The 57,671-nt window shown below is 56.7% G+C and carries 44 protein-coding genes and 1 tRNA gene (1 of these 45 only partly in view); 29 read left to right on the top strand and 16 right to left on the bottom strand.

The window, feature by feature from the left end; genetic code table 11:
* The 6 genes from ACR0MV_RS06975 to ACR0MV_RS07000 form a co-directional block, all read left to right on the top strand.
* Positions 1-1,183, top strand: the 3' portion of a protein-coding gene (locus ACR0MV_RS06975) for a type I restriction-modification system subunit M (protein ID WP_480701548.1). Its footprint begins 389 nt before the window's first position; the window shows 1,183 of its 1,572 coding nt (coding positions 390-1,572); its start codon lies off the left edge, out of view; its stop codon occupies positions 1,181-1,183.
* Positions 1,176-2,420, top strand: a complete 1,245-nt coding sequence (locus ACR0MV_RS06980) for a restriction endonuclease subunit S (protein ID WP_480701549.1) — start codon at positions 1,176-1,178, stop codon at positions 2,418-2,420. Before ACR0MV_RS06975 ends, ACR0MV_RS06980 begins: the two co-directional genes overlap by 8 nt.
* 83 nt (positions 2,421-2,503) lie before the next feature.
* Positions 2,504-3,250, top strand: coding sequence for a hypothetical protein (locus ACR0MV_RS06985; protein ID WP_480701550.1), 747 nt, complete (start codon positions 2,504-2,506; stop codon positions 3,248-3,250).
* Entirely contained in the window at positions 3,247-3,996 is a 750-nt protein-coding gene (locus ACR0MV_RS06990; protein WP_170559940.1) for an abortive infection family protein, read from the top strand. The genes ACR0MV_RS06985 and ACR0MV_RS06990 overlap by 4 nt, the downstream gene beginning before the upstream one ends.
* Positions 3,993-7,133, top strand: coding sequence for a type I restriction endonuclease subunit R (locus tag ACR0MV_RS06995; protein WP_480701551.1), 3,141 nt, complete (start codon positions 3,993-3,995; stop codon positions 7,131-7,133). The genes ACR0MV_RS06990 and ACR0MV_RS06995 overlap by 4 nt, the downstream gene beginning before the upstream one ends.
* A 35-nt stretch (positions 7,134-7,168) precedes the next feature.
* Entirely contained in the window at positions 7,169-9,421 is a 2,253-nt protein-coding gene (locus ACR0MV_RS07000; protein ID WP_480701552.1) for a GmrSD restriction endonuclease domain-containing protein, read from the top strand.
* A gap of 235 nt (positions 9,422-9,656) precedes the next feature.
* Here ACR0MV_RS07000 and ACR0MV_RS07005 read toward each other — a convergent pair whose 3' ends face one another.
* The 6 genes from ACR0MV_RS07005 to ACR0MV_RS07030 form a co-directional block, all read right to left on the bottom strand.
* The gene (locus tag ACR0MV_RS07005; RefSeq protein WP_480701553.1) at positions 9,657-10,325 is read right to left on the bottom strand and encodes a recombinase family protein; all 669 of its coding nucleotides are present in this window, start codon (positions 10,323-10,325) and stop codon (positions 9,657-9,659) included.
* A gap of 672 nt (positions 10,326-10,997) precedes the next feature.
* Entirely contained in the window at positions 10,998-14,081 is a 3,084-nt protein-coding gene (locus ACR0MV_RS07010) for a DUF5906 domain-containing protein (protein WP_480701554.1), read from the bottom strand.
* A gap of 104 nt (positions 14,082-14,185) precedes the next feature.
* Positions 14,186-14,341: a hypothetical protein gene (locus ACR0MV_RS07015; protein ID WP_480701555.1), complete on the bottom strand. Its 156-nt coding sequence runs from the start codon at positions 14,339-14,341 to the stop codon at positions 14,186-14,188.
* Positions 14,342-14,541: 200 nt separating this feature from the next.
* Positions 14,542-14,919: a hypothetical protein gene (locus ACR0MV_RS07020; RefSeq protein WP_480701556.1), complete on the bottom strand. Its 378-nt coding sequence runs from the start codon at positions 14,917-14,919 to the stop codon at positions 14,542-14,544.
* Positions 14,920-15,192: 273 nt separating this feature from the next.
* Positions 15,193-15,666 (bottom strand): hypothetical protein, encoded by a 474-nt coding sequence (locus ACR0MV_RS07025; RefSeq protein WP_480701557.1) that lies wholly within the window; start codon positions 15,664-15,666, stop codon positions 15,193-15,195.
* Positions 15,667-16,276: 610 nt separating this feature from the next.
* A tRNA-Leu gene (locus ACR0MV_RS07030) sits at positions 16,277-16,361 on the bottom strand.
* A 787-nt stretch (positions 16,362-17,148) separates the two neighbouring features.
* Here ACR0MV_RS07030 and ACR0MV_RS07035 point away from each other — a divergent pair.
* The 13 genes from ACR0MV_RS07035 to ACR0MV_RS07095 all read left to right on the top strand — a co-directional run bounded on the left by ACR0MV_RS07035 (position 17,149) and on the right by ACR0MV_RS07095 (position 34,027).
* Positions 17,149-17,544 (top strand): hypothetical protein, encoded by a 396-nt coding sequence (locus ACR0MV_RS07035; protein ID WP_480701869.1) that lies wholly within the window; start codon positions 17,149-17,151, stop codon positions 17,542-17,544.
* 2 nt (positions 17,545-17,546) lie between these two features.
* Positions 17,547-19,559, top strand: coding sequence for a dynamin family protein (locus tag ACR0MV_RS07040; RefSeq protein WP_480701558.1), 2,013 nt, complete (start codon positions 17,547-17,549; stop codon positions 19,557-19,559).
* Positions 19,560-19,567: 8 nt separating this feature from the next.
* Positions 19,568-21,292 carry a dynamin family protein gene (locus tag ACR0MV_RS07045; RefSeq protein WP_480701559.1) on the top strand — a complete coding sequence of 575 codons (1,725 nt, stop codon included), beginning with the start codon at positions 19,568-19,570 and terminating at the stop codon, positions 21,290-21,292.
* Positions 21,293-21,322: 30 nt separating this feature from the next.
* Positions 21,323-21,724 carry a hypothetical protein gene (locus tag ACR0MV_RS07050; RefSeq protein ID WP_480701560.1) on the top strand — a complete coding sequence of 134 codons (402 nt, stop codon included), beginning with the start codon at positions 21,323-21,325 and terminating at the stop codon, positions 21,722-21,724.
* A 23-nt stretch (positions 21,725-21,747) separates the two neighbouring features.
* Entirely contained in the window at positions 21,748-22,599 is an 852-nt protein-coding gene (locus ACR0MV_RS07055; RefSeq protein WP_480701561.1) for a hypothetical protein, read from the top strand.
* A gap of 66 nt (positions 22,600-22,665) precedes the next feature.
* Positions 22,666-24,708 carry a dynamin family protein gene (locus tag ACR0MV_RS07060; protein WP_480701562.1) on the top strand — a complete coding sequence of 681 codons (2,043 nt, stop codon included), beginning with the start codon at positions 22,666-22,668 and terminating at the stop codon, positions 24,706-24,708.
* Positions 24,705-25,991 carry a dynamin family protein gene (locus ACR0MV_RS07065; RefSeq protein WP_480701563.1) on the top strand — a complete coding sequence of 429 codons (1,287 nt, stop codon included), beginning with the start codon at positions 24,705-24,707 and terminating at the stop codon, positions 25,989-25,991. The genes ACR0MV_RS07060 and ACR0MV_RS07065 overlap by 4 nt, the downstream gene beginning before the upstream one ends.
* Positions 25,992-26,329: 338 nt before the next feature.
* Positions 26,330-28,474 (top strand): serine/threonine protein kinase, encoded by a 2,145-nt coding sequence (locus ACR0MV_RS07070; protein ID WP_480701564.1) that lies wholly within the window; start codon positions 26,330-26,332, stop codon positions 28,472-28,474.
* Positions 28,475-28,675: 201 nt separating this feature from the next.
* Positions 28,676-29,650 carry an FHA domain-containing protein gene (locus ACR0MV_RS07075; protein ID WP_480701565.1) on the top strand — a complete coding sequence of 325 codons (975 nt, stop codon included), beginning with the start codon at positions 28,676-28,678 and terminating at the stop codon, positions 29,648-29,650.
* A gap of 3 nt (positions 29,651-29,653) precedes the next feature.
* On the top strand, positions 29,654-30,439 hold the full coding sequence (locus ACR0MV_RS07080; protein WP_170464779.1) for a PP2C family protein-serine/threonine phosphatase: 786 nt from the start codon (positions 29,654-29,656) through the stop codon (positions 30,437-30,439).
* Between the two features lie 22 nt (positions 30,440-30,461).
* Positions 30,462-31,724, top strand: a complete 1,263-nt coding sequence (locus ACR0MV_RS07085; RefSeq protein WP_480701566.1) for a type 2 periplasmic-binding domain-containing protein — start codon at positions 30,462-30,464, stop codon at positions 31,722-31,724.
* 46 nt (positions 31,725-31,770) lie between these two features.
* Positions 31,771-32,880: a peptidoglycan-binding protein LysM gene (locus ACR0MV_RS07090; protein ID WP_480701567.1), complete on the top strand. Its 1,110-nt coding sequence runs from the start codon at positions 31,771-31,773 to the stop codon at positions 32,878-32,880.
* A 40-nt stretch (positions 32,881-32,920) separates the two neighbouring features.
* A complete protein-coding gene (locus ACR0MV_RS07095) occupies positions 32,921-34,027 on the top strand; it encodes a LysM peptidoglycan-binding domain-containing protein (protein WP_170464782.1) in 1,107 nt (368 codons plus the stop codon).
* Positions 34,028-34,274: 247 nt separating this feature from the next.
* On the opposite strand, the gene ACR0MV_RS07100 is transcribed toward ACR0MV_RS07095, so the two are convergent.
* From ACR0MV_RS07100 to ACR0MV_RS07130, 7 genes are all read right to left on the bottom strand, one after another.
* On the bottom strand, positions 34,275-36,488 hold the full coding sequence (locus ACR0MV_RS07100) for an NADP-dependent isocitrate dehydrogenase (protein ID WP_480701568.1): 2,214 nt from the start codon (positions 36,486-36,488) through the stop codon (positions 34,275-34,277).
* A 219-nt stretch (positions 36,489-36,707) separates the two neighbouring features.
* Positions 36,708-37,733, bottom strand: a complete 1,026-nt coding sequence (locus tag ACR0MV_RS07105) for a trans-3-hydroxy-L-proline dehydratase (protein WP_480701569.1) — start codon at positions 37,731-37,733, stop codon at positions 36,708-36,710.
* Between the two features lie 9 nt (positions 37,734-37,742).
* The gene (locus ACR0MV_RS07110; protein ID WP_480701570.1) at positions 37,743-38,981 is read right to left on the bottom strand and encodes an NAD(P)/FAD-dependent oxidoreductase; all 1,239 of its coding nucleotides are present in this window, start codon (positions 38,979-38,981) and stop codon (positions 37,743-37,745) included.
* A complete protein-coding gene (locus tag ACR0MV_RS07115; protein WP_480701571.1) occupies positions 38,978-39,910 on the bottom strand; it encodes a 4-hydroxyproline epimerase in 933 nt (310 codons plus the stop codon). Before ACR0MV_RS07115 ends, ACR0MV_RS07110 begins: the two co-directional genes overlap by 4 nt.
* A complete protein-coding gene (locus ACR0MV_RS07120; protein WP_480701572.1) occupies positions 39,901-40,860 on the bottom strand; it encodes a dihydrodipicolinate synthase family protein in 960 nt (319 codons plus the stop codon). The genes ACR0MV_RS07115 and ACR0MV_RS07120 overlap by 10 nt, the downstream gene beginning before the upstream one ends.
* Before the next feature lie 138 nt (positions 40,861-40,998).
* Positions 40,999-42,057: an ABC transporter ATP-binding protein gene (locus tag ACR0MV_RS07125; RefSeq protein ID WP_480701573.1), complete on the bottom strand. Its 1,059-nt coding sequence runs from the start codon at positions 42,055-42,057 to the stop codon at positions 40,999-41,001.
* Complete coding sequence (locus tag ACR0MV_RS07130) at positions 42,054-42,860, bottom strand: IclR family transcriptional regulator (protein ID WP_480701574.1); 807 nt, start codon at positions 42,858-42,860, stop codon at positions 42,054-42,056. Before ACR0MV_RS07130 ends, ACR0MV_RS07125 begins: the two co-directional genes overlap by 4 nt.
* A 140-nt stretch (positions 42,861-43,000) precedes the next feature.
* On the opposite strand from ACR0MV_RS07130, the gene ACR0MV_RS07135 reads away from it, so the two are divergent.
* The 10 genes from ACR0MV_RS07135 (at position 43,001) to ACR0MV_RS07180 (ending at position 54,265) form a co-directional block, all read left to right on the top strand.
* On the top strand, positions 43,001-44,260 hold the full coding sequence (locus ACR0MV_RS07135; protein WP_170423574.1) for an ABC transporter substrate-binding protein: 1,260 nt from the start codon (positions 43,001-43,003) through the stop codon (positions 44,258-44,260).
* A gap of 96 nt (positions 44,261-44,356) precedes the next feature.
* Positions 44,357-45,280 (top strand): carbohydrate ABC transporter permease, encoded by a 924-nt coding sequence (locus tag ACR0MV_RS07140; RefSeq protein WP_170423575.1) that lies wholly within the window; start codon positions 44,357-44,359, stop codon positions 45,278-45,280.
* Position 45,281: 1 nt separating this feature from the next.
* The gene (locus tag ACR0MV_RS07145; RefSeq protein WP_480701575.1) at positions 45,282-46,130 is read left to right on the top strand and encodes a carbohydrate ABC transporter permease; all 849 of its coding nucleotides are present in this window, start codon (positions 45,282-45,284) and stop codon (positions 46,128-46,130) included.
* A 22-nt stretch (positions 46,131-46,152) separates the two neighbouring features.
* Positions 46,153-47,493: an alpha-glucosidase/alpha-galactosidase gene (gene melA / locus ACR0MV_RS07150; protein WP_170423579.1), complete on the top strand. Its 1,341-nt coding sequence runs from the start codon at positions 46,153-46,155 to the stop codon at positions 47,491-47,493.
* Between the two features lie 25 nt (positions 47,494-47,518).
* Entirely contained in the window at positions 47,519-49,228 is a 1,710-nt protein-coding gene (locus tag ACR0MV_RS07155; protein WP_480701576.1) for an IlvD/Edd family dehydratase, read from the top strand.
* Positions 49,228-49,995: an SDR family NAD(P)-dependent oxidoreductase gene (locus ACR0MV_RS07160; protein ID WP_170423582.1), complete on the top strand. Its 768-nt coding sequence runs from the start codon at positions 49,228-49,230 to the stop codon at positions 49,993-49,995. Before ACR0MV_RS07155 ends, ACR0MV_RS07160 begins: the two co-directional genes overlap by 1 nt.
* Positions 49,996-49,999: 4 nt before the next feature.
* A complete protein-coding gene (locus ACR0MV_RS07165) occupies positions 50,000-50,893 on the top strand; it encodes a 2-dehydro-3-deoxygalactonokinase (protein ID WP_170423584.1) in 894 nt (297 codons plus the stop codon).
* Positions 50,890-51,495: a 2-dehydro-3-deoxy-6-phosphogalactonate aldolase gene (locus tag ACR0MV_RS07170; RefSeq protein ID WP_170423586.1), complete on the top strand. Its 606-nt coding sequence runs from the start codon at positions 50,890-50,892 to the stop codon at positions 51,493-51,495. Before ACR0MV_RS07165 ends, ACR0MV_RS07170 begins: the two co-directional genes overlap by 4 nt.
* A complete protein-coding gene (locus tag ACR0MV_RS07175; protein WP_480701577.1) occupies positions 51,492-52,352 on the top strand; it encodes an SMP-30/gluconolactonase/LRE family protein in 861 nt (286 codons plus the stop codon). The genes ACR0MV_RS07170 and ACR0MV_RS07175 overlap by 4 nt, the downstream gene beginning before the upstream one ends.
* Entirely contained in the window at positions 52,349-54,265 is a 1,917-nt protein-coding gene (locus tag ACR0MV_RS07180) for a beta-galactosidase (RefSeq protein WP_480701578.1), read from the top strand. Before ACR0MV_RS07175 ends, ACR0MV_RS07180 begins: the two co-directional genes overlap by 4 nt.
* Positions 54,266-54,301: 36 nt before the next feature.
* On the opposite strand, the gene ACR0MV_RS07185 is transcribed toward ACR0MV_RS07180, so the two are convergent.
* The 3 genes from ACR0MV_RS07185 to ACR0MV_RS07195 are packed head-to-tail and all read right to left on the bottom strand — an operon-like array spanning position 54,302 to position 57,610.
* Positions 54,302-55,567 (bottom strand): ABC transporter permease, encoded by a 1,266-nt coding sequence (locus ACR0MV_RS07185; RefSeq protein ID WP_480701579.1) that lies wholly within the window; start codon positions 55,565-55,567, stop codon positions 54,302-54,304.
* Complete coding sequence (locus ACR0MV_RS07190) at positions 55,564-56,484, bottom strand: ABC transporter permease (protein ID WP_170423594.1); 921 nt, start codon at positions 56,482-56,484, stop codon at positions 55,564-55,566. Before ACR0MV_RS07190 ends, ACR0MV_RS07185 begins: the two co-directional genes overlap by 4 nt.
* A 13-nt stretch (positions 56,485-56,497) precedes the next feature.
* The gene (locus tag ACR0MV_RS07195) at positions 56,498-57,610 is read right to left on the bottom strand and encodes an ABC transporter ATP-binding protein (RefSeq protein ID WP_170423596.1); all 1,113 of its coding nucleotides are present in this window, start codon (positions 57,608-57,610) and stop codon (positions 56,498-56,500) included.
* Between the last annotated feature and the right edge of the window lie 61 nt (positions 57,611-57,671).

The raw sequence follows: 57,671 nt of genomic DNA on the forward strand, positions 1-57,671 counted from the left end.
TCTTCCGAAGAACTACGGTCGCCCGACTCTGAATAAGATCATGCTGGGCGAGCTGATTGACCTCTTTTCCAACATCCCCATGCACGATGGCGGCGCGAAGGACTTGTTGGGGCGTGTCTACGAATACTTCCTGTCTGGTTTTGCTTCGACTGAAGGCAAGCGCGGTGGAGAATTCTTCACGCCGCGCTCTGTAGTCCGCACGTTGGTCGACATGCTCGAACCCTACGAGGGCCGCGTTTATGACCCTTGCTGCGGCTCTGGCGGGATGTTCGTGCAGTCTGAGAAGTTCATCGAAGACCACGGCGGGCGGCGGGATGCAATCTCCGTCTATGGGCAGGAAATCAACCACACGACGTGGCGTTTGGCTAAGATGAATCTCGCCGTTCAGGGGATCGATGCGGACATCCGCTGGAACAACGAGGGCAGTTTTCACCGAGACGAACTGCCTGATCTGCGCGCCGACTTCATCCTCGCCAACCCGCCGTTCAACATATCCGACTGGGGCGGTGAGCGGCTGCGCGACGATGGGCGCTGGAAGTTCGGCGTGCCGCCGGTGGGCAACGCAAACTTCGCGTGGTTGCAGCACATCTACCATCACCTTGCCCCGCGCGGCACGGCGGGTGTGGTGCTCGCCAACGGCTCTATGTCGTCGCAGCAATCGGGCGAAGGCGACATCCGTACAGCGATGATCAAAGCCGACGCCATCGATGCTATGGTCGCCTTGCCGGGGCAGTTGTTCTACTCGACGCAAATCCCGGCCTGCCTGTGGATTCTGGCCAAGGACAAGAGCGCCAACGGACACCGCGACCGACGCGGCGAAATCCTGTTCATCGATGCGCGCGACCTTGGCTACATGGTCGACCGCGTCCGGCGCGAGTTCCGGGAAGAGGACATCGCGAAGATTGCCGGAGCCTACCATCGCTGGCGCAACAAGGACCACGAAGAGGCGTACGAGGACATCCCCGGCTTCTGCAAATCCGTGCCCATCGAAGAGGTTAGCGAAGGCGGCAATGTACTGACACCCGGTCGATATGTTGGTTCTGCCTCTGTCAGAGACGACGACGCAGTCTTTGAGGAACGCTTCGCAGCGCTCAGACAATCACTCTCCGAACAGTTCGCAGCCAGCCACGAGTTGGAGGACCTGATCAACCGCGCGATTTCATCGGTGGAAACCGATGGCTGAGTGGAACGATACAACACTCGGCGAGTTCATCAGCCTTCAACGTGGTCATGACCTGCCTACGACGACCCGTGAGAAAGGTGACATACCGGTAATGGGCTCGTTTGGCGTCACTGGCAGCCACTCCGTAGCCCGTGCAAAAGGACCAGGTGTCACGGTTGGCCGAAGCGGAGCTTCCATCGGCGTTGTCAGCTATGTTGATGTGGACTACTGGCCATTGAATACCTGCCTTTTTGCGACTGATTTCCACGGCAACAACCCCCGCTTTGCCTACTACTTCTTGCAGACGCTCGACCTTGCCTCCCACAATTCAGGTAGCGCCCAGCCATCGCTGAACCGCAACTACATCGCACCCATTCGCATCTCCGTCCCTGACCGCGACACTCAGGATGACATCGCTGGTTTCCTTGGGTGCGTCGACGACAAGATCGAACTGAACCGGCGGATGAACGAGACGTTGGAGTCGATGGCGCAGGCGATCTTCCGGGATTGGTTCGTCGATTTCGGCCCCACCCGGCGTAAGATGGAAGGCGCAACCGACCCCGTCGTCATCCTCGGCGGCCTGATCCCCATCCCCGAAAAAGCCGCCCCCCTCGCCACCCTTTTCTCCGCCACGCTCGGGGACGACGGTTTGCCGGAGGGGTGGTCGCAGAAGTCGCTGGATGAAATAGCGGAACAAGAAAAGGCGTCCGTCAAACCGCAAGACGCACCCGACGAACTGTTCGAGCATTTCAGCATCCCAGCTTTCGATTCCGGCAAATCGCCAGCGATGGACCTTGGGGAGACGATCAGGAGCAACAAGACGTTGATTCCTGAAGGCGCGGTTCTACTGTCGAAGCTCAACCCTGAAATCCAACGGGTATGGCTCCCACGCAAGAAGGATGAGCACCGCCAGATTTGCTCGACCGAATTTCTCGTCTACACGCCGCGAGAACCATTTGGGCCAGCGTACCTGTATTCGCAGTTCTCCGAGAGAGGCTTTCGCAATCTGCTCGCGGGAATGGTGACCGGCACGTCGAAGAGCCACCAACGGGTAGCACCAAAGGCGCTCGCCACTCGACTTGTTGTGGCACCAGACAAAGGCCCCGTTCGCGCATTCGAGGAAATCGCAGCATCGCTGCTTGATCGGGCGCTTCACAATCAAGCAGAGAACAACACCCTCGCCGCGACCCGTGACCTTCTCATGCCAAAGTTGATGTCCGGCGAAGTCCGCCTTCGTGAGGCGGAGGCCATTGCCTGATGTTCTGCCCGTCCGGTCACTGCCTCTGCCGTACGTTGCAGAACCAGTCCACGCAGGTCTGGAACGACCTTCAGGACGCAGAAATGCTTGGTTCGCCCTATCACGAAGACACGGTCACGCAGTCGCTCGCACTGCACCTGAATCGTCATCATCCGGCGGAAAACCGGGTGCATGTCTTCACCGGGCCAAGGAAAGAGAGCCGTAACGGCTCGGATTTCATATGGCTTCTCTTCGACGCTAGCCTGAGCCGTTATGTTCCGGTCGCTGTTCAAGCCAAGCGGCTATACCCCAGTGGGCGCTATGACGCCTTCAAGGCTCATCAGGTCGGCAAGATTACAACCTACGCCAAGGTAATCGGCGGGTTTCCGATCTACCTTTTGTACAACTACCCGCCCATGGTTTCTGGGCTGTGGAAGATTTGGTCCAGCCGACGCAGTGATTGGCCCGTAACCGCTTTGGATTACCCGCGCGACCTCGGTTTGACCTATGTCCACGCCCAATTTGTCTCTGGCATTGGTGACGGGAAACTTCAGCCATCAGATATCGCTGCCACCTGCTTTCCCATGTGGACGCCGTTTTGCCAGTGCCAAGTGGCCAGCTCCAGTGATCCCTTAGAGAACATCTGGGAAGCCTTCACGTTGTGGTCAAAGCTCATTGAAACCATGCCGGATGGACCGCAGGAGACGCCTCAACTCCTGATGCAATGGAAACAAGGCGGTGAAGTCAGCGAAGACGGTTTGCGGGACGTAATGAGACTGCCTCCAAGTGAAGACGACGAAGGATTCGCTCCGTCTTTCATGCTTGGTACCACTTTGGGTGGCCCGCGATGAAGCAAGATTGGTACCCCGGCATCAAAGCCTTTTGTGACCATTGGAGCCACGCTCCGATGCTCAAGCAAACGCTTGAGTCGCTGGAACTGCAATTCGATGAAGAGAACGATGGCTGCATCGATGCTGCCAAGGCAATTGTTGAATGCGCTTGTCAGGTCCTGATTGCTGAGTTGGATGATCCAACGAATCCGATCAAGGAATGGAAAGACAGTCCAATCAAAGCGGACCAACCCGGATTCAAGGATTGGATCAGCGCCGCCTTTCGCCTGATGCGCCTTGTCGAAGGCAAAGGTGACCCATTCAGTAAGGTCATTTCTCAGCACTATAAGATGACTGATGCTCTGGGTGAGTTTCGCAATACAGCCGGTCCACTCAGCCATGGCAAGAATGGGTTTGCCCAACGGCTGAGCGCGCATCATCGCCGCTCGGCTCTTCTTGCGGCAGATGCCTTGGTTACCTTTCTGCACGCTTCATATCTCGAACGAACCCCTGACCCAGTCCGAACGCTTGAGCCCTACGAACGCTTCGGCGAGGCGAACGAGAAGATCGACTACGCGTCAGCGTTCCGCGTCGTCTCCGCCGAAAACGGATCGCTTGACCTCGAAATACTCGTCGGAGACGACGAGCGAATTCCGATTTCAGTCACCCCGTCATTATTGCTTTTTGGCGTTGATCGTGAGGCTTACAAACTGGCGCAGAACGCGACCGCCTCGGTCGAGATATTACCCGAGGAGGTTGAAGAATGACGATAAACGAGGACATGGTCGAACAAGTTGTCCTATCGACCTTGGAGGGGCTTGGATACACGCGGCTTGGCGCTGACGAGGCTTCGCCTGATGGAAGCGCTCCTGAGCGTGACACCTACCATGAGGTTGTGCTTGAAGACCGCTTGCTTGCCGCCGCACAGCGCCTGAACCCTACCATCCCACAAGACGCAATTGATGATGCGCTAAGAACTCTTCAACGCCGAGAGACACCCAGTCTCGTGGAAGAGAACCGACGGGTTCACCAAATGCTTGTATACGGGATCGATGTCGAGTTCCCAACGGAAGACGGTACCATCCGTGGCGACAAAGTCTGGCTGATCGATTTCACCGAACCCGTGAAAAATGACTGGGTCGTGACGAACCAGTTCACCGTGGTGGAAGGCAAGTGTAACCGACGCCCTGATGTGGTGGTCTTCGTGAACGGCCTGCCCATCGCGGTTGTCGAATTGAAAAACGCGGCAGGTGAGAATGCGACCGTCGAAGCCGCGTTCGACCAACTACAAACTTACAAGGCTCAGATTCCTTCGCTCTTCCGCACCAACGGTGTATTGGTTGTCTCAGACGGTCTCACAGCAAGAGTGGGCTCGCTCACTGCAGATCAGGAACGCTTCATGCCGTGGCGGTCGGTTACGGGCGAACATGGCGATTATACACCCAGCGGACCGCATGAACTCGACACGCTCTTGCGCGGTGTATTCGACCAGAAGCATCTCTTGTCGCTCATACGAGACTTCACCGTGTTTGCGGACAAGGGCGATGGGCCCTTCAAGATCGTTGGCGGGTATCACCAGTTCTTCGGCGCGACGAAGGCTTTGACGAGCGCGATTGAGGCCTCTTCGCCCAATGGTGACCGGCGCATTGGCGTAATCTGGCACACTCAAGGATCGGGCAAGAGCCTCTTGATGGCTTTCCTTGGCGGGCTCCTCGTGCGTTCAAAGGAATTGGAAAACCCGACGCTATTGGTTCTGACCGACCGGAACGATCTTGATGACCAGCTTTTCGGTACCTTCGGGATGTGCAAGGATTTGATCCGCCAGACCCCAGAGCAAGCCGACAGCCGAGACGAACTGCGACGGCTTCTCCAACGTTCGAGCGGCGGCGTGATCTTCACGACTACGCAGAAATTCGCGCCCGAGCGAGGCGAAGAACGGTTCCCGGAACTTACCGACCGGAACAATGTGATTGTCATCGCTGACGAGGCCCACCGGAGCCAATATGGCTTCGATGCAAAACTCGACGAGAAGACGGGGGTTAGGCGCTACGGGCATGCACATTATGTCCGACAAGCCCTGCCAAATGCATCGTTCATCGGCTTTACCGGCACCCCAATTGAGGGAGCCGACAAGAGTACCCGCGCGGTCTTCGGCGAGGACATCGATGTCTACGATATCACCCGTGCGGTCGAAGACGGTGCGACTGTTCCAATCTACTACGAAAGTCGGCTGGCTCGCATCGAACTTGATGCCGACCAGAAACCGCTCATCGACTCAGAGATTGAACAGATCCTCGAAGACAGCAGCCTGAGCGAACAGGAAAAGGCAAAGGCTAAATGGGCGAGCGTTGAAGCACTAGTCGGCGCTGACAAGCGAATGCGTCAGGTAGCGTCCGACTTGGTCGAACACCTAGAAGCCCGTCTTGAGGGGATGAGTGGGAAAGCAATGGCGGTTTGCATGAGCCGCCGAATTTGCGTGTCTCTCTATAAGCACATCATCGAACTCAGGCCAGATTGGCATTCGGAAGACGACACCAAGGGGGCAATTAAGATCGTGATGACCGGTTCGGCGTCCGATCCGCTAGACTGGCAACCTCATATCCGCAACAAAAAGGGGCGCGACGATCTTGCGAAACGCGCTCGCGACCCCGACGACCCGCTGAAGCTTGTGATCGTACGTGACATGTGGCTGACCGGTTTCGACGCACCATGCATGCACACCATGTATGTCGACAAACCGATGCGAGGGCACAACCTCATGCAGGCCATCGCGCGCGTAAACAGGGTGTTCCGCGATAAGCCGGGTGGTTTGATCGTCGACTACATCGGCATTTTCCAGAACCTGAAGAATGCGCTTGCCGAGTATTCAGAGTCCGACCAAGACCGGACCGGCATTGATGAGGAACAAGCGATTGCCGTTCTGGCAGAGAAGTTGGATGTCGTTAGAGGCATGTTCCATGGGCTTGACTACTCGTTAGGTATAGTGGGGGAACCCGCAGAACGGCTTGTAGCTCTTGCTGATGCTGCAGACTGGGTGCTCAAGAAACAGAATGAAGCTGCCGCGCGCGCCGAAGGTGAAGATGCGAAGAGCAAGGAACGCCAGCGTTTTCAGTTGACGGTGGTTGAACTTGGCAAAGCCTTCGCCTTGGCATCGGCGAGCGACTTCGCTCGAGATGTGAAGGAAGTGGTCGGGTTCTTCCAAGCAGTTCGTTCTGCAATCGTGAAGTCTTCACCCAGCGCGAAGTTGAACTCGAGGTCAAAGCAATTTGCAATAGAGCAGCTTATCGACGCTTCGGTCTCGAATGCCGAAATCGTCGACATACTGTCTGCAGCCGGTCTTCAATCCCCGGACCTATCCATCCTGTCTGACGAGTTCCTCATGGAAATGCAGAACATGGACCGGAAGAACCTTGCTCTTGATGCTCTTCAAAAGCTGCTGAACGGCGAGATCAAAAGCCGGGCAAAGCGGAATGTCGTCCAATCAAAGGCATTTTCGGAAAGACTAGAAGAGGCAGTCGCTCGATATCACTCGAACGCGATTTCCACAGTCGAGATGATCCAAGAACTGATCAATTTGGCAAAGGAAATCAAATCGGCGTCGGACCGAGGTGCGGAAGAAGGCCTGTCGGATGACGAACTAGCTTTTTATGATGCTCTCGCGCAGAACCAAAGCGCTGTAGAGGTGATGGGGAACGAACAGCTCCGCATCATCGCCCACGAACTGCTAGAAAACATGAAGTCAAACGCGACTGTCGACTGGCACAAGAAAGAAAGCGCCAGAGCCAAGATGCGTATTCTTGTCAGACGCATCTTGAAAAAGTTCGGCTACCCTCCCGATTTGGCGAAAGCGGCAGTAAGGACTGTTATCGCGCAAGCAGAAGCGGTTCTTTCAGATACTGCCTAGTTCTCCCTAAGACATATTTCCGAAAGGCAACTGACGTGAACAAAACAGTTTACAAGAAAATCGATTACGACCTGTCTGGTCTGATCTCCGATATCAAGATCGGGGATATTGCACTGCCGGAGCTCCAGCGTCCGTTTGTCTGGAAGAACTCGAAGGTACGAAACCTTTTCGACTCGATGTATCGGGGCTTTCCTGTCGGATTTTTCCTTTTTTGGGAGCCTTCGGTAGTTGAGGGGGCACGAGCGATTGGTACGGACGGCAAGCAGAAAACGCCTCGTCTGTTGGTGGTGGACGGCCAGCAAAGGCTAACGTCCCTCTACGCAGTAATGACTGGCACGCCTGTAATTCGTGAAGGTTATGATGCTGAGAAGATCGAAATTGGCTTCAATCCTTTGCAAGAAAAGTTCGAAGTAGCTGATGCAACGACGCGGAACAATCGACAATTCCTTCCCAATATCTCCGTAATCTGGGACCCAGATGCAGACTTCGATGACTTAAAAGACGAGTACTTTTCACGACTGACCGAAGTTCAGGAGCTTTCCGACGAAGACCGAAAACGCGCGCGTGCCGCTCTGAACCGACTGGAAAAACTTAGTTCCTACCCATTCACCGCGTTGGAATTGACGGCGAACGTGGATGAAGAGCAGGTCTCGGAGGTCTTCGTTCGGATCAACTCCGAGGGCAAGAAGCTCAATCAAGCCGACTTTATTCTGACACTGATGTCGGTGTTCTGGGACGACGGGCGCGCGGAGCTTGAGAAATTTTGCCGAGATGCGCGGGTTCCAGCAACGTCTAAGGCATCGCCATTCAACTATTTGATGCAACCTGATCCGGATCAGCTATTGCGGGTTTCTGTCGGCGTCGCATTTCGGCGCGCTCGCTTGCAATATGTCTATTCGATCCTGCGTGGCAAAGACTTGGAGACAGAAGAATTTAGCGACGAACGGCGCGAAGAGCAATTTGAGAAACTCAAGGATGCACAAGCGCGGGTCCTGAACCTGCAATATTGGCACGATTTCCTCAAGGCGATTAGGTTTGCTGGGTACAAGAGTCACAAGATGATCAGTTCGCAAAACGCCGTGCTGTTCGCCTACATCCTCTACCTACTCGGTCGAACAGAGTTGAAATTCGATGAGCCAGAGCTTCGACGTCTAATCGCCAAGTGGTTCTTTGTAACAGCACTAACCGGTCGATTTACAAGCTCCCCGGAGTCCAAGATGGAAGCGGACTTGGCAAAGTTGCGCGCAGTCGAAACTAAAGAACAGTTCAAGACCGTCTTGGACCAGATTTGTGGTGCTATCACCACAAACGATTACTGGAAGATTACGCTTCCTACAGAACTAGCTACATCTTCGGCGCGCAGCCCTTCAATGTTCGCCTACTTCGCGTCACTTACGATCTTGGACGCGAACGTTCTATTCTCTGAACAGAAGGTTTCGGAACTATTGGACACGTCCACCAAAGAACCGCGCTCGCCGATTGAGCGTCACCACCTCTTCCCGCGCGCGTATCTGGATTCAATAGGACGCACCACAACACCCCAAAAGAACCAGATCGCTAACTATTCTCTCGTAGAATGGGGGGACAACTCAAAGATCGCAGACAGCGCGCCTGTCGATTACCTGCCGGACTTGGAGTCTCGTTTCGCGAAGAAAGACTTGGAGCGGATGTTCTACTGGCACGCGTTGCCAGACGGGTGGGCGAATATGGAGTACGAAGACTTTCTTCGCGAGCGTCGTGAAATGATCGCGACCGTAGTTCAGGACGCCTATGCACGCTTTGACAAAGGGGCAATGGGCCAATCCCAAGAGGAACAAAAGGACATCGCCGAACTGATCTCAGAGGGCGAGAATGGCGCAACTGAATTCAAGTCAACACTTCGCAAAAATCTTCACACGGGCGAAAACGACGTTCGCATGGAAAATTCTGCCCTCAAGACGATTGTTGGTTTTCTCAACTCGAAAGGCGGCGGAACGCTATTTATCGGCGTGACAGATGACGGTGTTGCCCTTGGAGTTGAGGCCGACTCGTTCAAGAATGAAGATAAAATGTACCTGCACTTGAACAATCTGATCAAAGACCGGATAGGGGCGAAGCACATGCTCTATATCCATCCACACTTCGACGATTATGAAGAAAAGCGCGTTCTTGTTGTGGAATGCCTTCCTGCACGCTCACCGGTCTATCTCAAAGAGGGCAACGAAGAACGTTTCTATATCCGTTCAGTCGCGGCAACAGTGGAGCTGAAAGGTGGCCAAGCACAGGATTTTATAGCGCAGCGCTTTTGATTGTGCCGTGTTGAAGCTTCCCACTCGCCAGAAACTGCAACCTTTTTTTCGTGAGTTGGTCCAGTTAGTAGAAACAGGTACAGAAATGGAATGTGGCCCCCTCCCCATCCCCCGTAAGGGGCCCCAGATGCCGTATTCGAGAGGCCAATCATCACATCATATTGATCAAAATTGCCAAAATAGGCAAAGCAGCAATGTCGCGAATAAAAGAGCAAATGGATCAAACCGCATGCTCCTACATTCCCCAACGTTGTAAAGCGGCCTCTGCGGCCTCTGGTTCGTCACGGATGCGTAGAACTGCTTGGCGGGATAGATTGGTCTCACGAGCGATGGCGCTGACCGTATGAGCCTTCTTTGCCAACATGGATTGCACCGCGTTGAAGCTCTGTCGATCAAAGCTGGGCTTCTTGCCTCTATATTTCCGAGGCGCATCGGCTGACGCCTTGGCGTGGGCGATACCTGCCCGCCGCGCTTCCTTCTTGGCTGTGGCGTCAGCTTCTGCCAGCGCGGCCATGAAGCCGAGTATCGCATTGCGTGAGGCTTTCTGCGTCGGGTCGGTTAGTTTGTGGTCAGCCTCAAACGTCATGCCGTTGATGACGGTGGAAACGGTCACGCCCCTTTTGTTGAAGGTCTCGATCACCTCTTTCACGTCTTCATAGTCACGTCCTAGTCTATCGACCCAACGCACGAGAAGCGTATCGCCCGGCTGCAACAGATCATAAAGCCTACGGCCTTGGTCGCGTTCCTTGAGGCGCGTCGAGACACCCGAGACACCATGATCGGTAATGACATTTTGGTCTTCGATATCGAAACCGGCCTCTCTAGCCTGTATAAGTTGGTGTTCACTGGTTTGTTCGGCTGTAGACACGCGCATGTAGAGAACAGTTTTGGGGGTTGGAGTCATTTTCTGGCCTCGTGCGTCCGTAAGGGTTCTATCCTTTTATACATGTGTCCGATGATGATTCGCAATCCTTACGGACACCACCTTCAAGGTATTGCAGATTGTCCGCAGGGGTATAGCCTTATGGACAAAAATGCGGAAACGCTTAGGCCAACGGTTCGCGACAAAGATCGCATCAAAGACGCTTCGCCGACAAAAACAGCGCCGTTAAATGCTCACGTCAGTGTCGATCAGACTTACACCCTTGCAAAAATAGGAGTCGCTCATTTCAAAACCGGCGATGGTCAAAAGTGCTAGCTTTTATCTTTGCTTCAGTGCTTTTTCTGGTTGAACTGAACGCAGAACCCGGGATTACGATGCGCGATTTGATTAACAAAACCTAAATACAACCGTACGCCAATAGTTGCGAACGGCTCGCAGAGGGCTGCTGAGAATAGATTCATGGAGGCCAAATAATTCGCTCGGCGCGAGCCGGTCGAAACTAAAGGTTGGGTTTCGCTTAGAGCGATCCATTTGTTGTAAATGTTGTTGTTGTTGGAAGGAAACGAACCACTACCAATGCCACCGCGCGCCCCTCCATCGGCGCAAAGAGGGGCGCGCGGAAATGCTTGCGGCTACACCGAACCTTGCAACACAACAACGTTTGCAACAATCCAGTGAAATCAGAGGCTTGACCTAACCCGACTTACAACGAGCCGCAACAGGCTCGATCAAATTCGACGGGCGTCCCCATGAGGACACCCCCAAACGCGCCTCGACCATCCCCCGGATCACGCTCAAGCCCGGCAGGTGGTACATGGGCGTATTGAACGAAAACGGCTGCCACATGTACTCGGCACCCCCTCCACCTTCATCAAGCACCCGGCGCTCCCCCGATGCCCGTGCCGCCTTGGGCTTATCCAGCTCTTCCCGAAACAGCCGCTTCCAGACGGCGCTAGCAGGCCGCATGTCGCTTTCATGACGCCCAGCGAACGACCTGACCCAATGATCTACCGCCCTCGCTGGAATCCGGTTTTCTCCATCATCTGAGAGGAAGATACGGAAAGTCTCGACGCCTTCCTTCCACTCAAAAACACCATCCTCCAGCATCGCGAGAAACTGCTTATCGGAATCCCTGAGGCCATCCGCCCACATCTGCTTGCGGTGAACCGTTTCAGGGGCAAGGCGAACGTCATCCCATTCGAACCCGGCTGACGCCGGGTCGTACTCTTCCAGCTCCTTCAGGAAGGCCTGCATCGCCTCTCCTGCGATGTGGTCATACAACTCCTTAAAGTATTCCTTGTCGCCCATCTTGGCCTTGGAAACCTTGAGCACGAGAAAGCGCATCTCGCTGTTGTTGCCTTCAATCCGGACCGGCACGTCATGGTTGCTGTCGAAGATCAAGCGGTAGTAGACGGTGACCACAATTGACTGAACGCCCTTGGCTTCGACACGCTGCTTTTCAAGGGTGATCATTCCCTTCAGACGGTCGGCGACCTCGGCGCTCTTGCCGAATACGGCCTCTTCAGAAATCACGGCAAGAGACGTTGCCAGCGCGGGACCGGCGAACGTGCCAACAACATGGTTTGGGTCAATCAGAGTGGTGTTGTACGGATAAGTCAGGCGGCGAATGATTTCGCCGAACGTCCCCTTTCCCGTACGACCGTCCCCGTACATCACAAGTGCCGTGCCGGGGCGTTCCCACGGGCGCTGCACCATGTGCGCGAGATAGAGGAAGAGCCACTTGTAGGTTTCTTCGTTCCCGTCGCAGATGATATACTTGAGGAACCACCTGATTGGTCCGGCGTCGCCCTCCGCGGATTCCAGACTGAACCGGCTGGAGTCGAAGAGGTTAATTTCGTTCGAGCGGTCGGGTTCTGACGGGTCGAACACGACGCGGGTATGCCGCTTCGCTTCACCCCACCACCGGTCAACGGGATTGACCCACTTAAAAGCCTTACCTTCCCCTTCAGGCCAGCTCTCGTGTGCATAGAACTGCTTCAATGAGTCCTTGGTCCAGAACTCAAGCAGGTCATCGCCCGCTTCAAGCGCATCCCTATCTACGGTCCGGAATACAAGAGTCTTGCCCTTGTAGTTGCAAACCGCAAACCGCGCACTGAGGGATTCCAGCTTCTGTTCCGGCGTGTGGCCCAGAGGGTCGGACGGATCGAGGGAAAGAACGAAATTTTCTGCGACTTCTGAAACACGCGTGTTATTCTGCTTGGCCTTCCAGTCTTCGAGGTAGGCTTCACCTGCCTTGCTGTGCCGCTCGCGTTCCTTCTTCGTGCCGCCGATCAGCTCCTCAAGCTTTTCGCGAGCACCTTCCTTGTTCTTGGCCCAGATCACGCCTGCGTAAAGCGAAGCGATGGCGTCGTCGTCCAGTTCTCCAATGGCATCGTATGCCACTTCCACTGCCTTCGCCGTCCGCAGCTTTGATACCGGTCGAAGAATTCCGTAGTCATAGATGCTGGGGGCCGAGTCGTCGGGATAAAAAATCGGATCACACAGCAAGGCCGAGAGTGACTGGCAACCGTCCGGAAGGTCGATCTGTTCCTCGATCAGTCGCAGGAAGTCGCAGGTATAGATGCCGTCGCAGTGGTCATGGTGACAATATACCGTCGCGCCACTATCAGCGTTAGGACCGTCAATTGCCCATGCGGTTTCACCAGTTCCTTCGCTGTGTGCACCCGCGTTGGGGCACGCAATTTCGAAACCCTCGCCAGCATCGCCCAGCACGTCCCAGCCCAGCATTTCGAGGAAGTCACGAAGGAGGAAATCGCTTCCATGCTCGCGCCACCACGCCAAAAGGTCGAAGCCATCTGACAGGAATGCAGGTTCACCCTTTACACCCTCGTTCCCAACCTGAGCGCCTGACGGCGCGCGGCGGGTGTACTTGCTTACGTCCCCGACGGGCATGTCGTCCAACGCCAGCCCGCGCCCCGCAATGACGTAATGTTTGAACTCGGCGCCCTTCGGACGCGCAGGCATGTACATAAGCTGCGAGGGGAGACGCCCCCGCGCGTCGATTTCACCGGGGATCAGATGTTCGCACAGGCCGATATAACGGGACTGCCATTCGGCATAACGCGCATTCCAGTCCTCGCCGAACTCGAAAGGTTCCGCCAGAGGAATGATAACCCGGAAACGGTCGCTCCCCGGTCCGCCCTTAGTCGTGTGCGAATGGGTCGTGTAAACGACAGCGAAAACACCAAGCTCGCGCAGGCGAGCAATCACCGGCTCTGCACTGCACCCACCGTCCACGTCGATTGCGACGGCGTAGACGGTCCGCAGCTTGTTCTTGAGCTTGTACATGTACCGGAACGTCTGGCCATCAATGCTGACGGTCTTTCCGGTCCAGTCGGACTCGGCGAAGAAAATCGCATGCCCGCCCTTATCCGCCCGTTCGGGATGGGTGGTCATCATCTTCACTACGTCGCCCCACGTACCCTCGAACCGCACCCACTTGTCGCCCAAGACGCGCGGCGCGCGGTCGGTCACGCCCACCACCGCTGGAGAATTCAAGAGCGCATCACAATCGGGGGCCTTAAGATTACCGATCACGGTGGCCTGTCCGATGCGCGTCAGCGCAGGACGGGTGAGTCGGATTACGTTTCCGTCGGGGTGATGATCGTACATCCACAAGGGCGGCTCGGGCCGGTCCGGGTAGTCGCTGTCCCACCCGTGATGCCATTCTGCGAAGTCCACTAACTCCCCGGCGGTCAGTTCCAATCCGGCAGCGAGATACGGGTTGTCGAAGTTTTCTGCTACGTGCTTTGCCACTGTCTGTTTCTCCTATGCAGCTTGGTTAGCGTTTCATTGGTTCGGCTCCTTACATTGGTTGGCGTGGCCCGCGTCACGCGGGCCTTCACCAGACGCGATCTGCGTCAGTTCGCGCAGTTCGCCGTTCCCGGTGGGGCCAACTCTTCGACCTTGGCGGCGAGGCGGCGCAGTTCTTCGTCGCGTTCGTCCGATGCGTGCTTTTCCGCAGTCTCCTTGATCATGTTCGTGACCAAGATCAGGGCCGTGTCGCGGTCGTTCATGTGTTCGCCTCCCTTTTTGAGATGACCGCAAACTAGCCGGGGCCACGATCACGGGCAACGGGCCAAAGTATTAAGTGATTGAATGAATTTAATAATTCAGCTTGAAGCCAAATTTACCTGCCGCACATGAGGTACCATGGCACCTCTTTTCTGCTCCAAGCTGAGCTTCTGCGATAACGTAATGTTACGACCTGAAACAATCAGGACGCTAATGCCAACGCGACAGGCCGCGCGGCACCATCATCAAGGGGCCACGATGCCCCTTCGGAGATGGGCCGGTAGTCATCAAGAATAGTTTCGCAGATCGATTCCAGCGTCTCCCAGTCGGTAACCTTGGTAAGCGGGTGCGTCCCCTTGCCGACGATCCATTCGCCACCTTCGGCAGGCACCCATCCCGTACGCAGAAATACGCGGCGAGCGAGACGGCTATCGTCATCGCAGCAGCGTGCGGCGAACTCGGCGAAACGCACACGGAAACCGTCGGTCTGGTATCGCTTCAAACGGTGGATGATGTTGCCCAGCAACATAGCAAGCTCAGAGGCCAGAAGCTTCTCGGCGGGCGTGTCTTCGATGGTCATATTTCTATTTCTCCATAGGAGGTGATTTGTGGTGATCGGATACAGACGGCGGCGAAACTTTCACGCAAAACCTGCACTGCGGGCGCCGACGCCTTTTCTACCGGGGAGCAAGACGTTCGGCCCTATCCCCCAAATTCGTCTTCAAGGCTTGCCGCAATTGCTCGCTCAATCGCGGGGCAGCTCTGCCGGAACGTCGCATAATCCGAACAAGCCAGCCGAGCGGCGTGCCAGAGCTGACAACGGCGCCAATACCGCGTCAGCGCAAGTCGAGTGTCAGGCACCCCCATGTCCATATCCCTTGGCGATTTCGTGCTCGAAGCGCTGGGCGACCTGCTCTGATACGTAAAGGTCCAGCTTGCCTTCATCGCGCGCCATTGCCATCTTTCGAGCGCGCGGAATTTCCGCCAGAACCTCATTCTTCAATCGCTCTCGCAGGTCGTCGTCAGATGCTGCCAGCGAGCGCTGCGACAGTTCGCAACCGCTTACCGCGTCGCATACCCAGCGCGCCCAACCGCCCACTTCTGACGGCAGCTCTGCCACCGTGGCACCTTCAAGATGTGCAAGCACTTCCGGGCGCAAGATCACCTCCCGGACAAGCTTCTCTGCCATCATGGGCGAGAGGCGATTTCCGTACTCCCGCGCCAGTGACAACGCCATATTCTGCCGGACCTTTTCCAGCTTTTCAGCCTGCGGCTGCGTGAGGCCGCGCTCCAGATTTTCGATGCGATTCAGGTCGTAGGTGCCCATGGGTAGTTCCCCTTCTTGAAAAGTGAGCGAATGTAGAAAGTGTCGGTGAATCCTGCGTCCTTGGCGCGAGGAAGAACTACACTGATTGCGTAAAGCTTCTCCCAGCCACCGCCCTTCGCGCTGGGCGAAGCAAAGGCGCAGGGAAGCGGATAAGGTCGGTTAAGAAGACGTCTAGCGGCGTGATACGAGATGCCGAGAGCCTCCCCGACCTGACTCGTACTGAGCATGTCAGGCCTCATATCTTGTTGGTGGAAGAAAGCGCCCCCGGCGCTTGGGACAGCATCCCCGATGCTGGCCTGTGAGCATATGATACCATAGGAACGATGTCCGACAAAACCTGAACGGTTAAACGGTTCATGCCATTTGCAATGCTATTTGCATGATGCGGCTTGTCCTGCCTTGGGATGCAAAAGGGCCGCCGTTAGGGCTGCAGGCCTTCCCGCTGAAGCTGCTCTAAGAAACTTAGGTGACGAGCGCCGCTACAGTCGTGAATCGAGGGGCAGCCATGCTGCTACAGCAGCTACGCCTTGCGTAGCAGAATTGTAGCAGTAGCAAGTTTTCCGGAAGGGCCGATACTCTAAGAATTTATTTTTTCTTTTTTATCTCAATGTGGTGCGGGTGGAGGGACTTGAACCCCCACGCCTTGCGGCGCCAGAACCTAAATCTGGTGCGTCTACCAATTTCGCCACACCCGCAACTCTGACACGCGGTGCCAGAATGACGCGCTGAATAGCAAAGCTTGCGACGGAGTGCGAGAGGTAAAATGAGGTCGCGCTCAAGATTATTGATTACGTTGCGGCAACAGATATTTGCGGTCGGACTGGCGTGGCTACGACCCGAAATCGTAACAGGCTCAAGGCGGTTTTCCGGCCTTGGGTCTGGGCTTAGTGCTGGTTTCTAGAATGCGGTAGCTGGCTGAAACGGTAGAAGAAAAGACCTTTCTATAACGTGTGACTGCCGGATCTATTGTTGAAGAAGTAGAGACATTGGCATTTTATTATCCATAAATTAAAAACGCCTTTACGTTGAGTAAGCATGTTTGCAACCGTCAGATTGGGCAGATTCAACAATATGTCCCTAAGGGGTCCCCAGAGTAAAATAAAGGAAGGTTCAGCATTTTCTTGACGGTACAACCTCAAGCCGCGCGTCACGAAAATTAATTTATTTTCAACTAACTACCATTCCAATATCGACAATACAGAACTGCGTCACCTGTCGGTCAACCATAACCATATGCAAAACCACGGTACGGCCACCGAAGTCTTTGGCTTTGAATGATTTCTCGCTTTGGTTGCGCACTTAAAACCTCCGGCAAACATAATTGCGCCACAATTCAAACGCCAAAATATCTTATTCGCGTCAAATTAAGACCGCCTTGGACGTCATTGTTGGTCGGGTAGGAGTTAATGAGTCTTTTTGCCTAAGGGCGTTGTACGAGTGTTTCAGCTCAACTCCAGTACAAGGGTCTGTACCGTGACCAATATGATGAACTCCGCTGCTGCCGAGCAAGAAGCCGTTGGCCTTGCGCGCGAAAGTTTTCTTGGTGAACTCAAAACCCTGAATCGAAATCATCCGAACACCGGTTTTGGTGTCTCGTTGCGCACGCATTCGGGCCGGCAATATCTGCTGGCCAACGCGCGGATGCCCCTACCGGAAACCAAATCCGAAGGGTTCCCGACCGGCCGCCGCGTTGCATGCCTTGAAAACAGCGAACGCTTCCGCTCGATCGAAGTTTTGGCCGATTGCCACGCTTACGAATCGATGTCGCCGGGGGCCGAAGCGGCTATCCTGGGCAATGCTCTGAACCTGATCGCACGTATCGACTCGTTGACCAGTACGCCAGCTGAACAGTTGGCCGCCACAGGAACCGGAGGCTGAACATGGCGCGCAACGACCATCTTCTGTCAGTTGGCAATGAGGCACTGACGCCCATGACGTCGGCGATGACTGCGCTGACTACACAGATCGATCAATTGACAGAAGTGGCGGATGCGCGTTCGTCCGCCCGTCTTGCCACGCTCAAGACGCGGATGGAGAACTTTACGGCCAGCGTCACCATGGTCGGGCAGGTCAAGGCAGGCAAATCCTCGATCGTGAACATTCTGGCAGGGCGCCCTGCTCTGCTGCCGTCTGACGTGAACCCGTGGACCTCTGTGGTGACCACGCTGAACATCAACACCCGGACCGAAGGCGATAAACGGGCCAAGTTTACCTTCTTTGAGCAAGAAGAATGGGACAATCTAATGGTTGGCGGAGGCCGCCTAGGCGAGCTGGCAAACCGCGCGGGCGCCGATGACGAGATGGAGGATATCCGCCGTCAGATCGGAGAGATGAAGGCGAAATCCGAAGCGCGCTTGGGCCAACATTTCGATCTAATCCTGGGCCAAAGCCATCAGTACAACTATTTCGACGAAGAACTGATCCAGCGTTACGTTTGCCTGGGTGATGAGGACGATCCGGACATCAACCCAAAAACCGGGCGGTTTGCCGATGTGACCAAATCGGCGGAACTGTACATGGACATTCCGCAATATCCGATTTCGCTGAAGCTCTGCGACACCCCCGGCGTGAACGATACCTTCATGGTGCGCGAGCAGATCACTCTGCGCAGCTTGCGCGGGTCCGAGGTTTGCGTTGTTGTTCTGGCTGCAAGCCAGGCTTTGACGACCATGGACATGGCGCTGATGCGGATCATTGCGCAGTTCGAAAACCGGCAGATCATCCTGTTCGTGAACCGGATCGACGAACTGGCCGATCCAGTGAATCAGGTCCCGGAAATCCGTGACCGGATTCAGGACACGCTGAAACAGAACAATATCGACGCCAATACCAGCGTCGTGTTTGGCAGCGCGCTTTGGGCCGAGGCAGCTTTGACGGGCAATCCCGAGATTTTGTCGGATGAGTCACGGGAAGCATTGAATACTTTCTATCTGGCGGCTGGTTTCGGCGATCAGGCACCCTCGCTCGACAAGATCTGGGCGCTGTCCGGCCTGCCTGACCTTTTGTTGGCGATGAACGAACGCATCGCTGAAGGCGCGGGCAACCGTTTGCTGGATCGTGTGCGGCACCGGGCTCGCAATATCGCCAGCCAGATACGCGCCACTGCTGTTGCCAAAAACCTCTCAGGTTCAGAAGGTCTGGCCCGTGATCTGGACGGAGTTTCGCCTGAAGAAGCGGTCGCGAAGATCACGGATCAGTATGACAAGAAAGCGGCTGAACTGACGGCCTCGTTACGCGCCAAAGTGCTGGAGCGGCTGAATTCGGCCGAGGCGAATTTCGTCAAACGCGCAACAGATTCGTTGATCGCGCACCTCGAGATGAATGGCGAACAAGGCACGTGGCAGTATGACCCCGCAGGCCTTCGGACATTGCAGAAAGCGGCTTATTTCAGCTTTGCGCGGTCAATGCGCAAAGAGGCGGGCGCGCTATACGGTACCGCAGCAGCCGACGTTGAGGCGCTGTACCAGAAAATCCTGGGCAACCACTTGGGTGAGTTCAGTATCGAAGCGCCAATTGTACCCCGTGTTCCGCCGCCACTTGGCATCGGACGCACGATCGCATTGGACTTGCAAAGCACGTGGTGGCGCAGGTGGTGGCAACGCCGCAAAGGGTTCGAAGCCTATGCGGCGGATTACACCCGCCTGATCGCGTCCGAGGCGAATTCGATCACCAAAGATATCGAGGAAAATCAGGTCGCCGCGGTTTTGGAAAACGTGCGCGCGGTCCTGTCGGATTTCCTGCGTGAGCAGAAGGAGACGTTGCTGAGCATTTCAGCATCGGCCGAGAATGACCCCAATCGCAACGCGGCTCTGATGGCGGGACTGACGCCCCAGAAATCGCGAGACGACATTCTGGGCGACATCCTGAAAGATCTTAGTAACGAGGCAGCATAAGTAGCGATATGGCAAAAGACTCACAAACCCGTTTCGTCTCGCCCAAGGCATGGGAACGCATCGAGCAGTGGTCCCGCCGCAAGCCCATCTTTGCGCTTATGGGAGAGTTCAGCGCAGGAAAATCGACGCTGATGAACTTTCTGTTGCGGTCGCACACACTGCCAACACAGGTGACCGCCACCCAGTTGCCGCCGGTCTGGTTCAGCTGGGGAAAGCAGTCCGCTTACGTTCAGCGCCACGATGGCTCACGCGAAAGCATCGAACTGGACAATTTGGAATCCGTCGGTGTCAACGACGCCCAATTCGTTCGCATTTTCCTTGAATCCGACATTCTTGAAGCAGTTGATCTGATCGACACACCCGGTATCTCGGACCCCAAGATCTCAACCGATGTCTGGCGTCGCGCTGTAGGTCAAGCCAACGGCGTGTTGTGGTGCACCCATGCAACCCAAGCTTGGCGTGAGACTGAGCGCGCGACCTGGGTCGCGCTGCCGGAACGTCTGCAGCATAACTCGTTGCTTCTGATCACTCGGGCGGACACGTTGGGAGCAAAGGATCGCCAGAAGGTTCTGCGTCGCGTCAACCGTGAGGCTGGCCACCTGTTCAACCGGTCCATTTTGTTTTCAGCCCGCGATGCGATTACGGCTCGGGACAAAAGCGGCGACGCCGAACTGTGGGGCCGCAGTGGCGGCGGCAAGATGGTGGACAGCTTTCTTGAGATCACCGAACAGATCATGGACAACCGGGCCGACATGCTTGCGCGTTATCAGATTGATAACAGCCTGGCAGAAACGACCCGCGTACAGCCTCTGCGCCCAGGTAAACCGTCTGTTGCTGCTGAACAGCCCGCACCCTTGAAGCTGGCTAATCCCGTTTCCACGGACAATGGTCCAGACGATGTTGTCACCAGCTTCCCGGTTCGGCCATCCCGCGTGGCGCGTTCGGACGAAGCAGAGCGCGCCACGCGCATCAACGCGGATGAGGCAGAGCGGATGCGTGCCGAAATGACCGCGCTGGAAGAGGAAAACAAACCCGAGGTCGCGGAAGATGAGCTGCGCTCGTTCTTCAAGGAAACGCCGAGCCAACCTCTGAACCTTGCTGATGTGACTGAAATTCCGTCAGAGCAGAACGCGTTTCTTGATCTGGATGAGGAAGATCTTGAGGACGAGGATGATGAAAGCCTCGACTTGGAAGCTGCAGCAGAAGCAGAAGACACGCTGTCGAATGGCGACACTCAGGACGATGAACCCTTCATGGCTTCACTTGGGGACAAGCTGGCCGACACGCCGGAACAGGCAGAAGCGGATGAGCCCGAAGCAGATACGCAAGGCGCTGATACATCCGTCTCGTCCATCGCCGCATTGCTTGCTGAACAGTCAAGTGGTGCTGAGGATGAGTTCGAGCCCGAGCCAGAAACCAACGGTCTGATCGAAACACAGGTCGTGGCGATGCCCGGCGGCAAAGAGCCCGAGGCCGAAACTGCTTCTGAATCACTGGAAGAGTTGCTGAGCGCTGACGCCGGATCGAACCTGAGCGCGGCGGCTATGTGGCGCGAGATCACTGCTGGCGAAGACCTTCCTGAAGATGCCGAAGGCTTGAAAAAGGTATTCAACGCCTTCTTGGAAGAGTTCGACAAAATCGCGGCGGAACATAGCGCGCGCCGCGAGAAGGAAGACGTTCCATCGATTCCGAAAACCGGCAATAAGGGCGGAGCTGAATGGCATGTTTTGTAACGTGAAACCAAGGTAGAAAGACAGGATCCGATGTCTATCGAGACCGCATTGAAATCCGCGATGGACACGATACCCGACTGCGTTGCAGCCGGGTATGTCGACATGGAAACGGGGATGCTGCTGGGAACCAGCGTTATTGATGCCGAGGATGATCGGGTGCTGGAAAACTTGGCTTTGGCGGTAGCAAATCTTTTTCAGGGTCGTGGCGTCAGCGCGTTTGAAACCCTGTTGCAGCAATCGGGCAATGCAGACACGGAAAATCCGGGATTTGGGGAAATCGCGGTGTTTTCGAAGGATAGGTTGAACATCTTTTTGCGGACGCAGGCCTATCCCGACCACGTGGTCTGCTACGTCTGTCGCAACAGCGCCAATGTGGGCTTGGCCCTTACAAAGTCACATCTCAGTCTGGGGCCGGTCGCGGCCGCAGTTTAGTCAGGACCAGAGGGGGTCACGGCATGATGGATACAAACATACTCGACCTGCTCGGGGATATAGGACGCTCTGCCGTGGCGCGGCTTGATCCTGCCGTTACGCTGCCGGGCGATACTGCAATTGAGCGACGTGAAAAGGTTCTGCAGGCTATCCGGGGCACCGTGTTGCCACGTCGGCTGGAGTTCACGGCGGCAAACGGCGATTGCCTGGCGATTGAGGTCAACAGCTCTCGGGTTACGGATGTGTTCCGCGTTCGCTTTGGCGTCGCTCCTGATTTTGAAACCGATCAGCGCGAAGAGCTTGCCACGCAGCTTGGACAATTGGTCTCTGATATCGCGATGGCCCCTGCCCCGCTAAGCATGATGTCCCTGCGACCCGACAACGCTCTCGAAGCCGACGATGTTGGCATAACCTTCAGCGAAATCGCCAAGGCCTGCACATCAATTGAACTGCCTGCGGAGCCGGTCGTCTCGATCGTCCCGGATGCTGCAGAGCCTGTGACCGACGACGATGCACCAGACAGTCTGGCCAGCCAGTTTTATGTTGGAGCCGAGCGATTTGCACTGGGACGTGTTCAGGCTGATGTCGGCAACGGTGTGATGAAACGGGCCGATGGCGATTGTGCCGAAAAGCAGCCTTTGCATGCGGATCAGGCGTTGCTTGAAAAATTTGCCCGTGATCTGGCCGGGTGGGATGCGGACGCTGCCGATGTATTGGCGCACCCACAACTGATCGTAATGCGCCCGTCGGGCGGCAAGGGTGCAAGCCTCGCCGTGCTGAACGACGGCGACGAAATCTCTGTTGTGGTTCACGAGGCTCGCAAACTGGGCGCAGTCGTGAACCTTTGGACATCTCTGGCGGGGCGTACCGAATGAGTGCGCCCATAACATTCAATTTTTCGACTAATTCAATCCGTGATTATCAGTACTCAGGGTAACAGTATGAGTGAAAATAACCGTCGCGAGTTAATTCGCATTGCCGAAGACATGAACGGGGTCAGCAACGACGAAACCCGTCAATTCATTTCGCGCATCGTTGACGACCTATCGAACCTTAAACCCTCGATCGCGTTTGTTGGCCAAATCAAGGCGGGTAAGTCCCGCTTGATCAACGGGTTTACAGGTCAGGCCGAATATCTGCCGTCAGATGTAAATCCCTGGACGACAGTGATCACCGATATGCATTTCGGCCACCCCTCGGGCCGGACAAATGGGGCAGAGTTTCATTTCTTTGATAACCGCCAGTGGCAAGCCCTGATCGCCGAAGGTGAAGAGCTGCGCAACATGTTCCCCGATGACGAGGACAGTTATAAGCGCGAGATGATCGAAGAACAGGTCGAGGCGATGAAAACCCGCGCGCAACTGCGTCTGGGCGATAGCTACGAACAACTGTTGGGTCAGCATCACGATCTGGAACAACTGAACTCGGACGATCTGGCCCGCTACGTTTGTGCCGGTGACGATCCCACCGATGGCGAAGCGCATGATCCGGGCTCGGACCGTGGGCTGTACAGCGACATCACCCGCAAGGCCGAAGTGTATTTTGACATCGGCCACTTCCCCTTCCCTTTGACCGTCACGGATACGCCCGGCGTTAACGATCCGTTGCTGATCCGCGAGGAAATCTCGCGCCAGTACCTCAAAGAGTCGGATTTCTTTGTGGTTGTCCTATCCGCGCATCAGGCGTTGTCGCGAGCGGATTTGAAACTGTTCCGCCTGATGCAGGCCTTGGAACTGGGCCAGATCGTCGTATTCATCAACCGCGTTGATGAATTGGGGGGTGGCGCAGAAGACGCCGGTAAAGTTCGAGCGGATGTTTTGGACGGTCTTGAAAAAGCCCTGGGCAACTCGGACATCGACGTTCTGATGGGCAGCGCCCAGTGGGCCCATTACGCGTTGACCGGAGATGAAACGGGCGTGAACCACGACCATGTCTTGGCTTGGCTGCGCGCTCATCCAGAGCAGATGAAGCAATATCTGGACGGCGTCGAGGAAATCAAACAAGGCCCCGGCCCGATCAGCCGCGAAGGCGTTCTGCGTTTTGCCGCCATGATTGCTTCGGGTCTGCCGGATCTGCGACGGCACGTGACCCATGCCCTGACTGAAGGCCCGCGGGACGAACAGCTTAAGATGGCGTGGCAGCATCTCAACAGTTTCGCCCAAGGTGAGCTGGAGCGGTCCAAAGCCCATCTACGCGCGCTCGACGATGAAGGGGTAACCGATCAGGGCAGCGGCGACGAAAACGACAAAACACTGGGTGATCTGCGCGCGATGGTTGCGCAAAAGACATCCGGAATCATAGACGATATGGACGATGTTCTGGCTAACCTGCGGGGCGTCATGGACGACACCGTGGCCGAGGCGGTCTCGGCCGTGGTTCGAGGACCGAATGGGCAATCGCCACTTTTGGCCAAGGGCGGCGATACCGAGCTGAACTTTGCGCCTCTGCGGGATCGCATGCGCGAATTGGTTCAGGGTGCTACACAGGTCGTAAGGCAGCGCATGCTTAGTGAGCTTTATGCAATCGACATGAACAGCAACGCCGCGCTGCGCGCCCTGCCCGGTTGGCAGGATCCAACCGACAACCGCATGAACACCAGTGCGGTTCGGTGGTTCCGCCCCGATACCACGGCATTGACGCGTGGCATCACAGTGGAACTGCGCGTCAGCTGGCTGTCACGCCTGATTTCGCGAAAAAGCGTTGTTGCCCGCGCCGAGCGGATGATCGTGCAAGAGTTCGAGATGATCGGGGATGATCTGGTCGATACAGCACGCAGTGATCTGTTAGAACGCCTAAACACAGTCCTTGATCACTATCTGGCTTTGCTCGCGGGGCATCTTGAACAACGGGCCGGAACCGGCCAAACCAATGCTCGTGCAGAAGCGCAGGCGGCATATGATCAAGCACAGCGTTTGGCAGGTGATCTGGATGCCGTGTTCGGCGGCGACACTGCCGACAAGAAATTAGCAGAGGCTGCGGAATGATAGAATTTCCCGGAACCGAACAGGAAGTACGTAAACTCGAACGCTTCCTGACCGCCACTGAAAACCTGCCGTCAGACGCAGCGCTGGACAAAATGCGCGAGCGCGCCTTGGCCCATGCTGAACGGCTTTCTAATGCGGTCAATATCGGTTTCGCCGGCGAGTTTGGTGCCGGAAAGTCCAGCTTAGCCAACATGCTGGCCGGGGCGGACATTTTGCCGACGGGCCCTCAACACCTGAAACTGCCGTTGGTTATCGTGGCTTATGCCGATGCACCGGAAACCACTGTTGGCTGGTGGGACAAAGAGCCCAAGGTCTATTCCGGTATCGCATTGGAAAAGGCGGCAGCTGACGACCCCGACTTTATCTCGGTCGGCTTGAACACACCTGCCTTGCAAGAGATTTCGTTGTTTGACCTGCCCGGCAGCGGCGCGTTGGACGATACTTACAAACCGACTTTGGATTTGCTCTCCTATGTCGATTGCGCAATCTGGTGCACGAACGGCACGAACGCATGGCGTGAAACGGAACGGCATCTTTGGACGCAGGTGCCGCAAGAGCTGCGGTCAAACAGCTTGCTGGCCGTAACCCACACCGATCTGCCTCCGGTTCGTGACGCGCTGGACCGCGTTCTGAGCCGATTGGAAAAAGAAAAAGGCGACATGTTCCGGGCGATCGTTCCGATCGGAACACCGGTTGCAGTTCGCGCCATGGCCCAGGAACCCGAGCCTGATTTTGATCTTTGGGAAACCTGCGGCGGCCAAAACCTTGCCGAGCAGGTTCTGGAAATCGCCTCGGCGAAGCGTATGGCGGATTTGGAAGCCGCCCAAAAGGATCTGGAGGCCGAATTCTTACCCTTCCTTGCCAGCATTGAGGGTCACAAAGAGGAGGCTGAGCAGACCGAAGCCCCTTCGATCCACGCGACGCTGGAATCTGCGCTGCCACCGCTCGAAAATCCCATTCTTGAGGATTGGCTGGCCGCCATCGCCAGTATCTACGACGACCTGCGTGAAAGCTCGGACATTGAACCCGCCGCCTTCCTGAACAGTTGCCAGGAGATCGTCGAAGACTTTGCCGAACGTCTGGAGCAGGGGCACGAAATTACCCCTGACGCAGACTGGATTCCCGGCGAGTTCGAAAAGGCCACAGACCTGCTGTTGTTGCTGCAATTCGAAAGCGGCGACGCGCCCCTGAAGGACGCAATCAGCATCCTTGCGCAGCTCAGCGATAACCTCGCCTGGGCGGGTAGCAGGGTCGAGTCCGTTCAGACAAAAACCGGAACCTGACTGTTTCCCGCAAAAATTGAGCGGCACTGCAGCGATTCGAGAACATCAGAATCGCTGCCCGATTGTTTCGCGATCGACGACCAATCTGCATAAATTCGGTCTTCAGTCCGCAGTTCTCAGTGCTTGAAATTCAATATATAGGCGCTGCATTGGACCGAGATACTACATATAAATTTTTCAGTTTACTGCTTCTTAGTGAAGCCATGAGGCGGCCCCAATAAAGTCAAATTTGAAACGTCTAACGTTCTTCAGTGTCCTGCGGTTGTGTTTGGTTGTGAGTTCGCGGGCAGTTTGCCCAGTTGAAAATACCGCAAAACGATTAGAACGGGCGGAATGAAATGAGCCACAACCAGGCCGTCGGCGCAACGCACGACGAACCGAAAATTGAAGGACTTCAACCCGGCGCCAAACTGTTGCGCGGGCAGTATGAAATCCTGCGTTTTATCAGCAATGGCGGGTTCGGGATCACCTATCTCGCGCGCGACAGTCTGGAACGCGAAGTGGTGATCAAAGAGTGCTATCCGGGTGCTCTGTGCCGACGCAATGGCGACATGGTCGAACCGGTTGATCCGGGATACAAAGACGACCTGCGTTCAATCATCGATCTCTTTATTCTCGAAGCACGCAATCACGCCCGTCTGGTTCATCCGAACATCGTCGACGTCCATCAGGTGTTCGAAGATAACGACACCGCTTATATCGCTATGGATTACATCCGCGGATGCGATCTGCTGGATTATGTCGAAGACCCGAAAAACAAGACCGGAGCTGATTTCATCGTTCAGGTCACCGAAAAGATGCTTTCGGCGGTGTCCTTCATCCACCAAAGTGGCATGCTTCACCGCGATATCTCGCCCGACAACATTCTGATTGATGAAAACGGCGACCCGGTTCTGATCGACTTTGGTGCCGCGCGGGAACAGGCGGCAAACCAGTCCGCCGCTCTGCTGACGCTGCGGGTGATCAAGGATGGTTACTCGCCACATGAGTTCTACGTACGCGGTGCGGAACAAGGGCCTAGCAGCGACCTCTATGTTCTGGCGGCAACCTTGTATCACGCCATCAGCGGCGAACGTCCGATTGACGGTCAAACCCGTTTGAACGCGTTCAACAACGGTCAGAAGGATCCCTATGCTCCTCTGGCTGGACGGTTCGAAGGCTATCCTGACGGGTTTCTTGAGGCCATCGACAAAGCGATGGAAGTTCACGCGACCGACCGTCTGCAAACTGCGCTGGATTGGCTGCGTATGTTCCGCGGCCCCGGCGTGATGTTCGACAGCTTCGATTACCGACCGGTTTCGGTGATCGTGGCGATGGACCACAAGGACGAGGAAGAAGAAAAAGCGCGGATCAAGGCCGAAAGCGAAAACGCCGAAGCCGTCGTAACCGCTCTGCTGGCGGGCAACACTGATATCGCCTTGGGGAACGAGGATAAGAAGGACGACGAGCTCGCAACCTTCAACTCGAAAGAAGAAACCCCTGTTGCCGTGGACACCGTTGTCAAAAGCGGATCGGGTGGCGCAGGCAAGCTTGTGGCTGGTGTAGCCGTTCTTGCAGTACTCGCGGCTGGTGGTTTTTTCCTGATGTCGGGTGAAGAAACTCCGGCAGAGGATACTGCAATGGCAGAGGTGCCAGCGGTCGAAGAAACCGCGGCGGTAGAAACACCCGAGCAGGAACCGGTCGAGCAGGTAGTGGCCACCGAAGTTGAGCCCGCGAAAGCAGAGCCCGCGCAGCCGGTGGTCGAGGTAGCAGAAGAGCCTGTCGAGCAGGCACAAGAAGAGCCCGCTGTTGCCGAGGTAGACGAAACGCCTGCAACAGAAACGGCCGAAGCAGCACCTGCCCCGGAAACCCCACCTGCGCCGGCGCAGCCCGTGAACCTGGCTGAACAGCAGATCGCGTTCTCGCATTGGGATGTCGACATTCCGTTCCAGACATCGCGCCGCCGGGCCTCGACTGGCAGCATCATCGCAATCACAGGTGTTGACGCTGGAATGGATCCGTCGATCGTAGGCGAATGGGTCACACGGGGTGCGACCATTTTCACTCTGAACGGCAGACCAGTCCAAGCAGATACGACATTTGCCGCGCAGGTTCTGAACGATCTGAAAGTTGATCCGGATGGATACATCCGCGTGTCTGCCCGCTATCGCCCCTTGGGAGAGCCCCGTCCACAGAACGGTTTGCTGGCATTGCCTGCCATGCGCGTAGTGGGGCTGGAAAACGGATACGTGTTCACCATTCAGAACACTGAAGGAACAGGCTGGCAAACAGTTGTGAGTTCGGTTCCGCCAGCTGCCGAAGGCAATCTGCAAAAGGGTGACGTTCTTGTTTCCGAGGTGAATACCGGTACCGCACTGGACGGATCGGAAAGTCTTGATGCCCTGACAGCCGCGCTGGTGTCAGAAAACCAACCTCAGGCCCGGTTCAGCGTGTTGCGCAGCGGGGCCGAGACCAATGCCACCATGCCCTTAGCGCAGGAGTAATCTGACCGGTTCGTATCTGATCTGCCAGTGTGTGTTTGCTGAGGGTTACCGCAAGTGGTGCCCCTGGCGGGAACCGGCCCGCCGCAGAAGTCAAAAGTGACCTTGTTAACGAAGTATTCGTGCCGTTGTGCCCCCGCGTACAGGCAAAAAGCAGCCCCATGGGACTCTGGTCCCGTGCCAAGAAACAAAGGTGTCGACACCATGTTCAAATACAAAAGCCCTCTTAGCCGGCTTCTCGAAGGTGCCGGTAAACCAAAAGAAGCCGAAGCAGAGCAGACCGAAGCGCCTGAAACCGAAAAAGTCGAGCCAATCGCCGATTTCAACGCACTGCGCGAGGCTCTGGCGGGCGGCAACATGTCTTCGGACAGCTACGAAGAAGCCGATGAGCTGATCCCCGAAGAAAAGATGCCCGAGTTCGCGGAAGGTGCCGAGGCGGATACCATCCAGGCAGAGGCTGAAGTCGTCGTAGCCGAGGTGATTGCCGAAGTTCAGGAAGAGGCCGTGGAAACCCCAGAGCCCGAGGCCGAACCCGTAATGACCCTACACACCGCCCCCGAGGAACCCATCGAGGTAACAACGGAAGTGGTCGTAGAGGAAGAGATAGTTCAGGTCGAAGTCGCCGAACTGGAAGCGGTTGTTGAGGTTGTTGTCGAAGAACCTGTTGTCAGCGAACCCGAGGCAGAGGAGCCTCAAGCACCAGAACTTGCGCCGGTCGAAGATCGCCGGGGCCGCGTAAAAACGACCTTCCTGGGCTTTGAACGTGCCGATACGCATGTTCAGGATCTGATTGAAACGGCAGAGCCGGTCGCGAAAACCGACAATGCCGAACAGTCCTTCCCAGTGGGTTGGCTTGTCATCACAGGTGGCCCGGGCCGCGGGGCCAGCATTACCTTGACCGAAGGTCTGATGCAGATCGGCCGCAACGACGACCAAGCCATCCAACTGGATTTTGGCGACACAGGGATTTCGCGCAGCAACCATGCTGTGATTGCCTACGACCCGGAAGACCGCAAATGCTATCTGGGTCATGGCGGCAAGGCTAACCTTGTGCGCCTGAACGGTAAACCCGTTCTCAGCACCGTTGCCCTGTCCAGCGGTGACCTGATCCGTATCAGCGAAACCTCGATCCGTTTTGCCGCCTTCTGTGACGACGGCTTTGACTGGCGGGATTCCTGATAGATGCTGGCGACTCCGGCATATGATATTGCGCTGATCCTGGACAAGGGCCAGCGCGACACGCAGGAAGACGCGGTTGCGTCGCGTATGTTCGACGCGGCAAATGCGGGCTATGTGGTCGTGGCCGACGGTATGGGCGGGCACGCTGCGGGTGAAGTTGCCTCAGATCTGGTGATCCGCGCCTGGCGCGATTCTCTGGACGCCGAATTGGAAAGCGAAACGCCGTCCGAGGCCGCTCTGATAGATGCTTTGCCTCTGGCAGCAATGCAGGCCAATGCCCTGATCGCCAATCATTGCGAAGATCAGGGTGGCGGTTTCAACATGGGGTCGACCCTGTTGGGCGTGCTTCTGTTAGGCCAACGTCTGTTCTGGATTTCGATCGGCGACAGCCCGCTTTACCTTTTCCGGGATGGTTCTCTGCAGCAAATCAACGAAGACCATTCGATGGCACCCGCAATTGATGCGCAACTGGCCGAAGGGACTCTGACCGAGGCCGAAGCGTTGGCGCATCCTGACAGGAACCAATTGACCTCGGTCATCATGGGGGCTGCGATTCCCAAGGTCGATTGTCCGGAAGAACCGCTTGATCTGACGCCGTCCGACATCCTGATCCTTGGAAGCGATGGTCTTCAATATCTTGGCAATTCCGAGATACAGGACATCCTGCGTAGCAATGCGAACGCGCTGGCGCAAGACATCGCCGGAGCACTCCAGTCCGCATTGCAAGCCAAGGACGATCCGGATCAGGACAACGCATCGATCGGCGTCGTGAAACTCACAAAAAACTAAACAAAGCAAAGCAACAGGACCCATGAGACCCCATCTGATCATATCGAGCCTGGCACTTGCTGCCGCGGCAGGCACAGCCTCGGCACAACAAGCATGCTCAACCTACGAAATTCAGCGTGGCGACAGCCTGCGTGAGCTAACCATCGAAGTCTACTCGACCGAGGACTTTCGCATCATCTATGACGCGAACCGAGATGTTATTGGCAACAACCCGAACATCATTCGCGTCGGCGACGTTCTGACCCTGCCTTGTCTGGAAGACATCGGCCGTGCCCCCGCTCTTCCGCGCACCGAAGCTGAAGCCATGGCTGCGGAAATGGCGGCCGAACTGGTGAAAGCCGCTGAAGACCGCGCCGCTAAAGCAATCGCCGAGGCCGAAGCCCGTGTTGCCGAAGCCGAGGCCGAGGCCAAGAAGGCGAGCGAAGACGCCGTGGTTGCCGCGAAAGAGGCAGCGAAGGACGAAATCGAAGCCGCACGCGCGGAAGCGGCTGCGCTGATCCGCAACGCAGATACGGGTGAACGCCCCGAGATTCGCGACCGTCAGTTGTTGCTCATCACCGGCGGAAACTACGCGCCCTTCACCGATGAGGCTTTGCCCAATCGCGGCCTCTACACTTACCTCGTCGAAACAGCGATGCTGCGTGCGGCTCCCGAACAGGCCTATAAAATTCAGTTCGTCAACGATTGGTCGTCGCACCTGGATCTGTTGATGCCAACGCTGGCTTTTGATGCCACCTTCCCGTGGTCGCGCCCGAATTGCGAAGATGCCACCGCGCTTTCGGAAAAAGACCGCAACCGGTGCGAGACATACAACTTCTCGAACCCGTTCTATGAGGTCGTGGACACATTCTTTGCCCGCGAAGGCTCGGGGTACGAGCAAACGCTGACCTATGCGGATTTTGCAGGGACAACCATCTGCCGCCCGGAAGGCTGGTCGCTGTCGCACATGGACGCGGTCGGATTGTATGAACCAGCCATCTCACTTATGCGCCCGGTCTCGCCTGATGAGTGCTTTCACGCTGTGATGGAAGGCACTGCCGACATCGTCGCAATCGAAGCTCATCTAGCGGTCGAGGCGATCGCACGGCTGGGCTACGAACACCGTATCATCGAAAACCCCAATCTGGCGGCAATCAAATCGCTTAACGTCATGACCCACAAAGATAATCCGGATGGGGAAGCGATCCTTGAGACGCTGAATCAGGGTCTGGCGATCATGCAGCAATCCGGCGAATGGCGCGACATCGTGTCAACCGCCCTACGCCATCAAATGGAAAACGGCTGAAACAAGAACAAGCCTTTTCAATTACTATCTCTGGAGAAAACAACTAATGCCTAAACTACCGCTCCATAACGTTGCGATGACCTCTGCTGCCGTCATTGCTCTAAGCGCCGGAGCCGCCGCCGCCCAGCAAGCCTGCACTAATTATACGGTACAGGATGGTGACACGATGGCCACCATCGCGATTGCTGCGTACGGCACCTCGAACTATCAGCCGATTTTCAACGCAAACCGAAACTCGATTAGCAACCCCAACGATCTCGCCCCTGGATTGTCGCTTGTGCTTCCATGTGAAGACGGAAGCCTGCCGAACGGCCAAAGCGCACGCGAAATCATTGCCCAGCAGCAGGAACGCTTTGCGAGCTCGACCCAAACAAGTTCGTTCAAAGCCCCAATCAAACTGGTTACGGGCAACGGTTGGGCTCCTTTCGCGGATGAGACCCTGAACGGCGGTGGTTTCATCACTCGATTGGGAACCACGGCTCTGCAACGGGCTGGTAACGCACACGAGTACTCGATCAGCTTTGTCGACGACTGGAACTCCCATATCGAAACCCTGCTTCCGCTGGGCGCGTTTGACGTGTCCATGGCGTGGAACATGCCCGATTGCACCAACCGCAGTTACGAATGGTCCTGGGAAACAGAAATCCGCTGCACGCAGTTTCATGCGTCAGCACCTGTGTATGACATCGTCTTGGGTTTCTACACGCTTCCCCAAAGCGACTATGCCAGTGCGACCAGCTTTGATGACCTGAAAGGTGCGACCGTCTGTCGTATGGAAGGATGGTTCATCCACGACCTCGAACAAGAAGGTCTGCAACCAGAAAAAACCATTGATCTGCTGCAACCCGTTACCGCGCGGGAATGCTTGGATGCCGTCCTGACTGGCTCCGCGGATGTCGCGACTTTTGAAGTTCAGCTTTTTGCCGACGCAATGGCTGAAATGGGTCTGAACGAAAACGATCTCGTCGAAAACCCATATGTCACGACACTTTCAGCCCTGCGGTTCATCACTCACCGGTCCAACCCAATGGGCAAACAATACCTGGCGATGCTGAACAAAGGCCTGAACGAAATGCGGGAGTCCGGCGAATGGTACGCCATCATCTCGGACACACTGAATGAGCACAATGAACGACTGATAGCCTCATCCGGCTAAGGATCCACTTTCCACATTCCAACCCACGGGAGGAAAAATAATGCATAAACAAAAACTTAACACCAAGGTGATGACGGCGACTGCCGTCCTCACACTCACCGCAGGCGCAGCAGCAGCGCAGGAAGCCTGTACAAACTACACCGTGCAAGATGGCGACACGATGGCCACCATCGCGATCGCAGCCTACGGCACCTCGAATTACCAGCCGATCTTCAACGCGAACCGCAACTCGATCACGAACCCAAACTCGCTTGAACCTGGCTTGGTTCTGGCTCTGCCATGTGAAGACGGCAGCCTGCCTAACGGTCAGTCCGCACAGGAACTGATCGCCGCAGAAGAGCAGCGCGCAGCAAGTGTCAAACGCTCAAACGTCTATGCGCCGCCGATCAAGATGGTTGCAGGCAACGGTTGGGAACCGTTTACCAGTGAATCTCTGGGCGGCGGCGGCATTATGACTCGCCTGGCGACAACCAGCCTGCAACGTGCTGGTAACAGCCGTGACTACTCGGTGAGCTTTGTCGACGATTGGAGTTCGCACCTTGACACCCTGTTGCCGCTAGGTGCCTTCGACATCTCAATCGCCTGGACCATCCCAGACTGTACGAACCGCACTTATGAGTGGTCCAAAGAAACTGAGGCGCGCTGCACCCAATTCGTCGCTTCGGTTCCCGTCTATGACGTTGTTGGCGGCTTCTTCACGCTGCCGGAAAGCGACTACGCAAGCGCGACAAAGTTCGAAGATCTCGAAGGGTCCACCATTTGCCGCATGGCAGGATGGAGCATGGTGGTTCTGGAGGAAGTTGGCTTGAACCGTGAGAACACCACAGTGGTGCAGCCCAACTCGGCCCGCGAATGCCTTGACGCCGTCCTGACCGGCACTGCAGATGTCGCCGCATTCGAAGTTGATCTGTTCGCTTCGACCATGAAAGACATGGGACTGACATCAGCTGATATCGTTGAAAACCCATATGTTTCGACATTGTCATCGATGAGCTTCCTCGCGCACCGCACAAACCCGTTCGCGCGTGAGTACATTGCAATGATGAACAAAGGTCTGAACGAAATGCGTGAATCCGGCGAATGGTATGCGATCATTTCGGACACACTGCGCGAACAGAACGAAAAGCTGAACGCGGCGTCTAACTGATCCCCAACTTCATCTTGCTGAATTAGGGCCGGTCTTTCGACCGGCCTTTTTTCTGCACTCCGAATTTGATCTACGGGAATCCCCCAATATCAAATCCAAAAGAAGCTGCTACCTTAAGTTCAACTGTACCGGTAAGGCCTTGGCCTGACTGCTCACTCAAAAAAAGGGCCGACTTTGGGGGTCGGCCCTTTTTTTGTGTCTTGTTGGAACTGAAAGTACCCACGCCGCAAAACGTGGGTACAATCGATCAGTCGATGATCGCGTTCAGTGTCGCGCTGGGGCGCATGACAGCGGCGGTCTTCGCCGGATCGGTGTGGTAGTAACCACCCAGATCTGCTGCGGGCCCCTGCGCGGCTGCCAGTTCTGACAGGATCTGACCTTCTTTGTCGGCTAGTTCCTCTGCGATCGGGGCGAATTCGGCCGCCAGTTCCGCATCATCAGATTGCGCGGCCAGAGCCTCGGCCCAATAGCGCGCAAACCAATAGTGGCTGTCGCGGTTGTCCGGCTGACCAACCTTGCGGCTGGGCGATCTGTTGTTGTCCAGAATACCCTGCGTAGCCGCTTCGGCCGCCGCTCCCAGAACGCCTGCTTTGGCGTTGCCTTTGCTATCAGCCAGGAAGTTCAACGATTCACCCAGCGCACAGAATTCACCCATCGAGTCCCAACGCAGGTGGTTTTCTTCAACCAGCTGCTGGACGTGTTTCGGGGCCGAACCACCCGCGCCGGTTTCGAACAGACCGCCGCCGTTCATCAGCTTGACGATCGACAACATCTTGGCCGAGGTGCCCAGTTCAAGGATCGGGAACAAATCGGTCAGGTAGTCACGCAGCACGTTGCCAGTGATGGCGATGCTGTCATTGCCTGCGGTGATCGTTTCCAGCGACTGACGGGTCGCTTCACGCGGAGCCATGATCTGGAACTTGTCGGCCACACCTGCCGCCTCAAGCGCTGGTTTGACGTATTTGATCAGTTCAGCGTCATGTGCGCGGTTTGCGTCCAGCCAGAAGATCGCTTCGGAACCGGTCAGTCTCTGACGGTCCATCGCTAGCTGAATCCAGTTCTCAATCGGAGCTTTCTTCACAGTGCAGGACCGCCAGATGTCGCCCTGTTCAACGTCATGCGAATGCAACGTCTCACCATTTGCCAAAACGATGCGGATCACGCCATCTGAGGGTGCCTGGAACGTGGTCGGGTGCGAGCCGTATTCCTCGGCCTTTTGTGCCATCAGGCCCACGTTAGCGACTGCACCGGCGGTGGCCGGATTCAGCGCGCCATTGGCTTTGAAGAAGTTGATGGCTTCATCGTAAACAGGCGCATAGCAGCGGTCGGGGATGACGCAGTTGGTGTCGCCCTTGGCACCGGTTTCGTCCCAGCCTTTGCCACCTGCGCGGATCACGGCAGGCATCGAGGCGTCGATGATCACGTCCGACGGGACGTGCAGGTTGGTGATGCCCTTGTCGCTGTCGACCATGTACATGGACGGACGGTCGCCCTTGATCGCGTCGATTGCGGCTACGATGTCAGCATTGTCCTTCACGCGATCCAGCAGATCACCCAGACCCGAGTTCGGGTTCACACCCAGCGCTTCCAGTTCCGCGCCGAATTTTTCGAACACAGGTGCTAGCCACGCCTTGACCGCATAGCCAAAGATGATTGGGTCCGAGACCTTCATCATCGTGGCCTTCATGTGCAGCGAGAACATGGTGCCGTCATTCTTGGTGTCCTCGATTGCGTCAGCCAGGAACGAAGACAGAGCTTTGACGGACATGAAGGTCGCGTCCGCCACGGTGCCCTCGGCCAGTGGCCACGCGTCTTTCAGGACTGTGACGCTGCCGTCTTTACCAACGAACTCGATCTTCGCATCGCCTGCTTGCGCCGCGGTGATGGTCGCCGATTTCTCGTTGGCATAGAAGTCGTTGCCAGACATTGACGACACCTTGGTTTTGCTGTCCGACACCCATTCACCCATCGAGTGCGGGTTTTTCTGAGCGTAGTTCTTCACTGCGCGGGCAGCACGACGATCTGAGTTACCTTCGCGCAGAACCGGGTTCACAGCCGAACCTTTGATGGCGTCATAACGCGCACGGATCGCTTTTTCTTCGTCGGTCGAGGGCTCTTCGGGATAGTTCGGGATGTCGTAGCCTTGCGATTGCAGCTCTTCGATGGCGGCAACCAGCTGCGGGACAGAAGCCGAGATGTTCGGCAGCTTGATCACGTTGGCGTCCGGCGTTTTTACCAGTTCGCCCAACGCAGCCAGATCATCGGTGATGCGCTGCGCATCGGTCAGGTTTTCCGGGAAGGTTGCCAGAATACGGCCAGCCAGCGAAATATCCTTGGTACCAACACTGACACCCGCAGCGCCGGCGAATTTGCGAATGATGGGCAGGAACGAGGCGCTGGCCAGCTCGGGCGCTTCGTCTACAATGGTATACAATATGTCGAAGTTCGATTTATCTGCCATATTCTTTTACCTTTTTTAAGCCTTTCGGGGCGTGCGATCCAAGAGTGTGCCACACTCAGGTGGCGAGGGATGGGCGCGTTTAACCTACCGCCCAACGGTGACTCTGTTTTGACAGGGCCTCCCTTAAATCACGTTTGGCTTGGGATCAATCGTTCTGAGGGGGCGCATATTGACACGGTATACAAAAATTCGGGGATTTCTGGGTCTGCCGCCCGGAAATTAGGCACCCCAAGTGTCGCTTAGCCGATATCCGCCGGGCCAGGGATCATCCGGGTCCAGCATGTGTTGATGTGTGCCAGTGATCCATCCACGGCCGCTGATCTCGGGTATGATGGCTGGCTTCGAACCAACTTGAGTGTCCTGTATGATCCGACCAGTAAACGTTGAGCCGATGATGGATACCGCCTCGAAAGTCTGGCCGGATGTCATTTGCCCCTTTGCCGCCATGAGCGCCATACGCGCAGACACGGCCGTTCCAGTGGGGGACCGGTCGACTTTGCCGGGCTGGATGGCGACAGCGGATTTACCGCGCCAGCCGGTCGGGGTTTTTTCAAGCGGTCCACAGAAGGCGCAGAAAGAGATATGCGACCAATCTGGGTTTTCCGGATGGGTGAACCCCAACTGTTCGTTGGCGGCGTTGGTAATTCTGACCCCGAGACGGGCAATATCGCGGGCTTCGTTCTGGGTTATCTCAAACCCCAGCGCAGCAGCGTCCACAACCACGAAACTGTCGCCCCCGTAAGCCGTATCTACGGTCAGAGTGCCCAAGCCCGGCACCTCTAGTGGCACCGAGAGCTTGTCCGCAAAGCTGGGCAAGTTCTGAACATGAATGCGCTCGGCCTTGCCGTTTCGACATTCAGCACGAACGCGCACCAGCCCACCTGGCGCTTCGAGCGTCAGTGTGGTCTCGGGCTCCCGCATCGGGATGATCCCGCTATCCAGCAACACCGTCGCGACGCAGATTGAGTTTGAGCCGGACATGGGCGGCGTGTCTTCGGGCTCCATGATGATAAAGGCCGCATCGGCATTTGGATCTTTCGGCGGCACCAGCAGGTTCACGTGTCGAAACACGCCGCCGCGCGGTTCGTTCAGCACAAAATCCCTGAGAGTTTGGTCTTTTGCAATGAACGACCGTTGGTCCCAGAGAGTTTTTCCTGGAGGCGGCGCGACGCCGCCAACGATAACGTCGCCCACCTCGCCTTCGGCATGGGCAGAAATCACGTGGATGGTTTTGACGCTACGCATGAGTTCTCCTTAAAACCGGGTCGCGGCGTAGGGCGACACAGAAATTGGCGGAGCTTGCCCGTCAACCAAGGCTCCAACCAGCTCGGCGGTTCCAGCAGACTGAGTCAAACCCAGATGGCCATGTCCGAAAGCATAAACAACGTGTCGCGAGTTAGGTGAGGCGCCAATCACAGGAATGCTGTCAGGCATGGACGGACGGAAACCCATCCATTGCGTGCCACCGTCGGTTTTTAGACCCGGCAAGAACTCGGCCGCTTTTTTCAGCAAAACATCCGCGCGTTTGAAATTCGGAGGCCGGTTTAATCCGCCCAATTCGACCGCCCCGCCGATACGCACGCCACCGTTGATCTTGCTCGCGACGAACCCGTGGCCCGAAAATGTCAGATGCATGCGCAAATCAAAGGCACCCTTGGGCAAAGTGGTGTTGTATCCCCGTTCGGTCTCTAACGGAATCCGGTCACCCAAGGTCTGGGCGATCTGGTGCGACCATGCTCCTGCGGCCACAACCACCTTGGCGGCATCAAGCGTTTCATCGACGCATACGATCCGAATACCGTTCTCGACAGGGGACAAAGCCCGGATCTCACGCCTCTGAATTTGACCTCCGCGATCCAGAAATACGTCTGTGAGGTGTTCAACCCATGTCTTGGGATCAACGGTATTCAGCCAGTAAGGCGTGAACCCGGCGTGGGTAAATCGTGAACTGAGACCCGGTTGTATTTTGGCAATGTCCGCCGGACTTTCCAGCAACTCGAACTCAATTCCATGCTCACGACGCAGGTCCCAGGTCGGCAGGCTGGCGCGAAATTCAGCCTCGCCTTCATACAATTGCATCTGGCCATCTCGTTGTAGAAGGCCGTCGCCATTCACGCTTGCGACTAAGCGACTGAGTGCTTCACGAGACAAACCGGTCAAACGAGCCTGAGCGCCGAGCAATTCACTATAGCGATCAGGACGACTAGCCCGCCAAAAGCGGTACATCCACGGCGCAATACGCAGCGCATAGGCCGGAGGGATCGAAAGTGGCCCCAGCGGATCCAACAACCATTTTGGAGCCTTCCGCATGATGCCCGGAGTCGCCAGCGGCTCAACCTCGGGAAAGGCAAAGGCCCCTGCGTTCCCAGCCGACGCCTCGGCTGCAACACCAGTGCGGTCCAGAACCAAAACGGAATGACCACGTCGTTGAAGCTCGAACGCGGTTGTGATTCCGATCACACCTGCACCAATGACAACGACCTTCTGAGTCATATTTCGATCCCAGCTTGGAAGGGATCGTCTTCGTGGAACAGGAGCCTAGACTCGGCCATGATAAAGGCCTGCCCGGTGATTGAAGGGATTACTCCACCTGTCGAGCCGGGTTGGTAAGACAGGCGATAAGAACTGCCGATCACGCTGTGCTGTACGATTTCCTGACCCGGGGCCAAACTCCCGTCTGCAGCAAGGCAGGCCAGCCGCGCTGAACTGCCGGTCCCGCAAGGAGAGCGGTCATAATTGTCATCGGGACACAGCACAAAGTTACGGCTGTGCACAGCCCGGTCGGGTGCATCCTCCTGCAGGATGACATGGTCAATAGGCTCGCCCTTTTCGCCACCAATCCGATGCGCGATCGACGCCTCTCGGACAGCGATCGTCAAATCGGTCAGCTTACGAATATTGTTTGGAACAACAGGGATCGGGCTGGGGTCGATGATGAAGAACCAATTGCCACCATAAGCGACATCACCGGTGACCGAGCCGTATCCCGGAACTTCAAGGCTGACGCCCTGATGTACCCTGCGGCTTTCGATATTCGTCACGGTGACGGTGTTGGCATCGACCAGTTCGACAGCCACCACTCCGGCAGGCGTTTCGATTCGGTGATGCCCCAATCCGATCCGGCCCATATGTGCCAGCGTCACCGCCAGCCCAATGGTCCCGTGGCCGCACATTCCCAGAACGGCGTCGACGTCAAAATAGATCACACCAGTGACACAGGTAGGATCGACCGGTTCGACCAGCAAAGCGCCAACCATTGCCGGCTGCCCGCGTGGCTCGAGCATGACAGAGCGATAGAAACCTTCATGTTCGGTCGCCAACCTTCGCGCGCGTTCGGCTAAAGAACCGGTCCCCAGGTTTGGGGCACCATCCAGTATGACGCGTGTGGGTTCGCCGCCAGTATGGCTGTCGATCACATGCATTCTGCGATCACCCCGCCCTGCTTGGACCAATCGGCAAACCAGTTACGGAATAGCTCGTATTGTTGCTCGCAATAGTGTCGTTGCGCATCGGTCAGTTCATCCGACTCATTGAAGTGCAGGCGGTATTCCGGTTCCCCGTTCAGTACCAGTAAGTGCTTGTAATACAGCACCAGATCCGGCCCTTCGTCAAAGCTGGATAGGACATGGATAGCCTCGGTCAGTTCTTGCGCACGTCGGCGTGCCTCGGCATGGCCCAGTGCCGCCTTTTTGGACAATTCGGCCAGCAACAAAGCTTCGCGCGGCAAGGCCGTGCCGATGCCGGTGATCGAACCCGTTGCACCACAATTGACGAAGCCGTGATAGACCTCGGTATCAACGCCAACCATCAAAGTCACCTGATCGTCTTGGCTGGTAATGTTCTCGGCCGCATAGCGCAGGTCTTCCTTGCCTCCGAATTCTTTGAAACCAATCAGGTTCGGATGTTCTGCGCGCAGGGCAAAGAACAGATCAGCGCGTGTGGCAAAGCCATAGTAGGGGCTGTTGTAGATGATAGCTGGGACGTCAGGTGCGGCAGACAGGATCGACTTAAAGTGGTTCTTTTGCGCGACCGGTGAACTGCCCCGCGACAACACACGGGGAATAACCATCAGTCCCACCGCACCCACCTTTTGCGCGTGGGCCGCATGGGCGACCGCGGACTTGGTGTTTATGGCCCCCGTTCCGACCACGACGGGCAGTCCCGCATCCACCAAACGCTCAACCCCTTCCATACGCTGCGCGTCGGTCAGCAAAGGCCAGTCCCCCATCGAACCGCAATAGACCACGGCTGACATGCCTGCGTCGATCATCTGCTTGCCTTTGAGGACCAACGCGTCAAAGTCGGGCGTCCGGTCCGGCTTGCAGGGGGTCATCAGGGCAGGCATCGTGCCGGTGAAAATGTTGGTCGACATGGGCGAAATCCTCGATGGCGGGGCCATAGATTACGCCCCCTTTGGTCTCGCCATAACGGATATTGGATACAAAATCCAGAAGAATAAAAGACGCGCCAGATCGATGATCAAGCGCGCCTAATTTGCGTTTTGAGTGATTTATCGAAGCCTGTGGCCTGTGTCCGGATCAAACAACATGGCGCGCTCGGGGCGTACGGAGATACCAATACGCTCACCCTGTTTGCTGCGCTGGTCCTCGCGCTCTTCGACAATCAGCTTATCCCCGTTGGGTGTCAGCAAATAGGAATAGCTAACGCCTCCAAGCGCTTCGGTCAGATCAACTGTGCAGGTGTCGCCTGCGCGATCCACAGCGATGTGCTCAGGCCGAATGCCGAGGGTGACTTTCGTCATACCAGCAGGCACTTTTACCGTCATTTCCAACGGTTCGCTCAGTGCCGGGTGCGTGACCTTTCCGTCGACAAAATCACACTCAAGGAAGTTCATGGCAGGTGAGCCGATAAAGCCCGCGACGAACCGATTGTCCGGATCGCGATACAGGTCCATAGGCGCGCCGACCTGTTCGATCCGACCATCTCGCAATACGACGATCTTGTCGGCCATGGTCATCGCCTCGACCTGATCGTGTGTCACGTAGATCATTGTCGCGCCAATCTCATTGTGAAGACGCGCGATCTCAACCCGCATCTCTACCCGCAATTCTGCATCAAGGTTTGACAGCGGTTCGTCGAACAAGAACACCTCTGGACCCCGAACGATGGCGCGGCCGATCGCAACCCGCTGACGCTGACCACCGGACAGGGCTTTGGGTTTGCGTTTCAGGTATTGGTCCAACTTGAGAATGCTGGACGCCTCCTGAACCTTGGTGTCGATCTCCGATTTGGCGACGCCGTTCATGCGCAGGCCGAACCCCATATTCTCGGCCACCGTCATGTGCGGATACAAAGCATAAGTCTGAAACACCATCGCAACCCCACGCTTGGCCGGGTCCATATGGGTCACTTCGCGGGCGCCAATATGAATCTGCCCTTCGGTGGTTTCTTCAAGCCCCGCGATCATGCGCAGCAAGGTCGACTTGCCACAGCCCGACGGGCCTACAAAAACGCAAAACTCGCCATCTTCAATTTGCAGATCAATGCCGTGAATTACCTGCGTCTCGCCATACCGCTTGATCGCCTGGTTCAGAGTTACACCCGTCATGTTGCTTGCATCCTGTCTGTGTCGGCGCTTGAGTTGGTTTCAGGGAACCGCCAAGCCTGTGCTTCGGTTCCGATCTGTTCGGCCACGCGGCGAACGCGAGGAACCCAGGTTTCCAACTGTTTGAAATTCATTCTCTCGGTCGATCCGGTAACGGATATCGCACCCAGCATCCGCCCGCCCGTCGTAAGGATCGGGCAAGCGATGCAGATAATGCCGGGCTCATGTTCTTCGTCGTCGACCGCGTATCCCCGGCTTCGAATCAGGTCGAGGTCAGCGCGCAGCGCAGCCTCAGACGTCAGGGTTTTGTCGGTGAACCGATGATAGCTTTGCTGAGACACCGCGCGATCCAGCGCGGCGTTATCTAGAAACGCCATCATAGCCTTGCCCACCCCGGTACAATAAGCCGGACCAACTTTACCCGCCTGCGAATACATCTCGATCGGGTGGGCGGCGTTGCGCTTGTCCACATACAACACCTGGTTCGAATCCAGTTGCGCAAGGTGCACCGTTTCCCCCGTCTCGCGGCTGAGCCCATCCAGAAACGGTCGCGCAATCGGAGCCAACGAGCTTTGCGTCCAAGCCGCATGGGCCAAACGCACCAGTCGCAAACCTGGCGTATAGGTCTGCCGGTCCGGGTCATAGGACAACATCCCTTGATTGGTCAGGGTTTGCAGAAACCGATACAGGGTCGCTTTGGGAAAATCGCTGCTTTCCAGCAATTCTGCGAAGCGGACCGGACGCTCGAACGCGGCCACCTGATCCAGCACGTCACATGCTTTGCCTATTGTTCCATCACCAGCCACGAGTGCCTGCTCTCCTCCCATTAAACCATCGCCATCCTCACGAGGGTCTTGACAAGACTAACCGATCTGATGTGTAGTTTTCAATATATAAAACATGGTTTCAATATTTGGAACCAAAATGGAAGCTAAGGGAGGAAACCATGCATTCCATGTTCAAGCGCACTGCCGCAGCTTTGGCAGCCAGTGTCGCACTTGCTGCGCCCGTTGCCGCCGAACTGACCGGTGAGCTGCGAATCTTCCTCGATACATCCAACCCGGCGCCACGTGCGACGATGGAAGCGATGATCGAACGGTTTGCAGAACAACACCCCGGCCTGGAGATTGAGACCACGGTCATCGACCGTGAGGCCTACAAGACCCAGATCCGCAACTTTCTGACAGCGGATACACCGGACGTAGCGACTTGGTATGCGGCCAACCGCATGAAGCCTTATGTCGAGGCTGGCCTATTCGAGGACGTATCAGACCTGTGGGCCGAGCCTGAGATCGCCGAAAACCTGGCATCGACCAAAGGCGCCATGACCATCGACGGCAAGCAGTGGGGCGTGCCCTACACCTACTATCAGTGGGGCGTCTACTATCGCAAAGACATCTTTGACGAGCTGGGCCTGACCGAACCCACCACTTGGGAAGAAGAGCTGGCGAACTGTCAGAAAATCGTCGATTCCGGTCGTGCCTGCTACACCATCGGTACCAAGTTCCTGTGGACCGCAGGTGGCTGGTTCGACTATCTGAACATGCGCACCAACGGGTTCGACTTCCACAACCAGCTCGCCAATGGCGAAATCAGCTGGGAAGATGACCGGGTCAAACAAACCTTCGCCAACTGGAAACAGCTGATCGACATGGGCGCGTTCATTGACAACCACCAGACGTACAGCTGGCAAGAAGCCCTGCCCTTCATGGTCAACGGCGAAGCCGCCGCGTACCTAATGGGCAACTTCGCAGTTGCTCCGCTGCGCGAGGCAGGCCTGACCGACGACCAGCTGGACTTCTACCAGTTCGTCGCGATCAACCCAGATGTCGAATTGGCCGAAGACGCGCCGACCGACACATTCCACATCCCGGCGAACGCGTCGAACAAAGAAGCCGCGCGCGAGTTCCTGCGCTTTGTGGTTTCGGCTGACGAGCAGACCGAAATCAACAACGGTGCAAACCTTGGTCAGCTCCCCGTGAACGCTCAGTCGTCCGTGGACGACGACAAGTTCCTCCAACAGGGCTTTACCATGCTGTCTTCCAACAGCCCCGGTGGTGTTGCCCAGTTCTGGGATCGCGATGCCCCGGCTGAAATGGCGAAAGTCTCGATGGAAGGATTCCAGGAGTTCATGGTCAAGCCGGACAACGCGGACCGTATCCTGTCGAAACTCGAGCGCGCACGTCAGCGTATCTACGACAACTAAACCGGTCGGGCCGGGCCTCTGCCCGGCCTGCACCATTTCGTGTGTAAGTCGAGTGTAGCTCGACTTACTCCTTTTACCTAAATCCCGAGAAAGCGCATGTCAGCCGTCGACGTCCCCGAACAGGAAAGCTGGTTCCACAGAAACCAACAGCGCATTGCCCCGTGGCTGTTTCTGGCCCCGGGCCTGCTGTTCTTCATGGTCTATGTGATCATCCCGGTGTTCCAATCCTTCAACCTGTCGCTCTATGAATGGGACGGGCTTGGCGCAGCGGAATATGTGGGCTTTCGCAACTACGAAGACCTCTATTGGGAATGGGTCGATCGAGACGCGTTCTATACCTCGCTCAAGAACAACTTGATCTGGCTGATTATGTACCTGCTTGCGATTCCTGCAGGTCTGTTCATCGCGCTGTTCCTAAACCAGACTGTCTGGGGCATCCGCCTCTACAAGTCTCTGTTTTTCTTTCCCTTCGTGATCTCTCAGGTCGTTGTTGGCCTTGTTTTCACCTGGTTCTACGATCCGACCTTCGGGTTGTTGAACGAGTTCCTTGGGCTCTTCGGCTTTGGCCCCCTGAACGTTCTGGGTGATGAGCGGTTCGTCACCTACGGTATCATCTTCGCAGGTCTTTGGCCGCAAACGGCCTACTGCATGATCCTGTATCTCACCGGCCTGAACGCCGTAGACCCCGAACAGATCGAGGCCGGGCGGCTGGATGGTGCAAAGGGATGGCGCATGCTCTGGCACATCATCCTGCCGCAACTGCGCCCAGCCACATTCATCGCCTTTGTCGTGACCATCATTGGCGCGCTGCGATCCTTCGACCTGATCTCGATCATGACACAGGGCGGACCTTTCGGATCGTCCCGCGTTCTGGCGTATTACATGTTCGAGGTCGCCTTGTCCGAGTATGGCTTCCGCATGGGTTACGGCGCGGCCATCGCCGTGATCCTGTTCCTGATCATGCTCTGCTTCATCGCCTACTTCCTGTGGTCGATGTACCGCGAAGAAAGGGGGCACTGAGATGTTTCCCAAACCTATCGAAAAACAATCGCGATCAGCGCAGATCACCTATCAGGCTATGTTACCACTGGCCTTGCTGCTGTGGCTTGGTCCGCTGCTTGCGGTCACCCTGTTCTCGGTCAAACCGGCGGCCGACTTTACCAACGCAAATTACTGGGGACTGCCCTCCAGTTTTGAAGGCGCCTATAACTATGGGCAAGTGTTCTTCAACTCGGACATGCCGCGCTATTTGCTGAATTCGTTTATGATCACCATCCCGACCGTGATCGGTGCGGTGGCGCTCAGTTGCATGACCGGGTTCGCGCTGGGGATTTACAAGTTCAAATCGAACCTCTGGATCTTTTTCATGTTCGTCGCGGGCAACTTCGTGCCTTTCCAGATCCTGATGGTGCCCGTCCGTGACCTGACCTTGGAACTTGGCCTCTACAACACGAAAACCGGCCTCGTCCTGTTCCATATCGCGTTCCAAACCGGGTTTTGTACCCTGTTCATGCGCAACTTCATCCGCGCCCTGCCCTTTGAATTGATCGAGGCTGCACGGGTCGAAGGCATCAGCGAATGGCGTATCTTCTGGTACGTCGTCCTGCCGCTAATGAAGCCAGCAATTGCGGCGCTCAGCGTGCTGATCTTTACCTTTATCTGGAACGATTATTTCTGGGCAGTTGTCCTGACCCAGGGGGCTGAAAGCCAGCCTGTTACTGCAGGCATCACCAGTTTTAACGCTCAGTTCCGAGCGGCTTATCAGTTGATGAGTGCCGGCTCTATCGTTGCGGCGCTGCCGCCGGTGGCCATGTTCTTCCTAATGCAGAAACACTTCATCGCGGGTCTGACCCTCGGTGCCGTCAAATAACGTCAAACCAAAGGTTTGCCACATGACCAAGATCACCTTTATCGGGGCGGGATCCACGATTTTCATGCAGAACATCGTGGGCGATGCCCTTCTGACCCCGGCTTTGGCCGACAGTCATTTTGCGCTGATGGACATCGACACGCAACGCCTTGCTGAAAGCGAGGCGGTTGCCAAAGCGATGATCCGTTCCGTCGGGACCGGAGCGACGGTTTCGACCCATACCGATCGCCGTTCTGCGCTGGACGGCGCGGATTTCGTGATTACCGCCTTTCAGATCGGCGGATACAAACCCTGCACCGTGACGGATTTTGAAATCCCAAAACAGTACGGGTTGCGCCAAACAATCGCGGATACGCTTGGTGTCGGCGGCATCATGCGCGGCCTTCGGACCGTTCCGGTGCTTTGGGATGTGGCGCAGGACATGATGCAGCTCTGCCCAAACGCGACGCTGCTGCAATACGTTAACCCCATGGCCATCAACACCTGGGCAATGGCGGAACGTTTTCCCGCCTTGAAACATGTTGGCCTGTGCCATTCGGTACAAAACACTGTCGAGGAACTGGCCCACGATCTGGACCTGCCAAAGCAGGACATCCGGTACAAAGTGGCCGGTGTGAACCACGTGGCATTTTTCCTGCGGCTGGACCACGAGGGCCGTGACCTCTACCCTGCCCTGCGGCAGGGATACGCCAGCGGTCAGTTTCCCAAACCACCTCTTCTGATGCCCCGCTGCGCGAACAAGGTGCGGTATGAGGTGATGGAGCATCTGGGCTATTTCTGCACCGAAAGTTCGGAACATCTGGCCGAGTATGTCCCTTGGTTCATCAAAGACGGGCGTCAGGATCTGATCGAGCAGTTCAGTATTCCCCTGGACGAATATCCAACCCGCTGCGAGGAACAGATCGCGAGTTGGAAGGAGCAGGCTAAAACCCTTACGGACGGACGCGACATCGATGTGACTCGCAGTCATGAGTTCGCAGCCGACCTGATGAACGCGATTGTGACGGATACGCCCTATGTCGCCTATGGCAATCTTCCCAACACGGGTCAGATCCCGCAATTGCCCCTTGGCGCAGCGGTCGAAACCCCATGCCTCGTTGATACAAATGGCGTCCAGCCCTCGGTCGTTACAGACATTCCGCCTCAGCTGATCGCCCTGATGCGGACACAGATTAACGTTCAGGAACTGACAGTCCGTGCGTTGGTTGAGCAGAACCCCGAACACGTCTATCACGCCGCCATGATGGACCCGCATACCGCTGCTGAACTGGACCTTCGCCAGATCCGCAGCATGGTCGACGATTTGCTGGTGGCCCATGCCGATTGGCTGCCCAATTGGTGCAAACCCGCCAAGGCCGCTTGAACACTATTTTAAAAGGCTGAAAACAATGACAAAAAAACGCCGCTCACAGCATTGGTACGGAAAGCTCGACAAGGATGGCTTCATTCACCGGTCGTGGATGAAGAACCAGGGCTTTCCAGATCACGCATTTGATGGTCGCCCCATAATTGGCATCTGCAATACGTGGTCAGAACTGACACCCTGCAACTCGGGCCTGCGTGATCTGGCAGAAGGCGTGAAACGTGGTGTCTGGGAGGCTGGCGGTTTTCCCGTCGAGTTCCCGGTCATGTCGCTGGGCGAAACGCAGATGAAGCCAACCGCCATGCTGTTCCGCAACCTGCTGGCCATGGATGTCGAAGAGTCCATTCGCGCTTATGGCATCGACGGCGTTGTGTTGCTGGGCGGCTGCGACAAGACTACGCCCGGACAGTTGATGGGCGCGGCCTCGGTTGATCTGCCGTCGATCGTGGTCAGCTCTGGCCCGATGCTGAACGGAAAATACCGGGGCAAGGACATTGGCTCGGGGACGGATGTCTGGAAATTCTCTGAAGCCGTGCGCGCCGGAGAAATGACACTGAAGGACTTCATGAACGCGGAATCCGGCATGTCGCGCAGCGCTGGTGTCTGCATGACCATGGGAACGGCCTCAACCATGGCGTCTCTGGTCGAGGCGATGGGCATGAGCTTACCGACAAACGCCGCCCTTCCGGCAGTCGACGCACGCCGCATGGCGCTGGCGCATCTGACGGGCAAGCGGATTGTCGAGATGGTGGACGAAGACCTGAAACCCTCGGACATTTTGACCAAGGAAGCGTTCGAAAACGCCATTCTGGCCAATGCAGCAGTGGGCGGCTCGACCAACGCGGTGGTGCACCTGTTGGCGCTTGCGGGCCGTGTTGGCGTTGATCTGACACTTAAGGATTTCGAAATCGGATCGGAAATTCCTCTGCTGGTTAACTGTATGCCCTCGGGGAAATACCTGATGGAGGATTTCTGTTACGCCGGTGGCGTTCCGGTTGTTCTCAGCGAACTCAAACCATTCCTGCGTCCGGCTAAGACCGTTTTGAACAAGGATATCTCGGCTCACTATGGGGGCGCAGAGTGTTTCAACACTGACGTCATCCGCCCCTTTGACGACCCGGTAAAACCTGCCGCAGGCCTGCGGGTTCTGCGCGGCAATCTCGCCCCGAATGGCGCAATCGTAAAACCTTCGGCAGCAACGGATGCACTGTTGGAGACCGAAGCCGAGGCATACGTTTTCGAAAGTATCGAAGACCTCAAGGCCAATATCGACCGGGATGATCTGCCAGTCACGCCCGAGACCATTCTGGTCCTCAAGGGCTGCGGGCCCAAGGGCTATCCGGGCATGCCCGAGGTTGGCAACATGCCGATCCCGGCCAAGCTGGTGAAAGAAGGCGTGCGCGACATGATCCGTATCTCGGACGCCCGCATGTCCGGCACCGCTTTTGGCACCGTCATCCTGCATGTCAGCCCAGAAGCGCAGGCCGGAGGTCCGCTGGCGCTGGTCAAGACCGGAGACCGCATCCGCGTTTCGGCCAGCAACGGTGAACTGAAATTGCTGGTTGATGCACAAGAACTGGACGCCCGCCGCGCTGCATGGCAACCGGATGACCCACACTACACACGCGGTTACGCGAAACTTTATATCGACCACGTTCTGCAAGCTGATCAGGGTGCGGACCTTGATTTCCTTGTGGGAAAAGACACCCGCCTTGTGACCAGAGAGAGCCACTGATGGATCAACCAGCCACATTTCACGACCTGAACGGCGCATCGGTCTATATCACGGGCGGAGGCTCGGGCGTTGGGGCCGCACTGACCGATGGGTTCCTGGCCCAAGGCGCGAATGTCGCTTTTATCGGCCGGTCGGACGCCAGCGGTTTCGTCGAGGAAATGCGCGACAAATACGGCCGCGCGCCCCTGTTCATGCAAGGCGATATGACAGATACCGAGCTGCTTCATGCAACCATGCAAAAGGCTGCTGAGGCCCATGGTCCACTGAACGTACTGATTAACAATGCAGCCAATGACAAACGCCATTCACTTGATGAAACCACTCCGGAATTCTGGGATTGGATGATCGAGGTAAACCTAAAGGCCTATTATTTTGCCTGTCAGGAGGCTGCACGCCAGATGGCCAACAAAGGCGGGTCGATCGTCAATTTCAGTTCGATCAGCTACATGATGGGCAACGCGGGTTATCCGATTTACACCACCTCAAATGCTGGTATCACCGGCATGACACGCTCGCTGGCACGTGAGCTGGGGCCGCAAAACATCCGGGTAAATGCATTGGCCCCAGGCTGGGTTCTGACGCAAAAACAGTTGGATATGTGGGCCACGCCCGAGGACTTGGCAGCACATCTGGGTCGCCAATGCCTGAAAGAACATCTGACGCCCGAAGATATGATCGCGCCGACCCTGTTCCTTGCATCCGAGGCCAGCCGCGCGATGACCGGCCAGTGTTTGGCGGTGGACGGCGGCGTCGTAGTAACGGGATAAGACCATGACCACAGAATGGATTGCTGTTGACTGGGGGACATCTCATCTGCGGGTTTGGGCCATGCAAGGCGATAATGTACTGGACCAGGCACAGTCTGATCGCGGAATGGCGCGTCTTGCCAAAGAGGCCTTCCAGCCGGCGCTGTTGGACCTGATCGATGGCTGGCTGAGCGCCGAGCCCGTCGATGTCCTTGCCTGCGGTATGGTCGGCGCGCGACAAGGATGGGTCGAGGCGCCTTACGCGGCCGTTCCCTCGGCCCCTCTGCCGGATGCGCCCATCCGCGTCCCGGGCACCGATCCCCGGATACGAGCATTTGTCGTGCCCGGGCTCAAGCAGAACGCACCGCCAGATGTCATGCGTGGAGAAGAAACTCAGATCACTGGTTTTCTGGCCACTCGCCCGAATTGGGACGGCGTGATCTGCCTGCCCGGAACCCACTCGAAATGGGTGCAGGTCAGCGCCGGTGAGGTTGTCAGTTTTCGCACCTTCATGACCGGTGAGATGTTCGCGCTGCTCAGCGGGCAATCCGTGCTAAAGCATTCCGTCGCAGAGGGATGGGATGAGGACGCCTTCGCCGGCGCGGTCGCGGATGCACTTTCGAAACCCGAACAACTGGCCGCGCGCCTGTTTGGACTGCGGGCTGCAGATTTGCTGCATGAACAGGACAAAGGCACAGCGCGGGCAAAGCTGTCCGGAATGCTGATCGGGGCCGAACTGGCCGCAACGCGCCCGTATTGGCTGGGTCAGCAACTGGCGATTATCGGCGCTGAAGAGATTTCCCAAATCTATGCGGGTGCTCTGCAATTGCAGGGCGCGCTCGTAGACACCGCAAATGCCACTCAATGTACACTGGCGGGTCTTTCTCAGGCCCGTAAACTCACGAGGCAAACCGTATGAGCCGCTCAATCATTGCAATTCTGCGTGGCCTTGATCCGTCAAATGCTGTTGATGTAGGCCAGGCCCTGATCGCGGCTGGTATCGACAAGATCGAGGTGCCTCTGAACTCTCACGACCCGCTGATCAGCATCGAAGCTTTGGCCAAGACCTACGGCGATCAAGCGCTGATCGGCGCTGGAACTGTATTGACGCCGGATCAGGTTGAGGCCGTTCAAGGTGTTGGTGGCAAGCTGATCGTATCGCCGAACTGCGATGTTGAGGTCATTGCCCGAACGGTCGCTTTGGGTATGGAAAGCTGGCCTGGGGTTTACACCCCGACTGAAGCGTTTGCCGCGCTCAGGGCGGGTTCCACAGGGTTGAAACTGTTCCCCGGTGTTATGGCCGGACCATCCGGGCTTGCCGCACTCCGCCCGGTTTTGCCCAAGGGCACGCTAGTTTATGCGGTTGGCGGTGCGGGCCCCGAGAACTTTGGCGAATGGATCAAGGCCGGGGCTGACGGGTTCGGCATCGGCTCGGCCTTGTTCAAACCGGGTATGTCCGTTGATGAAATTGGCGACAGGGCCATGCGGATCGTCGCAGCCTATGACGAGGCTGCTGGATGAGCTTTGTTTTTGACGACCGGCCCTGCGAGCTTGGCGAAGGCCCCTTATGGCATCCCGAGCGGCAACAGTTGTTCTGGTTCGACATTGTCAACAAACGACTGATGACGCAGGCATCCGGGGAACAGCAAAGTTGGCAGTTTTCCGAACATGTGTCTGCCGCAGGTTGGGTGGATCAGGGCACTCTGCTGATCGCTTCGGAAACTGGGCTGTGGCGGTTCGACTTAGCGAGCGGTGACAAACACCGGATTGCCCCGCTTGAGGCCGACAACCCGGTCACCCGATCTAACGATGGACGCGCCGATCCATGGGGCGGTTTTTGGATCGGAACAATGGGCAAGAATGCCGAGCCGGGTGCAGGCGCGATCTATCGGTACTGGCAGGGTGAACTGCGCCAGCTTGTACCGAATGTCACAATCTCGAACGCGATCTGTTTCGCACCCGACCGGTCCTGCGCGTATTTCACCGATACGGTTACCAAGCTTGTCATGCGATTGTCTCTGGATCCCGAAACCGGTTGGCCTGAAGGCGAAAGTTCGGTTTTTCTGGACCTGCGCGATGATGACCTCAACCCAGATGGAGCTGTGGTGGATGCCGAGGGCAACATCTGGATCGCCCAGTGGGGCGCCAACAGGGTGGCGGCTTATGATCCGCAGGCGCAGTTCCTGAAAGCGGTCACTTTTGAGGCCGCGCACGCGTCCTGTCCAGCCTTTGGTGGCAGCAATCTGACAACCCTGTTTTGCACCACGGCCCGCGAAGGGCTGGATGCAGCAACCATTGAAACACAACCGACCAACGGCATGACCTTTGCCGCCCGCGACGTGGGCAAAGGCCAACCAGAACACAGAGTCATTTTATGAAACCAGAACTTGGCGTTTGCTATTACCCGGAACACTGGCCCGAAGCCATGTGGGCAGAGGACGCGGCCCGTATGGTCGAAACCGGGCTAACCTGGGTTCGGATCGGGGAATTCGCCTGGAGCCGCATGGAACCTACGCCCGGTGATTTGCGTTTTGACTGGCTGGACCGCGCAATCGATACGCTCGGCGCTGCTGGCCTAAAGGTCGTGTTGGGAACGCCAACAGCGACGCCGCCCCGTTGGATGCTTGAGAAATATCCGGACATGCTCGCAGTGGACGAACGGGGCAACCCCCGGAAGTTTGGTTCTCGCAGGCACTACTGCTTCAGCCACCAGAGCTACGTTCAGGAGTCGGTTCGCATCGCCCGGATCATGGGCGAGCGCTATGGCCGGAATCCGCACATCGCAGCGTGGCAGATCGACAATGAATACGGCTGCCACGATACCACGGTCAGCTACAGCCCGGCTGCCTTGCAGGCCTTTCAGCTATGGCTCAAGGAACAATACGACAGCATTGAAGCGCTGAACGAGGCGTGGGGTAACATCTTCTGGTCAATGGAGTACGGGGACTTTGATCAGATCGACTTGCCCAATCTAACCGTTACCGAACCTAGCCCGGCCCATGTGTTGGCTTTCCGGCGGTTCAGCTCGGATCAGGTTGCGGCGTACAACAAAGCTCAGGCCGATGTGCTGCGGGGTCTGACAGATGCGCCGCTGCTGCACAACTACATGGGGCGCGTACTGGATTTCGACCATTTCAAAGTCGCTGAGGATCTGGATATCGCCACATGGGACAGCTATCCGATCGGCTTCCTGTCCGACCGGCTTGAGGCGGACGAGGCGCACAAAACCGCCTTTCTGCAGCAGGGCGACCCGGATATGCAGGCCTTTCACCACGACCTCTACCGCGCTGTGGGCCGTGGTCGTTGGTGGGTGATGGAGCAACAGCCCGGTCCGGTGAACTGGGCACCTTACAATCCCGCCCCGCTGCCAGGCATGGTGCGTTTGTGGTCCCTTGAGGCCGTGGCGCATGGGGCTGAGGTTGTCAGTTATTTCCGCTGGCGGCAGGCCCCGTTCGCGCAGGAGCAAATGCATGCCGGACTGTTGACGCCCAATAATAGCCCAGCCCCGGCACTAGCCGAGGCAAGGCAAACTGCAGATGCATTGTCTGGGCTAGGTGATGTGATCCAGGAAAAAGCGGACGTGGCCATCCTGTTCGACTATGCCTCTGACTGGGCTTGGGCGACGCAGCCACAAGGGGCCGGGTTCGACTATTTTCGATTGGTTTTCTCGGCCTACCGCGCTCTGCGGCGGGCGGGTTTGTCTGTGGACTTTGTTTCGCCGGCGGACATTCCGACCGCTGGCTACAAAATCATCCTTGCGCCGGGATTGGCCACGATGGGCGGTGATCTGGAGCGAGACCTAACTAAAGGCTGCGATCTGGCGATCGTCGGGCCCCGTAGTGGGGCGATCACGCATGACTTTCAGATTCCGCACGCGCGCCCCGGTTTGAGTGGAATGGATTGCGATGTCGAGCTGGTAGAGTCCCTTCCACCCCAGGTCCATCGCAATGTTGAGGGCGGCGGCGCCGCGCAGCATTGGGTCGACCGTGTCTCTGGGACGTCTCCGTGTCTGATGCGTTTTGCGGACGGTAACCCTGCGCTTTTGGGTGCTAACGGTCTCTGGTATCTGGCTGGATTCCCCGATGAACAATTGTGGGATCGGGTGATTGATATGGCCGCGCGCGAAACGGGCGTGTGCCTGCATACTATGCCCAACGGCTTGCGTCGCCGTGAAACGGCAACGCACGAATTCCTGATCAACTACAACGCCCAACCGGTCGCTTGGAACGGTCAGGTCGTGGACGCCTGCGGCGTAGTTGTCCTACAAAAAGAAACGCCCGAAGAGGGGTAACCTCTTCGGGCGCGTCCGTTTGGTAATCGCTCGAACCTACTGATCAGTTTGTAGGCTGTTGGGGTCAAAGGCCCCACCGAACCCGCCGTTGTTGGACGGCGGAGTTTCCGGTTCGGTGCTTTCTTCTTCGGTGTCACCGCCCAGAGTATTCGGCGCGAACACGTTACCAAAACCGCTGTTGTTCGACGGCTTCGGCGCAGATTGCTGAGCACCGCCCTGTTCGGCCTCTTCAGCCTCTCGTTTCTTACGCTGTTCTTCGCGCTGCTTGCGCAGCTCTTGAATGCGCTGTTCGGCCTCCAGACGTTTCTGCTCTTTGACATTGGCGATGCACTGGCCCGGATTATAGGCGGTTGCAGTGCCAACCACGGTTATCGTGGCCACGGCAAACACAACCAACAGAACCGCCGCCATGTTTCCGGCAAAGAAGCTGGGCAGTTTGATCTTTCCAGCCAGCTCCTCAACGGTTGCTTGCTTACGCGCCGCAGCAACCAGTTCCTGCCGCTTCAGCTTGGCTTCGTTAAGCAGGGCAAAGAACACGGTCAGCGCCACGATGATAAAGGCCAAGGCCGAGATCGATGGCGTGATACCGTACCGCACCTTCTGCGCCAACTCGATTGTCAGCGTCGGGTATTCGCCAAAGGTGAAGGTGGTGGTGTTGTAGTTCTCGAACGAAGCGAGGAATGCCAGCACCGCCGCCGACGCAATCGCCGGGCGCATAAAGGGCAGCAGGATCTTGCGGAAGGCCTGCGCGTGGGTTGCACCCAGGTCCAACGCCGCCTCGGTCAGGGCCACGTCATAGCGCTGTAGCCGGGCCACCAGAACCAGCATGCAATAGCTGGCGATAAAGGTGGATTGGCCGATCACCGTCAGGAATATCCCGTTCGACAGAACGCTATCCGCGCCCAGTCCCAGCATCCGGTTTATCCGGTCCCAGAACACCAGTGTCGAAATACCCAGAACAACGCCCGGGATCAGGATCGGCGCGATGATGATCGTGTAATAGGTTGCCCGCAGCTTCGGCCATATCTGCGTCAGCATCAACGCACCTGCCAGACCCATCGCCACTGACAGGACAACCGTCCCGGCCCCGATGATCAGCGAGTTCTTGATACCGTTCAGGATACGCTGGTCCTGAAACAGCTCTCCAAACCACTGAAAGGTCAGGCATTCCCACGGCGTCATCCTCGGGAAAGCCGAAGAGTTGAACGCCGTGACCGACATGATCACCAGCGGGCCCAGCAGGTACAGGAAGAAGATGACCAGATAGACCCAGATGCTTATGCGGAGGAAGGAATTATTCATTTCCCGATATCCCCCATGTTCACTTTGAACAGCCGCATCATTGCCAGCACAAACAGGATACAGGTCACAAGAAGCACGATGGCGTACGCGGCACCTTGCGGCCAGTCATTGTTGTCGTTGAACTGCTGATAAATCAGCTGCGTGAACCACAGACTCGACGGCCCGCCCAGAATCTGCGGCGCAGCCAGCGCACCGGCGCTTAGCATAAACACCATCGTACAGCCCGAGCTGATGCCCGGTTTGGCATAGGGAATGACCACCCGCCAGTGAATCCTCCACCATGGGGCACCCAGGTCGCGGGCGGCCTCGATCTGGTTTCCGTCCAGACTTTCGATCACGTTATACATCGGGAAAATCATCAGCAGGATGTAGGCATACCCAAGACCGGCATAGAGCGCGATGTCATTGCGGATGAAGTCAAACGGTGTGTCCCAAATCCCCAGACCAACGAACAGCGTGTTCAGCACACCAGTCTCACCAAAGATGATCCGCAGGGCAAAGGCACGCAGGATCTCGTTGATCCAGTAAGGAATGATCAGCATGATCGCGAAGATACGAATGTGGCTGCCCTTGGACTGGCCCAGATAGTAGGCAATCGGATAGCACAGGATCAGGTTGAAGATCGTCACACAGACAGCGGCCAGAAGGGTACGGAAAAAGACCCTCAGATCGACCGCGTTGTACTTCTGACTGCCGCCTTCGGGGCCGTAGATCAGGTATTTATAATTCTCCAGCGTATAGACGTCCTTGGGTCCGCCAATCTCTGGTGGCGGCAGGTTCGGACGGAAGGAAAAGTCCAGCATCGACAACTGTGGAAGGATGATCAGGCCAATGGTCCAGAACAGGACCAGACCCAGGATCGCCAACCCCATGCCAAAACCGTTGCGATTGAAGAAGTCTTTCAGAAATTGGGGCATCTGTTCTTACCCCTTATTCTGCCGCCAGTTCACCCGCCGGAACCAGAACCGCGTTGCGGGTCTCATATTCCAGCGTAATGTTCTGCCCGGTGTGATCTTCGAAGGACTGGCCCAGGTTTGGCAGCGAGACTTTGATCTCTTTACCGCCTTCGCCCTCGGTGAAGATGTTGAAGACGTTGCCTTCGAACTCTTCGTGCGTCACCCGTGCGGTGACGAAATGATCGCCAGCGGTTCCGTCGGGGGCAATTGTGAATGCTTCGGGGCGAACGAACATCATTGCGTCATCCCCCTCTTTCAGCTTGCCCTGATTGGCAGTCGAGATCCGCGCCACCAGATCACCCGAACGGTTTGTGGCGATCATCGCCTCATTGCCCATGACCTGTTTGATCTTGCCGCGGAAGACGTTGTTTTCCCCAACGAACGAGGCCGCAAAGGCCGTGTTGGGATCATTGTAGATCGTCTTGCCATCCGCAATCTGGTCAATCACTCCGGCTCGCATCACGGCGATGTTGTCCGACATGGTCAACGCCTCGCCCTGATCGTGGGTGATGTAGATGAAGGTGATCCCGACGCGCTGCTGGATTTCACGCAGTTCTGTACGCATATGCTGGCGCAGTTTCAAATCCAGCGCCGAAAGCGGTTCGTCCAACAGCAGCACATCCGGTTCGGCGCACAGCGCACGCGCAATGGCGACCCGCTGACGCTGCCCCCCGGACAACTCACTGGGCAGCTTGTCGCCCTGCCCCGGCAGAGCAATCATGTCCAGAAGTTCATCCGCGCGTTTGCGGCGTTGCGACGAGCTAGCGCCTTTGATTTCCATTGAAAAGGTGATGTTCTCCCAGACTTTCATCAGCGGGAAAAGGGCGAGGTTCTGGAAGATCAGGGCCGTCGGGCGTTTGTTCGGGCCGATACCGCGCATGTCGTTGCCGCCGATCAGAACTTTGCCCTCGCTGGGGTCCAGGAAGCCCGACACCGCGCGCAGGATCGTTGTCTTGCCGCAGCCCGACGGGCCAAGAAACGAAAAGAAATCGCCCCCGTTGATGTTCACGTTGGCGTCCCGCACGGCAACAAAGTCTCCGAAACGGATCCACAGGTTCTCAAGATCTACACCGACCCCTGCACTCATTTTTGGTATCTCCGTCTGGTGCGAGTCCCCTTCGCACCGAAATAGGTTCCGTCACGCCGAA

The sequence above is a fragment of the Ruegeria sp. BC3 genome (assembly GCF_056539265.1).

Coding starts and splice junctions, on each gene's coding strand:
- ACR0MV_RS06980 (WP_480701549.1), top strand. CDS start 1,176: ATGGCTGAGTGGAACGATACAACACTCGGCGAGTTCATCAGCCTTCAA.
- ACR0MV_RS06985 (WP_480701550.1), top strand. CDS start 2,504: ATGCTTGGTTCGCCCTATCACGAAGACACGGTCACGCAGTCGCTCGCA.
- ACR0MV_RS06990 (WP_170559940.1), top strand. CDS start 3,247: ATGAAGCAAGATTGGTACCCCGGCATCAAAGCCTTTTGTGACCATTGG.
- ACR0MV_RS06995 (WP_480701551.1), top strand. CDS start 3,993: ATGACGATAAACGAGGACATGGTCGAACAAGTTGTCCTATCGACCTTG.
- ACR0MV_RS07005 (WP_480701553.1), bottom strand. CDS start 10,325: ATGACTCCAACCCCCAAAACTGTTCTCTACATGCGCGTGTCTACAGCC.
- ACR0MV_RS07015 (WP_480701555.1), bottom strand. CDS start 14,341: ATGAACGACCGCGACACGGCCCTGATCTTGGTCACGAACATGATCAAG.
- ACR0MV_RS07020 (WP_480701556.1), bottom strand. CDS start 14,919: ATGACCATCGAAGACACGCCCGCCGAGAAGCTTCTGGCCTCTGAGCTT.
- ACR0MV_RS07025 (WP_480701557.1), bottom strand. CDS start 15,666: ATGGGCACCTACGACCTGAATCGCATCGAAAATCTGGAGCGCGGCCTC.
- ACR0MV_RS07035 (WP_480701869.1), top strand. CDS start 17,149: ATGATGAACTCCGCTGCTGCCGAGCAAGAAGCCGTTGGCCTTGCGCGC.
- ACR0MV_RS07040 (WP_480701558.1), top strand. CDS start 17,547: ATGGCGCGCAACGACCATCTTCTGTCAGTTGGCAATGAGGCACTGACG.
- ACR0MV_RS07045 (WP_480701559.1), top strand. CDS start 19,568: ATGGCAAAAGACTCACAAACCCGTTTCGTCTCGCCCAAGGCATGGGAA.
- ACR0MV_RS07050 (WP_480701560.1), top strand. CDS start 21,323: ATGTCTATCGAGACCGCATTGAAATCCGCGATGGACACGATACCCGAC.
- ACR0MV_RS07055 (WP_480701561.1), top strand. CDS start 21,748: ATGATGGATACAAACATACTCGACCTGCTCGGGGATATAGGACGCTCT.
- ACR0MV_RS07060 (WP_480701562.1), top strand. CDS start 22,666: ATGAGTGAAAATAACCGTCGCGAGTTAATTCGCATTGCCGAAGACATG.
- ACR0MV_RS07065 (WP_480701563.1), top strand. CDS start 24,705: ATGATAGAATTTCCCGGAACCGAACAGGAAGTACGTAAACTCGAACGC.
- ACR0MV_RS07070 (WP_480701564.1), top strand. CDS start 26,330: ATGAGCCACAACCAGGCCGTCGGCGCAACGCACGACGAACCGAAAATT.
- ACR0MV_RS07075 (WP_480701565.1), top strand. CDS start 28,676: ATGTTCAAATACAAAAGCCCTCTTAGCCGGCTTCTCGAAGGTGCCGGT.
- ACR0MV_RS07080 (WP_170464779.1), top strand. CDS start 29,654: ATGCTGGCGACTCCGGCATATGATATTGCGCTGATCCTGGACAAGGGC.
- ACR0MV_RS07085 (WP_480701566.1), top strand. CDS start 30,462: ATGAGACCCCATCTGATCATATCGAGCCTGGCACTTGCTGCCGCGGCA.
- ACR0MV_RS07090 (WP_480701567.1), top strand. CDS start 31,771: ATGCCTAAACTACCGCTCCATAACGTTGCGATGACCTCTGCTGCCGTC.
- ACR0MV_RS07095 (WP_170464782.1), top strand. CDS start 32,921: ATGCATAAACAAAAACTTAACACCAAGGTGATGACGGCGACTGCCGTC.
- ACR0MV_RS07100 (WP_480701568.1), bottom strand. CDS start 36,488: ATGGCAGATAAATCGAACTTCGACATATTGTATACCATTGTAGACGAA.
- ACR0MV_RS07105 (WP_480701569.1), bottom strand. CDS start 37,733: ATGCGTAGCGTCAAAACCATCCACGTGATTTCTGCCCATGCCGAAGGC.
- ACR0MV_RS07110 (WP_480701570.1), bottom strand. CDS start 38,981: ATGACTCAGAAGGTCGTTGTCATTGGTGCAGGTGTGATCGGAATCACA.
- ACR0MV_RS07115 (WP_480701571.1), bottom strand. CDS start 39,910: ATGCATGTGATCGACAGCCATACTGGCGGCGAACCCACACGCGTCATA.
- ACR0MV_RS07120 (WP_480701572.1), bottom strand. CDS start 40,860: ATGTCGACCAACATTTTCACCGGCACGATGCCTGCCCTGATGACCCCC.
- ACR0MV_RS07125 (WP_480701573.1), bottom strand. CDS start 42,057: ATGACGGGTGTAACTCTGAACCAGGCGATCAAGCGGTATGGCGAGACG.
- ACR0MV_RS07135 (WP_170423574.1), top strand. CDS start 43,001: ATGCATTCCATGTTCAAGCGCACTGCCGCAGCTTTGGCAGCCAGTGTC.
- ACR0MV_RS07140 (WP_170423575.1), top strand. CDS start 44,357: ATGTCAGCCGTCGACGTCCCCGAACAGGAAAGCTGGTTCCACAGAAAC.
- ACR0MV_RS07145 (WP_480701575.1), top strand. CDS start 45,282: ATGTTTCCCAAACCTATCGAAAAACAATCGCGATCAGCGCAGATCACC.
- melA (WP_170423579.1), top strand. CDS start 46,153: ATGACCAAGATCACCTTTATCGGGGCGGGATCCACGATTTTCATGCAG.
- ACR0MV_RS07155 (WP_480701576.1), top strand. CDS start 47,519: ATGACAAAAAAACGCCGCTCACAGCATTGGTACGGAAAGCTCGACAAG.
- ACR0MV_RS07160 (WP_170423582.1), top strand. CDS start 49,228: ATGGATCAACCAGCCACATTTCACGACCTGAACGGCGCATCGGTCTAT.
- ACR0MV_RS07165 (WP_170423584.1), top strand. CDS start 50,000: ATGACCACAGAATGGATTGCTGTTGACTGGGGGACATCTCATCTGCGG.
- ACR0MV_RS07170 (WP_170423586.1), top strand. CDS start 50,890: ATGAGCCGCTCAATCATTGCAATTCTGCGTGGCCTTGATCCGTCAAAT.
- ACR0MV_RS07175 (WP_480701577.1), top strand. CDS start 51,492: ATGAGCTTTGTTTTTGACGACCGGCCCTGCGAGCTTGGCGAAGGCCCC.
- ACR0MV_RS07180 (WP_480701578.1), top strand. CDS start 52,349: ATGAAACCAGAACTTGGCGTTTGCTATTACCCGGAACACTGGCCCGAA.
- ACR0MV_RS07185 (WP_480701579.1), bottom strand. CDS start 55,567: ATGAATAATTCCTTCCTCCGCATAAGCATCTGGGTCTATCTGGTCATC.
- ACR0MV_RS07190 (WP_170423594.1), bottom strand. CDS start 56,484: ATGCCCCAATTTCTGAAAGACTTCTTCAATCGCAACGGTTTTGGCATG.
- ACR0MV_RS07195 (WP_170423596.1), bottom strand. CDS start 57,610: ATGAGTGCAGGGGTCGGTGTAGATCTTGAGAACCTGTGGATCCGTTTC.